Here is a 52,859-nt window from a genome sequence, read left to right on the forward strand (position 1 = left end):
TATCAGGAGGTCATTATGACGACATACGAGCAACGTGACACACTACTGCAGGCCAAAATGGAAATTGAAAAGTGGGAAAAAGAACAGCGTGATCTCTGGTTTTGGGAGAAGATTGGGCGTATCCCGTTTATGATAATTGACAAGCTTAGCCCTAAAATATTGCAGCGCAAAGTTGGTCAGGTACTAGATGAAGTCGGCAGCTACCTGCACACAGGGGGACGTTATTTAATCCAAGAAAAGCACGTGTTAAACAAAATTGAAAGCCACTGGAAGAAGACCGCTCCTCAGCAAGGTCTAACCGTTGCGTGTATCGACGATGTTCAGCATGTTCCTCTTGCGGTACGCGACGAAGTCGCGTCTCAACTGCGGGAATCCCATAAAACTGCTGCTTTTGCCCAAGGCGCTACGACAGGCTTTGGCGGCATATTCACGCTGGCGATTGATATTCCTGCGATTTTGGGCATATCGCTCAAGGTCATTCAGGAGACAGCAATCAGCTATGGATTTGATCCGAATAAACGCGAAGAACGTGTATTTGTTGTAAAATGTATGCAGTTTGCTTCGTCTGATATTGTGGGTAAGCAGGCGATTCTTAAAGAGCTCACCGAATTCCATCGTGCTGACCGCGATCGTGAGGCACTGTCAGAGATGCAGGGCTGGCGCGAGACTATGATCGCCTTTACTGATAATTTTGGATGGAAAAAATTGTTCCAGGCGATTCCGATAGCTGGTATGGTGTTTGGCTCCTTTATGAATCGTTCGCTCATTCATGATGTGGCGGAGACGGCACAGATGATGTATAGGAAACGAGTCGTGCTGAAGATGCTTCAGGAGATGGACAATGAGGATGGGGAGATTTCTTAAAGCATAAAAGGAACTGTGGAGTTGAGCTGACGCGAAGCATGGACGCATTTAAGCACAGCCTGGATAGGTAAAGCACAGATAATGCAGCGGTAGCACAGCTTATCTAACAAAGCACTGACAGGCGCAGCAGCACAGCTAGGATAGCAAGTCACAAATGGACGCGGTAGGACACTCTCGCAGCAGAGCAGCTTCAATTGGATATCAGCTTCCTATATTCGTAAAGTCAGTTACCAATAATGAATGTGGCAGACTCACACATTATTATCGGCACTGACTTCACGGGCCATTATCGCTTCACATGGCCCCTTTGCACGTTCATTAATCGCACCCTATCACCTTGCGAATCGCTTCCATATTCAAATGCTTGCGTGTGAGCTCTGCAAGCCGATCATACGCCTGCTCTTTCTTCTCTTTAAACCGAAGCTGCACAGGCAATGGGTCAAATCCCTTAGAAGTACGGATTATGTTTAACCAACCACGGCGAAATTCATCGTTGTGGAACAATCCATGCAAATACGTTCCGAATACGAATCCATCTTCACTTACACAACCGTCATCCGTTCTGCTTAATGTGGTAATATCCGACACTCCACTGTCCCCAGGAGAATCCACTGCAACTGCCGCTAATCTAACAAGTGCAGTTGCATCACTTGATAACTTGACCGAGCGTCCCATATGAATCTCATACCCTTCCATAGCTAGCCCTTGCAGCGGCCTCCATGAGGGCGAACTCGTGATCAACGTGCCTTTCACTTGCTCCGTTCGTTTTATAGCGGCAAATTCCGTCTCGATAGGCAGCAAACCTAAGCCCTCCACTATAGTTCCCGGCTCCGCTTCTACACCTTCCAGATCGATCAATAACTTGCCCAGCATCTGATAGCCTCCGCAAATGCCGACGATCCGCAAATCTTTCTCTTCTCTGCTTCTTCGCTCACGGAGCACGGTCAATGCTTCTGCCAAGCCTGTTGTCTGCAACCACAGCAGATCGGCAATTGTACTCTTCGAACCCGGAATAATAACAACATCTGGATCGCCTAATTGCTGCGGGTGTTTGACGTATCGGATACGCACATCAGATTCAGATGTTAGAGGATCAATATCGGTAAAATTAGAAATTCGCGGGATGGCAAGTACCGCAATATCAATATCCCGTTCTGGATCTATTCGACCTTTCCATTGTTCCAACGCTACTGAATCCTCAGCTTCAATGTCCAAGTCGTCCGCGTAGGGCAGAACGCCCAGTACAGGCTTACCCGTCCGCTCCTCCAACCATGTTAATCCAGGTCGCAAAAGCTCCAGATCGCCTCGGAACTTGTTAATAATAAATCCGACGACTCGCTCGCGTTCATCCGGCTCTAACAGCTCCAACGTACCTACAATCGAGGCAAATACTCCACCACGATCAATGTCTGCGATTAAAATGACGGGTGCATCCGCCCATTTAGCCATATTCATATTAACGATATCATTATGCTTCAGATTAATTTCAGCAGGACTCCCTGCACCTTCCATCACAACGATGTCATACTCTGCCTTTAATCGTTCAACTGCTTCCGTTACAAGCTGACGAGCCACTGGGAGAAAGTCCGAGCGATAATGGAGCGCACTCATATTACGATACGGTTTGCCGTGCACAATGATTTGCGACTGCATGTCCTGCATCGGCTTGATCAGAACGGGGTTCATATCTGTGGTGGCCGTTATTCCGCACGCTTCAGCTTGAACGCCCTGTGCGCGGCCTATTTCTTTGCCGTCAGGAGTTACGTACGAGTTTAACGCCATATTTTGTGATTTAAAAGGCGCAACCCGATAACCATCCTGTTTAAAAATGCGGCAGAGTGCCGTCGTCACCACGCTTTTCCCGACATCAGAAGCAGTACCTTGGAGCATAATCGTCTTTCCAGCAGCCTTCTGAGCAGCACAAGCAGCAACGGCTGCACCCGCAAGGATCTTCTGATCTACATGTGCCCCCACTGCACTTTCATGATTTACTCTATTTTCATGCCTATTGGCTTCATCCTCTAGTCTATTCACCTCTGCACAACCCTGATGGATCTGTCGTTGCTGGCTCATCTTCCTCCACCTCCGTCTAATCCCAAATTGATAACAAGTCCCAACAGCAGCAGCGTCAGCATAATCTCACATATGGCTCCATACGTATCACCGGTTAAACCACCTAATTTACGCGAAATGCTGCGAGAACAAGCCCAACTGAATATTTGGACAATAAGAATATAACCGCCCAACAACAGGATCGGACTCCACCGCCAAGCCTGTTCCATACCCCCAGCTGCAAATGGTGCGGGAAGATTCAATCCCCCGAATAAAAACAACGCTGAGAGTGCAATCGTAGTCAGCATCGTCCCTAGCACATAGAACATATGAACCCCATGAAACATAACACCAAGCCCTGATTCCTTGCGTGCACAAGGCTCCGATGCAATTGCCCACACCATCGCGTAACGACTGCCGATAAACGGGAGAGCAATAAACAATCCCCATTGTCCATGCTCCATCATCACGGCAAACAATGACCACTGAACGAGCAAAACGATAAAACAGACGATAACCCCCATCGCCCCGACGCGGCTATCCTTCATAATTTCCAGCATCCGTTCCCGCGGTCGGTGGCTTAGAATACCATCTGCGGTATCCATAAGGCCATCTAAATGCAATCCTCCTGTTAATCCCAATGCAATGAGCAGCACAAGTGCTGCTGCAGGCCATGGCGGAAGCACAGCTGTTAGCCCTGCCCCTGCCAGCCATACCAATATGCCTACCAGGCCACCCGCAAGCGGAAAGAACACGACACTGCGCTTTAACACTTGATTTGTAAATGGAACTTCCACGGGAAATGGGATACGAGTCAGAAATTGTACGGCAGCCACTAAGGCCTGCAGCCAAAGCTTCATAGGTCTACCCTCAGTCTTTTTATTTCAACAGGAATGCCTGCTGTCACCAGATACACTTCATCTGCAAGTGCAGCCATACGTTGATTCAAGCGGCCAGCAGCATCCCGGAAGGTTCGACCCAGCTTGTAGGCTGGAACTACACCGCTTCCAACCTCGTTTGTTACACATACAAGCATGCCGTCGAATCCTGCTGCCGCCTCTACTATTTGGGTGATGCAATCGTCCACAAGCTGCTCCACGCGCGGATGCTGCTCAACAGCAAGCAGCTCATTCGAGAGCCAGATGGTCAAGCAATCGACGAGTACCGCTGGCTCCGCAGCAGCATTTATCCATGCTGGTAAGCCCCGAGGACTCTCCGCTATACTCCATTTATAATTAGCCTCGACTCTTTGCTGCTGATGAAGGCGGATTCGCTCCCTCATCTCATCGTCATATGCCTCGGCAGTTGCGACATATGTGCTGCCCTGTGGCGAATGCTTCATGACATACCGCTCAGCAAATGAGCTCTTGCCACTGCGGGCTCCGCCTGTGACCAGAACAATGCGGCCACTCATTTCACATCCTCTTGTCCGGATACGCCTGCCTGCGCAAATGTCGCCATCTCCCGCATAACTCGGCAAGCGGCATCAATTAGTTGGAACAAAATTACTGCCCCCGTTCCTTCACCCAAACGCATATTCAAGTGGAGCGGAGCTTGCAAGCGCAGCTCCTGCAGAAGCGCTCGATGCCCTCTTTCATCTGACAGATGTGATCCAATTAAATACCCATGAACCTCTGGCGCTAGTCTCACAGCTGTCAAAGCCGCTGCGCTGGAAATAAATCCGTCAATTACGATAGGTGCCCGATGACGTGCAGCACCCAAAATAACTCCGACAAGTCCAGCAATTTCCAAACCACCTACTTTGGCCAGCACGTCAAGCGCATCTTCCGCCTTCGGTTGATTAAACTCAAGCGCCCGGCGCACCACATTACATTTGTGCTGCCACTGTTCATCACCTATACCAGTACCACGTCCGACTGCATCCTCTGGTGCCATCCCCGTAAATGCACATAAGATGGCGGCACTTGCCGTCGTATTGCCAATTCCCATCTCACCAGTTGCAAATAGGCGGACGCCTTGCTGCACCAGCTCTTCAACCGTATCCACGCCTGCTTGTATGGCAGCTAACGCTTCTTCACGTGACATCGCAGCCTCTTTTACCATATTAGACGTACCATATCGTACCTTACGAGACACCAGATTAGGATGGTTCAATTCGGCATTAACACCCACATCCACGCACACAACCTGCGCCCCCGCTTCGCGTGCCAGCACATTAACAGCCGCGCCGCCGTGTATGAAATTTAACACCATTTGTGGGGTCACTTCTGCTGGAAATGCACTAACGCCTTCCTCACATACACCGTGATCACCCGCCATGACGATAACTGCTTTTTTATCTAATTGAGGGACTGTTTCTCCCGTGATGGCTGCAAGCTGCAGTGAAAGCTGTTCCAGTACACCAAGACTTCCCGGCGGCTTTGTTAACTGATTCTGGTGATTAAGAGCTGCCTGGCGGGCCTCTTCATTTAAATTTGGGATTACGTTACTCCATTGCTGTGTCATCATTCATCATCTCCATTTGTGTCGGTTTATTCTTAGGTGCATCGAAGTGAGTTATCTTCATCATAGATATGAACCGTAAGATCAAACAAATTAGTTTGAGTGTTCTTTACGTTCAAATCAGGCCTTCACGCGTACGCTGCTGCCTCTTCTACAGCAGTTCATCTTGCAAAACAAACACTAAAGCGCTGTCATGATATGCATAACCTAACCTATAAGCAGCAGTAGCGCGCTATTGCTTGTCTCCTACTGATCCAGGACAAACGAGCACTTGCGGCCTACTGCAGTCCGGATGCGGCACAATGACCGTCTTTGTATCAAATACATGCTGCAGCAATTCCGTCGTCATAAGCTGCTGCGGCGTGCCTTCCGCCGCGATCACACCTTCCTGCATCACCATGATCCGATCACAGTACAGCGCGGCCAAGTTCAAATCGTGCAGGACAGACACAACCGTCAAACCGCAATCCTGCTGCCAATCCCTAATCACATCCATAAACTGAACCTGATAGCGAATATCTAGATAAGTGGTCGGTTCATCCAACAAAACAATACTAGGCGATTGCGCCATCAATTTGCCGAGCGCTGCCCGCTGTCGCTGTCCTCCGCTCAACCGGTCCAGCGGGCGATCTGCAATCTGTTCCAGTTGGAGCTTAGACATAATATGATCCACGATCAGCCCGCTATCTTCGCGTTCACTGCCAAACCAGGATTGATAGGGAAATCTGCCCATCTCAACAATATCCCGCACCGTGAAATGCACAGGCGGCAAAGCTTCCTGCTGCAGCACTGCCATAAGACGGGATAATTCCTTTCGCTTATAAGCATGAACGGCTTTTCCATAAATGGATACTGCGCCCTTTGACGGTGTCTCTGCATTAGACAGCAGGGATAACAGCGTTGATTTGCCGCTGCCATTAGGGCCGATAATGCCCAGCCATTCACCTGCTTGAACAGAGAGCGAGACATCATGCAGCACTTGTCGGCCGCCATAGCTATGATACAATCCAGCAGCAGCAATGACAGGGACTTCGGTCACAGCATACGGTTTGCTTGACGTGTAATCACCAGCATTAGCGCCGTCAGAGCCGGCATTAGATTCGATCTTTCCTTTGGACTCCGACATACCTGCTGTTTTTAACGTCTCACTCCCTGGGCCTTGATGTTGATGTGCCATTAGCGCCTCACTCCCCCCGTCTCACCTTTTTGTTGCGTATCAATAAATAAGCAAAGAATGGTGCACCGATAAAGGCAGTGACAACACCCAGCGGAATTTCCGTAGGTGCCAGCGCTGAACGTGCAATCGTATCTGCCCACATCACGTATATACCACCACCCAAAGCTGACATCGGCATAAGCAATCTATAATCAGGTCCTACGATAAGTCGAAGCATATGAGGGACCACCAGTCCTACGAACCCGATGACTCCGGATACAGAGACAGCCCCTGCCGTTACTAACGTTGCAGTTAACAGCACGATCCATTTGGTCCGCTCTACGTCCAATCCTAGATGGGATGCCTGTCGCTCGCCAAGGGCAAGCAGATTGAGCTGCCGCGTATAAGCACACAGCACAATAAAGGTTACTGCAAAATAAGGGGCAATTACATAAATATAAGGCCAGCCTCTTAAAGCCAAACTTCCCATTACCCAAAACAAAATTTCATTGATCGTCTGCTTGGACATCGCTACCATAAAGGACACAATAGCCCCTAGAAATGCATTGGTCACCACACCCGACAGTATTAGGGTCTCGATCGGAATCTTGCCATTTTCCCTTGCCATTCGCAAGACAACAATAAGCGTCAGTACTCCCGTTACAAATGCAACAACTGGTATTGTCCATTGTCCGAAGAAGGCGTACTGCAGCCCAAAATAAATAAGCAGCGCTGCACCAACTGAGGCGCCAGATGATACCCCCAATGTATAAGGATCTGCTAATGGATTACGCAGCACCCCTTGAAACGCAGTCCCTGCAATGCCTAACGAGGCCCCTACCAAAACAGCCAGCAGCACACGCGGGAAACGAACATTCATCATAATTTGAGCAGAAGCATCATCCCAAGTCACTGGAACCTGATCCCCGATCCAAGGAAGGTGGTGCAGCAAAATACGTGTAATCTCGCCAAATGGCATATGTACGGAACCGATTGCAAGACATCCTACAACGGACAAAAGGAGCAGCAATATGCCTGCTCCTCCTGCGATTGTGATGTGTCGCCACGTTAAACGCGATGTTCGGTTGATGTTATTCATCATGCCTCATCCCATCTTAAGTTGCTCATCTTGGTGTAATCTCTCAACAATTGTGGTATTACTTGATTAAATCTGGATAGATGGCTTTTGCAATGATCTTGAGTCCTTCCGCTACACGAGGTCCCGGACGGCTAATCAAGTTCGAGTCAACGCCAATGACCTGGTTGTTCTTGATTGCATTAATGTTTTCCCAGCCCTTGCGTCCACGTATAATCTCTTCAAGCGTCTTGTTTGTAGCCGAATCTACAATACCTTGCGTGAACATGATTACATCTGGGTTGCTCTTAATGATGTTTTCTTCATTGATCTGAACCCAGCCTTGCGCATCCGCTGCTACGTTTACGCCACCTGCCAGCTCGATCAATTCATTCATAAACTCGCCGCTGCCAACCGTCCAGCCTGGTGAGAACTCAATATATACTTTTTTCTTCTCCGTTACATCTTTAACAGCCGTTTGGATATCGTCACGTGTTTTTTTCATGCCCTCTACAATATCTTTCGCTTGCTGCTGACGGTCCGTAATCAGACCATACAATTCGATATTTTTAAGTACATCATCAAATGATTTAGGTTCTACTTTAAATATCGTAATTCCCAAATCACGGAACTTCTTCACCACATCTTCTTTCATGGAGATGCCGGTAAATACGATATCAGGCTTTGCTGCGATAATGGCCTCTTCGTTAGGCTTCATAATGCCGCCCATTTTAGCTTTAGTCTTCGCTGCTTCCGGGTAGTCATCATAATCAGATACCCCTGCAATCTGGCTATCCAGCCCTAAAGCAAACAGGGATTCTGTCTCTGCAGGAGACACCGACACAATACGCTCAGGAGCTTTGTCAAACTTAAACTCTTCTCCTGTTACATCCTTCACTGTTAACGGATATGTAGTCTTTAAGGCATCAGTAGATGTCTCTGTTCCCGTCTGTTCCTGCTGCTTGTCTGGTGCTGGTGTGCCTTCTTCCTTAGCTCCGCCACAAGCAGCGAGGCTTACAGCCAACACGCATACCATCAAAGCTGCTAAAGTACGATTCCACCATGGTTTCATGAATAAATCTCCCCTTATCTTGACAAATAACTTGTTCTCATTCCAGAAACGGTCAGCGCATTTCAGCATCGCTCTTTCGCTCTTCGGATATTGTTAACTATTCCCTACCACATAATAAAATCCCTATTCCACAACATAGCGGGAATAGGGATCTGATCGACTGACATCGTACAGCAGAAGCTTATCGCAGTCAGCTGTCGACATATGCCTCGGATTCATGTCCGCACACATATATCGTCGCTAACAAGCGACCGATAGGAGTTGACGTTGGTCCTTTCCGCGAAGGATTGTTGCTCGTCACGTCTTCTGGCAGGTTTCCTGACTTACGGAATTCATGATGACTATTCCTCCCCATCAGGGTCGGACATTAGCTCATCATAGGGTAACTCCGTTATACAGTGGCGGGACCGTGCCGGAATTGCACCGGCTTCCCTATTACCTGTCTCCTTGCATCTGGGACAGGACCTGAAGACGTCATATACACTTGTCCGTTCCAATTGTGAACTTAATGATTGATTATAGGTGAACAACAGAGGGATAGCAAGTTACATATTTCGCAATCCTACCTTTTCCATCTGGCTCATACGTAGATTGATCTCACCTATCAAGTAATTCTCATGGAAGTGTATGATGCCAACAAAGCACTACACAAGCGGCTCTGTCCGCAGGAATCGCCACTGCCTGCCCCACCGCTGCGCGATGATGATATACCCGCCTCCAGTTGGCACAGTCATGTCCCAGAATGATGCCTCTGGCCAAGCAAGTGTGTACAAGCTGCGCACCACTCCACCGTGTGTCACGATCAAAATGTCCTTAAGGGGGACACTCCTCGGTGAACGAAATGTTCTGCGTACTTTGGAGCATCGGGACACCCATGGTTTACTTCCCTTAGAAGGGGAGCGGACTAACGCGCTTGCCAGAATCGCTTGCCATGCGTCTGCTGTACGTGCTTCAAAGCTGGACCACGATTCCCCGCCTGGCGGGACAACCGCCTCCATGTTGTCCAGCCAGGCGCGATAGTGGTCGTCCGCTTGCAAGTCGCTGTATGTCAGGCCTTCCCATTGGCCGAAATCAAGCTCGCGCAAGCGCTCATCAAACACGGCCCGCTGTGCGCCGTGTGGGCACACCTGCGCCAAGGTGCTCACGCACCGGCGCATATCGCTCGCGAATGCGAGCGGACGCCGCGCTGCCAGCTTGCGGCGCAGCGGGCGTAAAGCCGCTCCGGCCTCAGGCAGGAGCGGCACGTCCGAGCGGCTGACATACCGCCGCTCGACATTAGCGCGCGTCACACCGTGGCGCGCAACATACAGTCGCACCAGCACAGGGGTGCGACGATTGCCGACTGTGCCCCTATTGCGGGCTAAGCCTTTATGTAGAGCCTCACTCCTGTCACACGCCATTTGCTTGCTGCGAGTCGCACTTTGGCTAACCGCGGAGCTTCTACCGCTCAACACACGTTTGCCTGGTGACTTACGACAGCCACGTGCTGAACATCGGGTAAACGCTATGCTATTGCCACCTGTCGTTGCATCCCTTGCCTCACCTCTCGCTGGCTTGCGACGATTTGCCACGCTATCCCCTCTAGCTGCTCGATGATGCCCTACTGCTCGTGGTCGCCTTACTGCTCGTGGAAGTGACATCACAGCAGCCACCCACCGCGCAGCATAAGCGCGAGCAAGCCCAGCACCGCGAACAGCAGTGAAGTACCACGCAGCAGCCGACAAGTTGCCGGAATATGCTTCGCTGCCAGTTCCTCCAACGGTTTCCCCATATAGGCACGGAAAGATCGAACGCCTTTGTACACGTTGTAGCCACCCAAGCGTATGTGGAGCGCGCCCGCAACCGCCGCTTCCGGCCAGCCGCTGTTCGGACTCGGGTGTTCCTCCGCGTCGTGCAGCGCCGTCTGCCAGGCACGCTTCGCATCACCTGCCCGAAACAGCCAGGCACTAACAGTCAGCAGCAGAGCCGTAACACGTGCAGGAATCCAGTTCGCCAAATCGTCCAAGCGGGCTGATGCCCATCCGAGATTCATGTATTTTTCATTTTTATACCCAACCATCGAATCTAACGTATTAATGGCTCTATAGGCCATGGCGAGTGGGGCACCACCAAATAACGCAAAAAATAACGGAGAAATAACCGCATCCACGATATTTTCAGCCACAGTTTCTACTGTAGCCCGAACAATTTCGGGTTCATCCAGCGTATCTGTGTCACGTCCGACAATCATGCCCACCTCTCGTCTAGCACCAGCTAAGTCTCCCCCCGCAAGCTTGCGGTATACCGCCATCCCGGCATCTTGCAGCCCCTTGACCGCAATTGTGGTCCCAATCAGCAGAGCTTCTACTCCCCACGCCAGCCACGGATGGACATGATGCAGTGCAAAGAGCAGCGTCCATGTCACACCCCAAGTCCCGCCGACGATGACAAGCGGCAGCAGGATGCCTAATGGCTTCAACATCCTTTCCGACCCCGATACACGCCGGATAAATCGCTCCATTGCAGTTATTCCCTTACCGATCATGACAACCGGATGCGGCAGCCAACGCGGATCGCCAACAATTCGATCCCATATGTAAGCTGCAGCCCATATTGCCGCTGCGTACATGTTCTACGTCCCCCTTGCCGCCTTTATACTTTATCTAGTTCCTACCTTGTTACGAAACCTAGCTAGACAGCATCATTATCATCTTCAAACTGGGTACGTACCGATTCGGACACCGTATTATAGACCAGCATGCCGAGCTCATTACCAATCGTTGTTGCTGTGCCGCCATACCGATGTTCGGCCGTATAGCGTCCACGATCCAATATCGCGATTGCTACCGTATCCGTTGTTGTACCCGTAGCGATTAATCCGGTTTCACGATCCCGGATATTTAAATCAGCAAGCGCAGCTGCCTTAGCTTCCACTGCACTTTGAAGCAGGTTCAACACAGCGGCTTCCTGAATACGTGCCTCAATAACAATGATTGTATTAATTGTGCCTGGTATCATCCCAGAGAACTTATCGTCTTTATGGTCCTGCGCTTTTGCAAGTGAATCCTTACGCTCCAAGTTCTCATCAAGAGTCAAGTAAGAGGAGTATGTCTCTCGCTTCATACCCGCTCGTGCTGCATTAGAGGTGCCAGCTGTTGTAGCGCAGAATAACGAGAATTGATCACCCTCTAGTCCTTCTACAGACAAGTGTGTCATCCTGGCTGCAGTTAGCAAACCAACCGTATGTTTGGCATCATAACCCCATTCCTTACACTTCAACTCCATATAACCTACAGGATCGCTGCAATCGAATCCTTTGCCCACCATATGATTAACAATTTTAGTAGCTTGAGCATGTCCGCCGTGGAAGACTGCACTGCTCCACACATCGGCTGTCTCTTCCCACTCTACGACGGCATGTTCATTGCGCCAAGTTACTTTAACCCCTTGCACATGTTGAGATTCATAATATTGACTTCCTTTTCGGTAAGGCTGCACTTGATTGTCCTCCTTTTATGAACTACAATCTCAATACGTCCACTAGTTCCTGCATCAATCTTTCATTAGCTGTACGGTCTTTGACAGCAAGCCGGAAATGCCCGTCCTGCAGTCCGTCATACATCGAGCAGCTGCGAATCAGAATCCCTCGCGTACCCAACTGCTGCTGCAGCTTTTCCGCTGACCAAGGTGCAGGGAGATGACACAACATAAAGTTCGCCGCGCTTCGCCATGAACGGACACCTTGCTTTGTTAATTGCTCTTCCATCCACGTACGTTCTGAGCTCACCATGTTTCTAGTCTGATGTTCATATTCAATTAGCAACTGTCGGTTGTTCTTATCAAATAACGCCTCTCCCGCTGCCAATGCAAAGCCATTCACACTCCATGTCACCTGTTTTCTTGTCATCTCAGCAATTCGCGTAGGCGAAGCGAGCGCATAACCAAGTCTTAGACCAGGAATGGCATAAAACTTCGTTAAAGAGCGTAGGATGACGATGTGGTTAAATTCCGTTAACAACGGAAGGGCAGTATAAGCGGCCTCATCATCCAGAAAGTCGATAAACGCTTCATCTACGACCAATATGCAGCCCGATTGCTCCGCAGCTATAGCAGCCTTACGAAGTGTACTTCTGTCATACAAAGCGCCAGTCGGATTGTTAGGGTGCCCGATAAAGCACACCTCGACTTTTCGGATCAATGATACGATTTGGTCCTCAGAAGCACGGTAATCCGGATCGCTGCCAGTAACATGTAATACATTTGCACCGTATTGCTTGGCGAGCGCTTCGTATTCGGAGAAGCAAGGAGACACTACACCAACTAAGCTTGGACTGTATGCCAGCAATACAAGTGCCATACATTCAGCTGCCCCATTACCTAGCATCAACTGCGACTCCGTCACTTGAAGCCTGTCTGCAAGTGATGCCTTTAGGATGCGGTGAGCAGGGTCTGGATATTGAAGCATTCGGTCCCATGCTTGTTTTAACGACTCACGTACAAATAAAGGAGGTCCCAAAGGATTAATATTGGCGCTGTAATCCAGAAATTCATCCGCTCGGCCACCAAACGCGGCTGCCGCTGTCCAAACGTCACCCCCGTGACCATAACGTTCTACTTTAGCCATGCTAGCATCCTCCACAACACTAGTACTTTGTAATGATCTTGCATCAGTTAAATCTTTTCTTGCCTGCAGCACATTTCGCTGACGTTCCGGTTTGTTTCCTATCCTGCTCTTAATTAATTTTGCTGTGTTATTCAGGTTTACTACTTCACAATTCATTACTTTCATGTTAGCACTCCGCTAACAGTGCTTTATCGCGCTGATGCTCTTATGTATCATCGTTCATTTTAATCCTGTAAGCTCCAACTTACAATGACCCACGTCAACATCTCCTCACAGGCACTATTGCCAAACTGTTAATTGTTATATACTAAAGACAACGCTATTGCTTATTTTAGAAATATGGCATACCCTTGTTTCATCTTAATTAGATTCTTTCACAACCAATTAAGATAACGCTTACATTCGTACCTTATTCTAGCTGTTGTCTAGGCCGAAGCTCTATCTCAATAGGTGCAATTCGGTTTTAAATTTGCGATAATACAATAGAACCACCCTTATATTCAAGGAGGAACCCTTATGTCGGTGCATCACAAAACATCATGGGCATCGCTTGGCGCCGCCATTGTCGTTACCGTCTATTATACGATTGTGCTGCTGACGCTAAAAGGAAATATTGCGCTGTACAGCACCGAAATGATGGCACTTGCCCGCAATGTATTCGGAATCGCCGTGGTGTTCCAAGTACTTATGTATTTTGTTAACTTTATGTCCAAAGACGAAGCGGAAGACAAAGAAGTGGCGCGGCACATCTCGCTCAGAGCGAATCAAGGCGCACTATTCTTTATGGTCCTTGCGGTAGCATGCTGCGCTGCCTATTTGATATACGTATCTGATACGCGAACACTGCTGTTGTCACCACTTGTATGCGCCCATCTGCTCGTCAGCGTACTGTTGGCTGCCTGGATCGTCAAATATTTATCTGAGCTTATTTTCTACCGTCGTACGTTCCGAGCAGATCCGCTAGACAACGAACTATCCTGACGCTAAATGTAAACGATTTCTTGTCATATGCATGCTTCATGAACTCGCCTAGCTTGTGTAAGCTAACAAAGACTGCCCTCTCGTGTAAAGTTCACGATGCGGGCAGTCTTTTGTCATCTCTATGCTAAATGTTTATACGTCTTCAGAAGGACGATAATAACTTACAGCACCGTGAAGCGCTCTTCAGCAGGTGTGCGTGGACGTGCCGCGCCAGCTTTGTCCACGAAGCCCATATGCAATACGGCAATGATCTTCTCGCCAGGTTGAACACCGAGCGTGTTACGGTAGTCTTTGTTGTAAATATATTCGCCCGTATGCCAGAGCATCCCAATACCTTCTTCCCATGCAGCTAACTGGAAATTCTGGACTAGACTGGCTGCAGCCATCATATCCTCGTCCCGAATGTGCGGATGTGCAGCCTCTGGCATCACTACGACCAAGTAAGCTGGAACAGAGTTGGCATATTTAAGCCATTTGGCTTTCTGCTCTTCGTCAGCACCTTTGAACTTTCCTTTTAACAAAATATTGTAGAGGCAGTTTACCAGCTGACTTTTGCCCTCATCGGCTGCAAATATAAATCTCCAAGGCTCACGCAAACCATGATTAGGTGCCCAGACTGCATCGTTAAGCAGGCGAATTACAGTCTCCTGCGGCAATATTTGTTCCTTAAATTGGTTGGTAGTACGGCGATTACGGATCGTTTCAGATATAGACATATTGGTACCTCCCCATTTATATAAAAATTGTATGATCAAGTTTTCTTCTTTATTATATTTGATAACGATTATCAATTTCAAACATCATTTTATATTTACTAGGGAATCGATTACAATGTATATATAACAGCTGCACCCACGAGGAGGACCATTAGATGAAATTTATTGACAACCAAGGCATTACTGACCCGCGCATTAACTTGGCGATTGAGGAGTTCGTACTTAAGCATCTTCCGATGGACGAGGATAGCTATTTGTTATTTTACATAAATGAGCCATCTATCATTATCGGCCGCAACCAGAATACAATCGAGGAAATCAATGCCGATTATGTGAAAGAGCAGAATATTCATGTCGTGCGCCGCTTATCTGGCGGCGGTGCCGTCTATCATGACCTTGGAAACCTGAACTTCAGCTTTCTGACCAAGGATGATGGCGAATCGTTCAGCAATTTCCGTAAGTTTACACAGCCTGTTATCGATATGCTCCGCTCGCTTGGCGTAGATGCGGACCTGACAGGCCGTAACGATATTCAAGTTGGTGAGCGCAAAATATCCGGCAACGCACAATTTGCTAGTCGCGGCCGTATGTTCAGTCATGGCACGCTGCTGTTTGACTCACAAATGGAGCACGTCGCTTCCGCACTTAAAGTTAAGCAGATGAAGATTGAATCGAAGAGCACCAAGTCAGTGCGCTCCCGCGTCGCCAACATTACCGAATTTTTGGACGAGTCCATGTCAGTCGAAGAGTTTCGTGCTGCTATTCTGCGTCATATCTTCGGTATGGAGCCAGATCAAGTGCCACAATACAAGCTTACCGAGGAAGACTGGAAGAAGATATACGAAATCTCGGAAGAACGTTACCAGAGCTGGGATTGGAACTATGGCTACTCACCTAAATTCAACGTACAGAACGCCAAAAAATATCCGGCGGGTATCATCGATGTACGTCTTGATGTCAAGGACGGACGCATTCAAGCCGTCAAAATATTCGGAGACTTCTTCGGCATTGGCGAAGTAAATGATGTAGAGACCTTGCTGGCTGACGTAAAGTTTGAGGAGCAAGCCGTACGTTCTGCATTAGCTGATTTGGATATGGTGCATTACTTCGGTAATATCGAGAAGGAAGATTTTGTTCAGCTGTTGTTGCTCCAGCAATAATAGCTTCCGTATGAGATATTAGACTCCGTAGTCTCAAGTGAAAACAACTGCTTTATTGATGAACAACCTGAACCAAAGGGATATTTAGTAACACGGCCATTAGCAATCAAACAGGACATGCCTACACACGTTAATCGTGTTTAAGGTAAGTGTCCTGTTTATTTTTTTAGGGGGTTGCATTGCCAAACACCATTCCTATAAAATAATTAATTTGCTTTCTGGGTGCAGACTTGGAGCCAGTGTTATACAACCCCTGTGCGTATTGTCATCCTTTTTGCCTTGGAGCCGTGGCTGCAGCACTTACGACATTATTATCTTTGCAGGATATAAGCTGGGAGTGCTTGCGTTGTGGGTTTGTATCTGCATTTTTGCCAGTATGATCGTTGCGGAATTGAAATGGGGCTCACATCAGGTACAATAGAGTAAGGAACAAAATATACAAATATATAAATCCAAGGAGAGAACTGATGTACAAATTAATCGCAATAGACGTTGATGATACACTGATCACGGACGAGAAGCTCGTAACAGAAGGCACAAAGCGAGCATTGGAACAAGCCGTCGCGCAAGGCGTGCACGTCACACTCGCAACAGGACGTATGTATGCTTCTGCGCGCAAGATCGCACTGCAAACAGGGTTAAACGTACCACTTATTACGTATCAAGGCTCCTTGATCAAAAATATTATGGACGGCGAGGTCCTTTACGAACGCGCTGTGCCAAATACGGCTGCCCAAAAATTGCTCCAATACTGCACGGAGCATAATGTGCACCTGCAGTTGTATGTGAATGACCTTTTGTATGCCCGTGAAGAAAATGATAAATTGATTGGCTATTCTCAATTAAACAATATTCCATACGTGATTGAGCCGGACTTTGACAAGCTGCTAGCTTCCCCGTCAACTAAAATGCTCATGATCGATGAGCCGGCACGACTGGATGAAATTGCACCTGAACTTCGCGAGTTGCTTGGTTCTGAGGTTCATATTACGAAGTCCAAGCCGCACTTCTTGGAAGTAACCCATCATGAAGGCACAAAAGGCAATGCACTTCGCTTTCTGGCCGACCATTTTGGCTGCTCCATTGAAGAAACGATTGGTATTGGCGATTCATGGAATGATCATGATTTGATCGAAGTCGCTGGTCTTGGTGTTGCGATGGAAAATGCGGTGGACTCACTGAAACAAGTCGCAAACTATGTGACGTTGTCCAATAACGAAGAAGGTGTTCGTCACGTTATTGAGAAGTTTGTACTGCAAACTAGCAAGGTGTAACCCAGTCATATTAAAACGACCACAGTCTCCTTTTCAAGGCGATTGTGGTCGTTTTTTCACTTTTCAAATAATAGAGTCTTTCGTCTACTTTCTACACGGCTGGAATTACAGCGTTATCGTTAGACCCGTATGCGCCAATCTGATCTCTTTCGGGAGCGGGTAAGGCTCACGCACATCAACTCCATGTGACATGTGTGTAAATATCGTATGTGTAGGTCGAATTTCCTGCAGAAGCTCAATCGCCTCAACCATATCGTATACAGATCGTGTCTCGTAAGCAAATGGTTCGTGATAGAAATTAGTTCCAATTACTAGCAAATTGAGTTGCTGCAGCTGCGACTTTTCATATTCACCAAGTCCGATAGCATCCGAAGCATACGCCCATGCTTCGATACTCTTCCTAGCACGCCCATTTACCACAGAATCCGATTCAGAAGGCTGATCCCGTTCAAACCGGTATGCATACGAGTAGCCATTTTTACCATGATTGACTCGGATTGGTCGAACACGCCACGCCTCCCATATCCACTCTTGCTCCATCGGAATAAAATCGATATGTCGATCCAACCAGCCATACATCTGCTTGATCGTATCGATAACCTCTTGAGGCGCAATTACACGCCCACGCCGCTCAAGCCATCGGCACACATCCGCATAAGCGGGCAAGCCGGCAATATGGTCTTGATGCGCATGCGTAATTAAAATATCCGCAATAAAACGAATGCCTGTCAACTCCATTTGCAAAGGCCAATCTGGACCACAATCCACAAGCAACTGCCGATCACCTTGAAATAACAAGACGGATGAACGATAACGTCGATTGTGACCAACTTGTCTCGCTTCTTCACACACTGGACAATTACAATATACACGCGGAACGCCAAGGGAATCACTGTTGCCTAGAAATACACATTGCCATTCCAGCCTATCTCGATTCAACTGAATGCTATTGACATTACAAAGCATAAATTGTCTCTCTCCCTGCTACTCTTTACAAGAACATAACATGTTTGTTCGTTTACGATGTTTTTCTTTTTCAGTATAATCGGTTTCAGCAAGAAGATGTGATCTTTTGTTATGTTATTTCGCTGGAATGAGCGTAAAATATGACTATAACCCGCTCTTACTAAGGAGGACGTTAGTGTGAAAGGCCAATTGGATAAGACCAGCTTGGAAATTGTCGCACATAGAGGCTATGCCGCTATCTTTCCCGAAAATACGATGGAGGCTTTTCGCCGATCATTAGATCTGGGCGCTGATAGCATCGAATTAGATATTCATCATACAAAGGAAAGCATCCCGGTAATCATACACGATGATACCTTGAATCGTACAACAACTGGCACAGGCCGAATTCGGGACCTAACGCTTGCTGACATATTGGAAGCGGATGCCGGCATCAAGTTCAAGCCTGAATTCGCTGGTTGTAAAGTTCCCTTGCTGGAAGAAGCTTTGGAGCTCTGTTCGGAGCGTAAGGCAGGGCTTCAGCTTGAGCTAAAAGAGCATATTACAGAGGAAGAAGGCCGCGCTCTACTGCAAATGTTGAACATTTATAATCTGATAGAGCGGACGATCATTATCTCATTCCATTCCAACAATTTGATGCTTGTACGCAAACTACACCCAACGATTGAGCTTGGATTTCTGACAGACAACCATGTCGCATTGGAACCACTGACAGGACTTGGCCGTGCAGCTTGCTGCCTTCAATATGAACTGGTACTTAATAAGCCTGAACTCATAAGAGAGGCTAATGAACTAGGGCTTGATCTTGCTGTATGGACTGTTCGCTCACTAGAGATCGCCAAGCAGTTATACGCACTTGGAATTAGAAGAATGACGACGGATATTCCTTTGCTCAAATCTGATATCGTGTGACGTAATAGGAACATTTTTACTCATCAGCAGCCATAAGAGGCTTGGTTTATTTCCAGATGAATAGTCTGAAATCTACCTAGCCTCTCCACTGTACTCCTGAACGCCTAACAAGCAGAAATACGCTAAACAGTCCTATTATTGACATAACAATAACAAAAAAGCATCCTCATAATTGAAGATGCTCCTGTAAGATGACAAAAGTCCACTGCTGATGGTTCTATTAGTGCTTTGAGCAGCCGTATCAGAAGCCAGCCAACACTTGATACCATATTCCTCGTTTACTGTATAACGTCTCTCGAACGTGTTCCCAGCCGCCCATATCCTCAATTGTAAATAACCCTTCCGGGTTAACAATCTGTGCAGCGTGTACTTTGGCTACCTGCTCGTTGACGGCACGAAAACCCGCTTCCACCCAAATCTGTTGTGCCTTCTCGCTTCTGGCAAAAGCAACAAATGCCTCTGCCGCTTCACGTGTGCCATGCTTATCTGCATAGCGGTCGACCACCACGATTGGATTATCAATGCGAATCGTATGCTTCGGCACCACGATTTCATAGTTTACGCCTTGTTTCTGGCGTGCAATCAGTTCATTTTCATATGTGACGATCGCATCTCCAACCCCGTACTCGAATGCTGCCATAGAGGCACGACCGCTTTTATCCATTGAGATCACGCGGCTGTGAATATCAGCCAGCAACTTTTTAGCATACGTAGGCGCTTCTTCACCCTGCTCTTTGGCCAATTGCAGTCCTGAACCATAGATCGCATTAATATCCCATTGCGCTCCGCCCGACGTTTTCGGATTAGGGTATAACACATCTACATCTTCGCGTGTAAGGTCCTGCCAATCCTTTATCTGATGCGGATTGTGCGCTCTGGTACCAATAACTACGATTGAGTTGGTTACCATGCCGCCATAAGGATCTTGCTCCTGCCATTGTGGAGATACTAGCTTAGCCTTAACAAGCTTATCCACATCTCCCGACATCGCAAACAAAGCGACATCGGCCTCCAATCCCCCTGCAATGGAACGAGCTTGTGTGCCAGAAGCCTCGTATGATTGCTGCACTTGGACTGTCTGCCCTGTCTGCTGCTTCCACGCCTGCTGAAAGGCTGGAATAATAAGCTGCAGCGCATCTTTTGCGACCGAATAAGCTCCGATCACTAACGTTACGGAGGAGTTCTCCTTGCTCTCATTCGTGAGCAGACTCTCGCGTGGGGATGCTTCCTGCTGTACACAGCCAGTTAAGCTGATAGCTGTAAACGTAAGCAGAAGCACTAAAACTGATGTAAACCTCGGCTTCTGAGCATACGGACGTATCATGAAGCATTCTCCTTCCGCTAAATGTGAACAGGCATAGGGTCTTCTTTTAACGGATTCTCCATTACCCAATGGTCATCTTCATTAAATAAATATACACGGTGCACAAGCACCTGCACCTCTTCACCAATCTGCAATACCGGATTCTCCAACGTTCGGTAAGTCTTGAGCGTCAACTGTCCTACTGCTACCTCAACTAACCACTCGCTTCCTCGGAAATGCAGCGCCTTCACGATGCCTCGCTCGCTTGCAGATGCCAGACGCAGCTCACCAACTCTGCCCACTTCAATGTACTCTGGACGTATAAGCGCTTTGCTATTTGGCCAGGCCGAGGTTGAATCAAACCCTTTTAACGTGTGCACATTGGTTAATATCGTAGACTCCCCGATAAACTCAGCTACAAACGGAGTTTGCGGTGTCTTGTAAATATCCCAAGGTGTCCCCTTCTGTTCGACAGCGCCTTGCTGAATAATCATGATCTCGTCGGCTACTTCAATGGCCTCATCCTGATCATGCGTTACGAATATGGAGGTAATACCGACACGATCAATCAGTGATTTCAGCCAACTGCGCAGCTCTTTACGAATCTTTGCATCAATGGCCGCAAACGGCTCATCCAGCAGCAACAGCTGCGGTTCTGGCGCAAGCGCCCGCGCAAACGCCACTCTCTGACGCTGCCCGCCCGACAATTGATGCGGGTAGCGTTTCTCTATCCCGCTTAGTCCTGTCAGTTCCAGCAATTCGGCTACTCTGGCGCGAATTCGATCTTTCGGCCACTTCTGAATCGTTAAGCCAAAGGCAATATTATCAAACACAGTCATGTGCTTAAACAAGGCATAATGTTGAAATACAAATCCAATCCCGCGCTCCTGGGGCGGAACATCGTTTACAACCTTATCGTAGAAACGAATCTCACCGCTTTCTGGCCGCTCCAATCCAGCCAACATCCGAAGAACAGACGTTTTGCCGCCGCCGCTTGGACCCAGCAAGCCGATCAATTGACCCGGTTCGATCGCAAAATTCACATTGCGGACAGCATGATATTGACCAAACCATTTGTTTAAATCTCTGACCTCAATGTGCATCTGCCTGCACCCCTTTTCTTTTTTTGGCCCATTCCATCAGCAGCAAAAGCGTCACGGAGCCAATCGCAAGTACGAGCGATACACTATTCGCTGCAGCGATATTAAAATTATCAACGTCTTGATACACGAGTGTTGTCATCGTCTGTGTCTTGTTAATAATGTTGCCTGACACGACCAGGACCGCACCAAATTCACCTAATGAACGTGCAATCGTTAAGACTACGCCGTAAGTGACACCCCAGCGAATTGAAGGCCAAGTCACTTTCCAAAACGTCGTCCAACTGTACGCGCCCAACAAAGATGCCGCCTCTTCCTGCTGTGTTCCAATCTCCTGCAGCACCGGCACTACTTCACGCACCATAAGCGGAAAAGTAACGAATAACGTAGCTAGCACCATGCCAGGAAAAGCATACACTACCGGGACACCTACCTTGGCAAGAAAAGCACCCAGCACCGTATGCGGACCAAGCAAAAGCACAATCATAAAACCGCCAATTACTGGCGAGACCGCAAAAGGTAAATCTATGATGCTATTCATCAATTGACGTACACGTCTGCCAAGCCAATCCCCTCGGACAATTACGATTGCTGTCAAGATCCCAAAGAAGGTGTTAAGCAGCGTCACAACGATGACAACACTTAAGGTCATCCACATGGCGTGCAGCGCCTCAGGGCGAAGTAAGGATTGTGTAAAGGAGCCAAGACCCTGCTCTCCAGCACCAAGTACAATTTGTACCAGCGGAACAATTAAGAGGACAATAAATAGAATATACGTAAAACCTACTAAGGACTTACCAGTACGAGAGATGCGGGGTGGTCGTGATGTCATGATCGTCCCTCCCGAGCTTGCAGCGTATTAATAAGCCACAGAATAAGAAAAGACAAAGTTAGGAGGATAACAGAGACCGCTGCGGCTCCTTGCGGATTATCGCTCTCGATCTCTCCAAAAATATATACAGAAGCAATTAACGTCTTGCCTGGTATGTTGCCAGCCACCAGTACAACGGCCCCGAATTCAGCAAGCGCTCGGGAAAACGCCAGCATTCCGCCACTAATGATGCCCGGTCTCATCTGAGGAAGGAGAACTTGAAAGAACGTCCTCCACTTCGAGGCCCCGAGCGTATGAGCAGCTTCCTCCTGCGTACGATCCGCTTCCTCGAGAAGCGGCTGTACAGCACGAATGACAAATGGAAACGTGACAAACACCATTGCAACAACAATCGCAGGCTCTGCAAATACAATTCGCAGGCCCATTGAGTCAGCCAGTTGACCAACCCAACTGTTCGGGCCGAGCAAAAGCAATATCATTAATCCACCTACTGCTGTAGGCAGCGCAAATGGTAAATCCACAAGACTGTTAAGTAAAGTACGACCAGGAAATTGATAACGGTGCAGAACCCAAGCGGATAATGTTCCAACTGCAACGTTAATAACGGCAGCAATTAAAGACAAACGGATAGTCAACCAGACGGATTGCCATGCAAGCGGCTCAGCTAGACTCTCCACCAAGACGCCTAGTCCTCCAGACAAGGACTGAACATATATTCCTGCGATCGGTAAAATGATTAGCAACAACATATACAAGAGCAGCGTCGTTCTAAATCCCCACAGCACCCCTTTATGATGCAATACCGCATTCAAGACAATTCCCCCATCCATTTGCTCTCTGCCAAATAAACTTTAATAATTCCTACTTGTTTACTTGGTGTTTATTTTAAAATACTTTACCAAATGTTAGTACGTCCGTCAATACTTAATTAAACGTTATGTAAGTTATTCAAAATCCTTATTATGGGTTCATTCGCCCATATATGTCATTCTGAAAATAGGAGAAACTTTGCATATCATTACACGTCTAATATAAAAGGGAGGGAAACCAAAATGCTCCATACGATAAGGCTTCGCACCTTGCAGCGAGATGATATGATCGAGATTACAAAGCAAGTATCTACCATTGTGCGCAGCGCAGGCATTATCAGCGGTATAGCGATGGTGTACTGCCCACACACAACAGCAGGCATTACGATTAATGAGAACGCAGATCCTGATGTCAAACACGACGTTTTGATGAGACTTGACGAGTGCTATCCGTGGAAACACGCTAAATACAGACACACTGAAGGGAATTCCGCCGCACATTTAAAGGCCATCACCGTAGGAAGCTCTGAAACCATCATCATCCATGACGGCAATCTGCTGCTCGGGACCTGGCAAGGCATCTACTTCTGCGAGTTCGACGGACCACGTGAACGTCAATGCATCATTCGTTTAATACCTGATTCAAACAACTAGCTTAACTGGATGATACACAAAGGCACCTGCCAGAGACAGGTGCCTTGTTTGCGCTATAGAAAGGGTGCCTTGTCCATCATGATAGACTGTTGATTCCCCTGCATACTATGAAAACCCACAATGCGGTTCGTTTTATCAACCGCGACTACATACCTCGTATTTTCCACCTTGTCCCAAAACATGAAGCGACCCCTTATCCATTCACGACGGTGAATTCGTACGAGGGACTCCTCCTTCACCTGAAAATGCTCCGTTATAAACCATCGTGCCTTTTGCTCTGCTGAGGTTGAATATTGATCCTTCCATCCGTTATGCCTAAGACTATCCATTCCTATAACACCTAACGAGTATACTTTGTTGGTGCTGCAATCAATCTCGGCAAATATACCGTTTACACCCTGTCCTACTGTTGTCGACCGAGGCGTTACACGGCCGATAATCGTGACCATATCGCCTGCTGCTTGTGAGTTCAGGCCGTATGGCTTTAAATTTTTACTTAATCCATAGGATAAATGCAGCTGTTCCGACGGAATCGTAAACTGTAAATATTGTTCCATCCCCTCAATTACTACACGTTTTAGCGCTGCTTTATCCAGGCTATGCTCCTTTTGTACATCCGCAATAAGCCTCTGAACCTCGTGCAGCTTCTCCTCTGTCTGCTGACCACAGCCAAGCAGTACAAACATTAATCCGGCCGCTAGGAATCCGCGCAGTATTTTTTTCCACTTATATATATGCTGCACGGCTGCTCCTCCTATTACCCACTCCTATTTTATAAAGACAGGACACGGTGCTATCTTAATTCTGACCTACATTTTACATACATTCAACTTACATTATTGCAAGATTAAATATAAGCCGCTGTGATGATGTGAACTCCTATCGTACAACTGGCTTCATACACAGCAAAAAAGCATCTGCATACGTACAAAACTGTACGTAAACACATGCTTGATACCTCATATAGACTAGTTGCCAACGTCTCTTCATGTGTAAGGGTCACACGTGTTGGCTTTTGAGTTGGGCTACTTCACGTTGAAGCTGATGTACTTGTCGCTCCAATACCGACACTCTTCTTTCTAAAGCAAATGTATCAGGAAAAAGAGGCGGTATAGGCTGTCCCCCACCAGGAATAAACGGCGGGACTGGACTCACAGGAATCGGTATCGCACTTCCTGTAGGCACTCTTACGACCTGCCCAGGGTATACAATATCATTCAAAGTCAAGCCATTAACCTGCGCCAAATAGGCTGGAGATACACCATAACGGCTGGCAATCGTATATATGGAATCCCCTGGCCGTACTACATATTCAATCATGCTGACTGTCCTCCCAACTCATGCTGTGCCCAGGAACTTCACGATAGCATTGCGGTATCACACTAAACTTTGACCATAGTAAAGTACGAGTATGCAACATTTCCTGCTGTATCATCCGCAATCCGGTGCTGCTACAGTGTCGTTAGATCCACTGGGCTAATGCCAGCATATGTAGCCAGACAGCTAAACGTGTACACTGCCATTGCCTAATTTGTAAGGAACACGGGAGAAGTTCCTTATGCAGATTGTGCTGCTTCTTCGACCGCTTTCATACATAAGAAGCGGACGTGTGCAGTAGCAGCCGGCTTAACATCTTCAAAAGTTACTTGATCTTGAATGTAATAGGAAATAAATCCATGCATAGCTAAAAACAAACTTCGTGGTATGTTGTGTCGGTCATGCTCAGACAACCTATGTGAACTTAGTGATTGACGAACAATAGTAGAGAACATCTCAAAGCAACGACTTTGCTCCGTGCGAGCATAGGCAAGCAATTCCTCGTCCCTGGTCATAAACATAATCTCATAATGATGAGGATGATTAAGGCCATAGCTCATGAACTCAAGCATCACCTGTTCAAGCTTCGACATCCCATCATTTGGCGCTTGATTGAGAACACGCTCAAACAGACGACCAAGACGCCTAAAATCTTCTTGAACCAACGCATAAAAGAGTTCTGCTTTATCTTTAAAATGATAGTAGAGCGAACCATGACTGTATCCAAGCTGCTGACCTATACTGCGCATCGAAATAGCTCGATACCCTTTTGTTACGAAAAGATGCCTAGCTACCTCTAATATACGCTCACGCGACAACTCCTGATCTACTGCTTTTCTTGGCATAGCGGTTCTCCTTATTGTCCCTCAATGTAATATACAAGGTCTCCCTTCCTGATAGCCGCTTGACCTTGCGTCAAGTCAGTCATCCACGCCATAAAGGAATCGCTTTGCGAAGCGACCGGTAAACATACCAAAGTCACTTTATCCGTAAATGTCGTGTCTCCCATCCGTGTATCTCTATTTCTAAGTTCATTTTCAAGCTTGCCTAACCATGTATAATCGACTTCGACAAACACTTGCTGGTGCAACACATTCACGATTGATTCTGCACCCTCAATTGCAGCCACGGCACCATCCGTGTAAGCGCGAATAAGTCCCCCTGCACCAAGCATAATGCCACCGAAGTAACGAGTAACGACGATTGCCACATCCTTCAAGCCTTGATTCTTCATCACTTCTAAAATAGGCTTGCCGGCAGTCCCGCTCGGTTCTCCATCATCGGATGCCTTCTGAATCTCATCACGCTCCCCGATCATGTAAGCCGAACAGTTATGAGTGGCATTCCAATGCTTCTTCTTGATCTCTTCTATAAATTCAAGCGCTTCCGCTTCGGTTTTTACCGGCTTCGCGTAGCCGATAAAACGCGACTTTTTGATTACAATCTCTTGGCTGCCAAATTGTCGCACCGTCTTGTAGCGTTCCAACAACAACATTCACCATCCACTTATTGCCAAGAAAGCAGTTCCCCATATTCGGTGAACTGCTTCCATCGGCAGAATGTATATCTAGGCTGTACGCGCTTATGCCGGTTCAACCGTCGTATGGCTACGTTCAGAATAAGTTTATTCAGATAGTCGTGATTCTAACTCAGCTTTCTCTGCTTCATAGCCAGGTTTGCCAAGCAATGCAAACATATTCTTCTTGTAAGCCTCCACGCCCGGCTGATCAAATGGATTAACACCAAGCAGGTATCCACTGATGCCGCAAGCTTTCTCGAAGAAAGTTACCAAGTAACCAAAGGAATATGGTGTCATGTCCGGGATGGTCACGATCAAGTTCGGCACTTGCCCGTCCGTATGTGCGAGCATCGTTCCTTGGAATGCCTTCTTGTTCACAAAGTCCATCGTCTTGCCTGCCAGGAAGTTCAAACCATCCAAGTCCGCCGGATCTTCATTAATCGTAATATGTTCTTTAACTTGATCCACTTGGATAATCGTCTCGAACAAGTTACGTGCGCCTTCTTGGATAAATTGACCCATGGAATGTAAGTCTGTCGAAAAGTCTACCGCTGCAGGATAAATCCCCTTGTAATCCTTGCCTTCGCTTTCTCCGTACAGTTGTTTCCACCATTCGGATACAAAGTGCAGGGAAGGCTCGTAGTTTACCAAGATCTCGATGGCTTTGCCTTTACGATAGAGTGCGTTGCGAACGGCTGCGTACTGGTAACTCAAGTTCTCTGCCACATTCGGATTGTTATACTCCGTAGCAGCTTCCTGAGCACCCTTCATCATGTCATCGATATCAATTCCTGCTACCGCAATCGGCAGCAAGCCAACCGGTGTTAACACAGAGTAACGTCCGCCTACGTCGTCAGGAATAACAAATGTCTCGTAACCTTCCTCTGTAGACAGCTTCTTAAGAGCACCCTTTTCACGGTCAGTAGTTGCAAAGATACGAGTCTTCGCCTCTTCCTTGCCGTATTTCTTCTCCAATGCGTCCTTGAAAATACGGAACGCGATGGCTGGCTCTGTTGTAGTCCCCGACTTGGAGATCACGTTGATAGAAAAATCTTTACCTTCAATCAATTGAAGCAGATGTGTCACATATGTTGAGCTGATGTTATTACCAGCAAAGTAAATTTCAGGTGTGCTGCGCTTGTCCTTCGGCAACATGTTGTAGAAGGAGTGGCCAAGCATCTCAATTGCAGCGCGTGCACCAAGATATGAACCACCGATGCCGATAACAATCAGCACTTCGGAATTGTCCTGAATGCGCTTGGCGGCTTGCTTAATACGCGCAAATTCTTCTTTATCGTAATTAAAAGGCAGGTCGATCCAGCCTAAGTAGTCAGAACCTGTGCCCGTCTTGTTATGTAACTGCTCATGAGCGAGACGAATAGGTTCCGCAAAATAGTCGACTTCATGTTGCCCGACGAATGACAATGCTTTACTGTAGTCAAAATGTACTTTCTTAGACATTGTTCACCCTCCTATATAATTGGTTGACTTTGCCACTTTAACCCGCGAAAATCGATATAATTTTAGGATACTGGATTTCAACAGGAAACACAAGGGAACACCTTCCATTGTAAAGGTTTACATGATAAAACATATTTATTGCATTGTCCCTCTACCTATATGAATACGCTATCACCCCGCTAAGCAGATGGAATATGCTACAATATTATGGGACATGATTTGTATGCTCTGAAATGCAGAATATCATACGTAGAGGTGAATCGATATGAAGAAAGTTGCTGTTCTTGGCCTAGGTACAATGGGAGCTCCGATGGCTCTTAATTTGCTTGGCAAAGGATTTGAAGTGACCGTATACAACCGATCAGCGGAGAAGGCTGCCCCTTTGCAGCAGCAAGGCGCCATTGTCGCGGCTACGCCGCGTGAAGCTGCCTCACAAGCTGAAGTAGTCATTACGATGGTTAGCGATGATACATCGATTATGAATATTTATGACGGCGACGAAGGCATACTGGCTGGCGTTCAGGCAGGCGCAATCGTGATCGACAGCAGTACGATCTCGCCTTCGCTGGTCAAGCGCTTGGCAATGGATTGCGAAACACGCGGCGCCAAGTTTCTTGATGCACCAGTCACCGGAAGCAAACCTGCGGCTGAAGCCGGTACGCTGTTGTTTATGATTGGCGGCGAAGCTGAGGCACTCGCAAGCGCCATGCCTGTTTTTGAAGCAATGGGCAGCCGCATGGTGCATATGGGGCCGACAGGAAGCGGTGCGATTACCAAGCTAGCACATAATACGATCGTTGGTATTAACAACGTTGCTTTAGCAGAAGGCTTCTCGATTGTATCCAAAGCAGGCGTTAATCCGACGGCATTCCTTGAGGTTGTGCGAAATGGCAGCGCGGGCAGCAAAGCAGCCGAATTGAAAGGCGAGAAAATTATCGCCAGCAACTTTGACAATCAATTTTCATTGCAGCTCATGCTTAAAGATTTAAAGCTTGCCTCTGTGCTTACAGATACGATGCAGTCCCCTACACCGCTGCTGGAGCTGGCAAAAAGCATTTTTCAAATGGGACAAACTTCCGGTTACGGTGAAGAAGATTTATGTGCGGTTGTAAAAGTATATGAACAATGGATTGGCCAAGCTATTAACCAACCGAAAGGCAACTAATCAGGCTTCTTGTTAGTTGGAAACCTTTCAATGTATAGAGGAGTTGTGTCATTCACCCAAGACTGCTGTTCAGTAATGGGGTATGGGACAGCTCCTTGATGTTCTAGCTGAATAGTCAAAGCAGCATCCCTCATAGTTTTATACATTTACTTATTTATTCCTCAGAATTGTAATCGTAATCTGTGACATGCTATGGCATCCCCACTGTACTAACCTTGCTAACTGGAATGAATGAAATAGATCAACTGATCAGTCCAGTTGCCGTGCTCGTAAATAAATGATTTACGGATACATTCAAATTTCATGCCTACACTTTCCGCTAATTTAATAGAAACTAGATTATCGGTATTAATATGAGCTTCTATACGATGAAATTGTAAGGGGCCCATAGCTATGTGCATGACTGCCTGTACCGCCTCTTTGCCGTAGCCCTGGTTCCAATGCTGATTGTGCAGCATATAGCCGACACGCCCCCATTGAAAATCGCCTCTTAACAGGGTTGAAATATCGATGTCTCCGAGATGTGCATTATCCTCCTGCCGAAACACGCCAAACAAATACTCGCTATCTTCTGCCGCCAACTGCTCATGTCTCTTGATCCATGAATCGAACCACTCTTCCGTACAGGCGCACATATCCAGGTTTCCCTCATCGTACTTGTGTTGCGACGGTAACCGATTCTTATGCTGATAAAGCCAGTCCGTATAATCTTCCTTTCTAAATGGCCTAATCGTCAGTCGACTGGTCGTGATTTCATACTGATGAAGCATGTCTCATCACGCCTCCCCTCTATTAGGATATGCTGGATTATTCAAGCCTAATGTAAAAAGCCCCCGTCCTGTCTATATTCCAGGCGGGGACTTTCCAAATGCATGTCTATACGTTTATTCCGGGATGTAGGAGCAGCAATAATCCGTTACTGTGTGTACAACTAGCTTGAAGCTGGAACGAGCCGGTACCGTAAATTCACCTTGGCCATCAATCTGGAGCCATTCGGTTTGCCCCGATAGAAGCACATCCAGCTTGCCAGCCGTAATGTCCATAATCTCTGCAGTGTCCGTTCCAAATTCGTACTCACCCGGCATCATAATACCTAATGTTTTTTTGGTCCCGTCTGGGAATACCACTGTACGACTGGTAACTTTACCCTCAAAATAAATATTAGCCGCTTTAACGACCGTAACCTGCTCAAATTGAGCTGTTGCAGAATTTTGGGCTTGTGACATCGTTTCTCCTACTCCCCGTTATACAATTTTGAGCTGCGTTAGAATTACAAAAGCGCCTTAACACGTGCAACTACATTTTCAACCGTGAAACCATATTCACTCATAACACGATCGCCAGGGGCCGAAGCACCAAATGTCGAAATGGCCAAGATATCACCTTGGTCGCCGACATATCGCTCCCAACCAAATGGAGATGCCATCTCAACTGCAAGGCGTGCTTTCACGTCAGGCAGCAGAACTGAATCCTTGTACGCTTGTGGTTGCTGCTCGAACAGATTCCAGCTTGGCATACTAATAACACGAACTTGTATGCCTTCCTCAGCTAGAGCCTGTTGTGCGCGTACAGCCAATTGTACTTCGGAGCCTGTTGCGATAATTTGCGCTCGCGCCTTGCCGTTAGCAGCGTCAGCCACAACATACGCCCCGCGGGTAATGCCTTCACGCGCGCCTTCTGGAGTAGCTTCGAGAATCGGCAAGTTCTGACGAGTCAGCACAAGTACGATCGGACTGCTCGTGTTCTCCATTGCATATGCCCATGCTGCAGACGTCTCATTGCCGTCAGCTGGACGAATTACAGTCAAGCCAGGAATGATTCGTACCGAAGCAAGCTGCTCAATCGGCTCGTGTGTCGGCCCGTCTTCTCCAACAGCAATACTATCATGGGTCAGCACGTAAGTAACTGGTAATCCCATTAGAGCAGACAAGCGCACTGCTGGACGCAAGTAGTCCGTAAATACAAAGAACGTGCCTCCGAATACTTTCACGCCGCCGTGCAAAGCCATGCCGTTCATCGCTGCAGCCATTGCAAATTCGCGAACACCAAAGTACAAGTTGCGTCCTTCATATTGACCTGGACGGAAGGAAGGAAGATCGTTCAAGTGTGTCATCGTCGAGCTCTCCAAGTCCGCTGAACCCCCCGTTAAGAACGGGATGTTCTTCGCCAGGCCATTCAGTGCGTTGCCGGAAGCAACACGTGTTGAGAGTGCTTTGTCTGTTGAAGCATACACAGGCAATGCAGCATCCCAATTCTCAGGCAGTTTGCCGCTAATCGCTATATTGAATTGAGCAGCAAGCTCTGGATAAGCTTGTGCGTATTGCTCGAACTGCTTGTCCCAAGTATCATTGGCTTGAATACCCTTGTGCTTAACATGTGTTTCAAAGTGAGTATACACTTCTTCTGGAACATAGAAATCCTCATGTCCCCATTGGTAGAACTCTTTGGTCAACTTAGCTTCGTCCGAACCGAGCGGCGAGCCATGCGTACCGCCGTGCCCACCCTTACCTTGTTTATTCGGGCTGCCATAGCCGATGACCGTCTTCACTTCGATCAGTGTTGGTTTGCTTGTATCCTGCTTGGCTGCGTTCACTGCAGCTTCGATTGCAGCAGAGTCATTGCCATCCTCGACAAGCAATGTCTGCCAACCGTAAGCATCAAAACGTTGACGTACATTTTCGCTAAACGAGAGGTTTGCTTCGCCGTCAAGTGTTATATCATTGGAGTCGTACAACACGACTAATTTACCTAATTTCAAATGCCCTGCGAGAGAAGCTGCTTCACTAGCAACACCTTCCATGAGGTCACCGTCACCGCAGATTGCATATGTGAAGTGATCCACCACGTTAAATTGGTCGCGATTGTACGTCGCGCCAAGTTGCGCTTCTGCCATAGCCATACCTACCGCCATAGCAATCCCTTGACCAAGCGGACCTGTTGTCGCATCAACACCTGCCGTATGTCCAAACTCTGGATGGCCAGGCGTTTTGCTTCCCCATTGGCGGAAATTTTTAATTTCATCTAAAGGAAGATCGTAACCACTCAGATGCAGCAAGCTGTATAACAACATAGAGCCGTGGCCTGCAGATAATACAAAGCGGTCTCGGTTAATCCATGTCGGATTTGTCGGGTTATGCGTCATGGCTTTGGCAAACAAATGGTATCCCATCGGTGCGGCACCCATTGGCATACCCGGATGTCCGGATTTTGCTTTCTCAATTGCATCGATCGCCAAAGTACGGATTGAAGCGATGGAAAGTTGATCGATGTTTAATGGCGTTGCTGTCATTGCTGATTTCCTCCCTCTCTATGTACAAGCTGAAAAAAATGAATATGATGTTCATCACTCAGCTTGTCTACTGCATTTTGCATTATTGTACCATTTGTTTGTTTACTATGCTACTTCAACGTAATAAAAAATGATCCTACAACATAACATCATGATGTCCTTCACACTGACGATTACAGAGCTACAACTTTGAACTCCGTTATGGCTCCAGCCGACTCGTTCCCATATCTACTTGAGTTGCGCCAGGGATCTCCGCAAGAGACGGTGGCACAACAGCTAAGAGCAGCTCAACTGTTGGAGTCATTGCTAAAAAAGAAGCATGGAGGGACATCTATTGTATGCCCTTTTTTGCGATGATTTAGGCGAGTATGCGCGAAAACACGAACACAAATAAGCTGCGGTGTTGTGACGAAGACCAAATCGTCTTACGTAACAGGAACACCCCAGCTCCTTCGTGCTGCCGTATACAGCCTATTTAACGGTAACGGCTAATTCAGTTATATTTCCACGATCTCACATCAAGATCAGAATCACCATGTATCTATAAATCAATTGACCTGTTCCTTCGTTGCTTGCGAATACGTTGGTAGCCTTTGCGCAAGCCCTCCAGCAAAAAGGCAGGTAGACGGATCGGCCATTTTAACAGTAACGGTCTATACACCCATTGGTATACACGTTTCATATCACGCCATAATCGATCGGGACCTTCCAGCAAAAAGTCGGATACATCAACTACCGAACCGCGTCCGTTGTCGTTTAATATATTTTTGCCATGAATATCTCTAGGATTCAGTCCTTTAGCTCTTGCATAAGCCAGTGCTGCATCCACGTCGGAAATGACAGAAGGCGGTATAGGGATCCCTTTTAACAAACAATCATACAACGTAATACCTCTCAGCCGCCGTAATATCAAGTAGTTATGTCCAACTCCTAAGCATTCGGAGAAGGCAGGATGTATGCCCAACTTATGGTACACCTCAGCCTCTTCCGTTAAGCCAGGCCGTCCTTCAGCATATACTTTAACGACCCATTCACTGTCATGACTATTTGCAAACACAGCAGCATAATTACCTGTACCTAGCAATATCCACGGTTCAGGCATATACTTCACAACAATCGGATCATCCGGGGAGTCACTATATATTATTAGATCAGGCAACAGCTTACTCTCTACCCATGCAGCTAGACTTCTTGATTCATCATGGTTCATATGAGTTCACACCCGTCGTTCATAACCTATCTATCACTTCATACACTATATCAGTATATGATTTATCGCGCTAGTTGCTTTTCTTTCAGTACGATTCGCCAACCTATAGAGTAAAAAAGGCTGCTCTCCTTAACTCGACTGAAAAATAGCATTGGCCCGTGACGATAGACTCCTTTATATCCTCGACGTAATATTGTATACACTAGCCAACGTATAGAAGCTGTCCTCCTTAAGTAAGAGGACAGCTTCTCATGTGAAAATCTCAAATATACGAATAAAGTCTAGTTAAAGACAACTGTCTTATTCTGATAGACGAGTATCCGATCTTCAACGTGCCAATGAACAGCACGCGCCAATACAACTCGCTCGATCGTGCGACCGATACGCTTTAATTCATTTACATCTGCTCGATGGGTCACGCGCCCCACGTCTTGTTCAATAATCGGACCGCCATCCAACTCTTCCGTCACGTAATGTGCAGTCGCTCCTATCAGCTTAACCCCGCGACCATAGGCTTGATGATAAGGTTTACTGCCAACAAATGCCGGCAAGAACGAATGATGAATGTTAATAATCTGATTCTGATACTCTTCTATGAAGCGCGGCGGAATAATCTGCATATAACGAGCCAGTATGATGACATCTGCCTGACCATTCACTACGTCGAGCTGCTTTTGCTCTGCCTCCTGCTTCGTATCAGGTGTAACCGGAATATAGTGATACGGAATCCCAAATGACTCCACATATTCACGCATATCGTTATGGTTGCTCACTACCATTGCAATATCAGCATCAAGATCTCCAGCCTGCCATTGCCAGATCAGCTCCAGCAAACAATGATCTTCTTTCGATACAAAGATCGCAAGGCGCTTCTTCTCACTTACACGAGAGATACGCCAATCCATTTGGAACTCACCTGCAATGGAAGCAAAATCTTGCTTCACTTGAGGCAGATGATCCTGCAACTGATCCATATCAAACTCAATTCGCATAAAGAACATGCCACCGTCCGGATCCATTGTATATTGGTCTGATTGAACGATATTAGCGCCATGCTCATACAAAAATCTAGATACAGTGGCAACGATCCCAGCACGATCCGGGCAGGAAATCAGCATCCGTGCGCGATGCACTGACAGGTTGTCCGCAATTGAACGGACATGGGTTAATGTGTGTTGGTGTGTCATAAGTTTCCCTCCCTCTATCTATAAAGCATCACTATATATAGGTAATTGTTTTATTAGCAGTGTCAATCATCCGCTTTATTTTAAAGCGTCCGTTCCAGCAAGCCATACTGTGATCCGTTGGTTCACCTGTTCCTCGGCCAGATCAGGCAGCAATTCCGCTGCAATAACTTGATCATACAAACGCTCCAATGGCTCACGCGGATCAGCCTTCTTAGCCTTGGCATCATTTTTAAGCAGATTCCATGTATCCAGTACGAATCCACGACGGTCTATACCCTCGTTAACAAAGTAATGGTTCAGTCGTTCGACATCCTCAATAAACGCATCCCCAAACCGCTCCTTCACGTTACCGCGAAGAAGTGCAATCTCAGCTTCGTACATTGGGCGCTGTTTTTTCGCATCTTTACCGATCCACGGTGTCTCTAAGATAAACGGACGGCCTTGAAGTCCTTGATGTTGAACAACACTGTTAATGCCGTTAAACCCTATCCATCCTGACCCAACCGGCGCATGGCGGTCCTTGCTCGCCCCAGTTGGATTCTTACTGTCATTTAAGTGCACTACTGCTATACGATCAAGGCCAACCAGCCGATCAAACTTCTCCAATACACCGTCCAAATCGTTCACGATGTCATAACCAGCGTCATGAATGTGGCATGTATCCATACATACCGTCAGACGGCTGTTCAACTCCACCTTGTCAATAATTGCTGCGAGCTCCTCGAAACTGCGGCCAATCTCTGTGCCTTTGCCGGCCATTGTCTCAAGCGCGATATTAACGTCAGTCTCACTTGTATTTCGCAGCACTTCATTTAATCCTTCCGCGATCCGGTTGATGCCAAATTCCGCATCTTTGTCCGTATAGGCGCCTGGGTGAAGTACGATGTTTCTTACACCAATATGATGCGTACGACGAATTTCTTCTTGCAGAAAGTTTACCGCAAGTTCAAACGTATCAGGCTTATACGATCCTAGGTTGATAATATACGGTGCGTGTACAACGATTTCATCCACACCATTCTTATTCATCAATTCCTTGCCCTCTTCTATATATAACGTATCAATTGGCTTACGACGCGTATTTTGTGGAGCGCCGGTATATATCATAAATGAGCTCGAACCATAAGTGGCAGCTTCTGTAGCAGCGCTTAGCAAACCCTTGTCCGAAAACGAAACGTGCGATCCGATCTTTAACATAGTACAGCTCCCTTCAATTAATGTCCCTTATTTTACAGGTAATATCGAAATAAATCTAGGAATGCGGTATAATTCGTATAGTTGCACTTGTAAATTTAGGTAATGACCTCGAGGTGATCCTTATATGTACACAGTTCACATTTTATTGCCGCTCGCCAGCACCACTCCTCCGAATTGGTTTATGAATTCGATCGCCTTCTGGGGATTTGTTATGATTGGCTTTATGGCAATAGGCGGATTTTTTATGTTTCGCAAGTTTATGAAAGTATTACCCATGAAAGACGGCAAGTCCAAGCTTGACTGGCAAAACTATTGGGTGGAGAAAAGTCGCCCCTTATGGACCGATGATACTAGGGATTTCCTACAGTTGCTTGTCGATCCCGTTCCGCAAGCGTTCCGTGATATTGCCAAGCATACCATTGCTGCCAAGATCGGACAGGTTGCTGTAGAGAGCGGCGCAACTGAAGTAACACGTGATCATTGTATCGAAGGTTACATTAAAGCGACCCCACGACGGGATTACTCTTATCTCGTCAAGAATTTAAAGCGTCACAAGATAGATTATTCCCGATTTGAACATTTATTAAAATGATTGGCTTTTAAATTCTTCCTTGGAAAGCACATATAGCGGGTCCGCAGTCCATGAATGCTCTAACCTATCACCTATACATGCATATCTTGTTCAACTTCATTGGTTTGTTAATATGTCCTTCTCCACACAAACACAGTCAGATCGAATAGGAAATGGTTTGGTGAGTAACAAGGGAAGGAGGAATGGTATGAAAATGTTAATCACTGGCGGCACAGGTTTAGTAGGACACGCGTTGGCTGAATGGTGGCTCAATGAAGGTCATGAGGTTGTCATCATCACCAGATCCCACTCCGCTCCCCGACGCAGCTTTCAAGGTAAGCAGCCCTCTTTTCTGCGTTGGGCTGACTTAAAGAAGTCTACGTCATGTCAGAACATAGATGTAGCGGTGAATCTGGCAGGCGAAACAATTAACCAAAGGTGGACCGAGTCAGCCAAGAATAGAATCGTCGCTTCACGAATTATGCCTGCCAGGCGGCTAAATGAGTGGGTACAATCAATAGGCAACCCGCTTCCTTTATTTATTAGTGCCTCTGGATCATCCGTTTACGGTTCCTCCTTAACCGGTGTGTTTGACGAGACAAGTCCACCTGACGGAGATGATTTCTTGGCAGATGTGGTTCGTCAATGGGAGGCCAGTGCAGATTCCATACCTGCCAAGCGGACTGTTAAGTTAAGAATCGCCCCCGTCCTGTCTACTGACGATGGAGCTTACCCCAAAATGCTGCTGCCCTTTAAATTAGGTATAGGGGGAAGCATAGGCAGCGGGAAGCAGCCTTTCTCATGGATACATATTGATGATCTGGTTCAGCTGATTGACTTTGTCGTTAAAGACGCGAGTTTGAGCGGTGTTGTGAACGCTTCCGCTCCGGAATCGGTGACGAATGAAGAGTTTGGGCGGGCAATAGCCAACGTATACAGTCGCCCTTTCTGGCTGCCTCTTCCCGCTTGGTCACTGCGCTTATTGTTAGGCGAAATGTCATTACTTCTGCTTGAGGGTCAGCGCGTATACCCTTCCAAAGCGTTGGAGCATGGGTTCACATTTCAATATGGTTCCGTGGAGCGCGCCCTTCGAGCTCTACGACAAACCGCATTATATAATTAGAAATTATAAGGGCTATTTCGTCAGCAGCATCCCGCCTGACGAAATAGCCCTTACAACTTGTATAGCCATACTTGCCATTACCATATCGTACTTGCTGTTCAACCGTCTCTTACAACCATCCTGAGCATAGAGGTCCCTATCTTAAAGCAATCTCCGTTCTGAATCAGATAAGACTTATAGGGAATCAGCAGTTCGTCTTGGAGTTCCGTTCCATTCTTTGAACCCAGATCTTTAATACTGATATGCGTCTCTTCATTAATTAACTCACAATGCAGCTTAGAAATACCCATCTGCGGAATGTAATAATGCACACCTTGATCAGCCCGCCCTATGACAAAAGGCCACTCATTAGCTTCAATGGAATCAATTACAGTCCTGTTATCGTCGCCAAGCCGTTCTATCATTACACGCTTCACACCTTGACGTCCTTGCCCTGCGTGCACAATATCATCCAACATCATCGTTGCATCCGGATTTGACATACCTATCATTGTCGTCTGAAACGGAAGAGCTTCGTAATGCTGGTCTGACATATTAGCAGAACTCTCTTTATTTACAAGCTCTATTTCTTTTTGCTGCATCGTTTGCAGCAAAGGATTAATAGGCTCATAATCATTTGAAAACTTGGTTGTATAAGTAGAAGGATATTCCGCATAACTTCCCGTTCTCATCCCATCCTTAAACAGGGAAGCTGCAGCAACACGCTCCGATGTGCAATCCCTCGTATCCAAACCATGCTCAGGACGCCCGCTATAATTCTGATGCTCTGACCTATCTATTGCTCTGTCACTCAATTGAGATGTCAGCTCAATCGAGGCAAAGTCAGGAAGCTCAACGCTCCCCGGATCAGTATGATCTGTGCGCTGTAAAAATACTCGATCACGCAAATGCGAGAGCAAGGAAAAAACCCAACCTTTCTTCCATGCCCAGCCGAACCATAAACCAATTAAAGTGGTACCACAGCTTAATACCATACCTAAATTATCGTTACGTCTTAAATAACCTAATCCCCAACCTGCCGTCAAGATAAGAATTGAAATGGCTGCACCGATAATACCCGAGCCCTTCAGCACCGCGTTTGCCTGATAATCGATATCCCCATTGTCAGCAATCCTCTCCTGCACGTTCCACGCACGTCTTTCTGTCTTTTCCTGTTCCCCTAACCTGGAATATCTATCTCCTCTCTCAGGTTCAACGATTCTATTCATTGGGTATCGCTCATGTCCTGAAGACCTATTCTGCCGACCGTTCTTTAAGTGAATTGGAGAAGCTGCACTTACTGGCAGATTCTCGGGATTGCTAAAATGTGGTCGAGGTTCATCGTTTAGCCCCTCTTTGTTAAGCCTATTGACACGCTCTCGCTGGATAGGTGTAGACATTTCTGAATGGGCCGGCTGTGCTTGACTATTATTATCATACGTTGATTCTTGAGTAGTTGGGGATAGAATACATTGCAGGAAATGTCGAACTTGGGATAGGGAGTAGCTGCCATCGTTCAGCATACGAATGACACGTTGAAACCTATCGCCACTCCAGGAATGAACGTTCCCCGACAATTGAACAGCCAAATGTTGAATTCCATGCAAAGCTGCGTGCTCATGAATCGCCTGCTGCAAGGGAACATAAGGGACGTATAATCTACCATGAGATAATCCACCCTCTATGAACACAAATTGCTCGTGCAGCAGCAGTTGGTTTGGATGCAGCAAATACGTTCGACATTCCTCAACAATCCCCAATAATTGCAACAAGAGCTCATAATATTGCAATTCAGCTATGGATTCACTACGAAGCTGCTGCTGAAGCATCTTCTTGCCGCTAATATCATAGATCAGTTGCACATTATAATCGATCTCTCGAACATCCAACTCAAGCAAATGAGGAACCGGGCACTGGCGCATCATCCTTATGGGATGGACATCTAGTTCATCTGACTTTACTGGCGGGTCTCTCAACAGCTTCATGCACAAAGTAACCTCATTTACAAAGTCTCCATGATACCCATATGTCGTTGACATGTCTCACTCCTTTTCAACAATCATGCCCTCCTCCAATTCAAGGCAAACGCGGTCCTTTATCGCCATCACATGTCCATAAAATGTACAGTCAGCGCTGCTGGAATCACTGCCAGCATGAACGGAAAAGTAGAAGGTCGAATTACGGTCTCTCGAAGCATATCAAAGGATTTCACCCCAATAAACAGCAGCACCATCTGAACAAATCGTCTACCTAATGATCGATAGTGATACAACAAGTATATTGAAGCAATCACTCCACCATATAAGATGGAGTAGAAAAATGTGTTCCACACAAAATAACTACCCATCCATGCACCGAGCGCAGCAAATAACTTTACATCGCCAGCGCCTACTGCCCGGCCTATGTATAGCAGTAGTAATAACCCGAAGCCGCTGAGAAGTCCCAATCCACTTGTTACTATACCTTTCGTCCCATCAACAACAGCGTAATACAATAATGCTGTCACAACTGCGGTCAGATTAAGCTTGTTAGGTATTTTACGAGTCCGTATATCCGCAACGCCAGCCGCTATCAGCAATACGGCAGTTGCTCCCTCGGCTAACTGCAATGACGACCTCCTCCTTCCACATCTAATCTGTAGATCTAATTCTGTAGCTACTGCACCTGAAAATTCATATCAGCTGACATGCCACTTTCCGTTATAACCTGCAGCCGCCAAATTCCTGCAGAAGTATGGCCCGATACGTTCCACTCCCAAACCACATTTCCTTCAGCATCTGCATGCTTCCATTCAAGCCCCTTGGCTATGCTCTCACCACTCTTGTAGTACACCATAAGCTTAATCCGTTCATGCGGAGCTGCCTTGGCTATTAGTCTTGCCATTCCCCATGGCTTCAGTGGATTGGGCTCCAGCCTAATGATTTGGGGTATTGGTTTATCTTTCTGCGTGGGATTCGTAACTGAACCTGATAAAGGGCTATCCCCGATCCAGACACGCTCTGCCGCTCGCGCCTTCAACGTCACTGTATTCATTAATAGAGGTACACGCATCGGTAAATCATATTCAAGCTCAAGTGCAATATAAGGCTCTTTCTTCTCCTTTAAGTCAGGCAATTTTAAATGTGTAACACGAATACGACTCGGCGTTAATACTCCTTGTACTCCGTAACGCGCTAACAACGGTTGAAACAATGCTTGTCCAAGCACAGCCTGCGCCTGCTCCCCTAATGACTCAGCATATTGACCTGCCCACTGCCCTATATCTTGTACCCAATCTGCTGCAGGATGCGGAAGCATGTTCCCAAATTTCTGCCCAAATTCATTAACTGTTAGGCGCATCGCCATTGCCGGAGGACGGGGAATTTTATTATCGTGTGAACCTCCACTACTCGATTCATCATTTTGTAATGCTAATACGACAGGATACATGTGGGCAGCGACCATTTTCACTGAATTCGAAGCACTTGACTGTAAAGCAGTTGCTATTAGGGCTGCTTGTATCATATAAATGAAAAATAAGAAGAGTAAAAGAACCATCGGCAACAGTATGGCCGCTTCCAGGATGATTCCACCATCTGACCTCTCCCACTTTGATCCAAACGAATAAGCTGGCTTCTTTAATCTAGTAGGCAAATACAGAGCGGCGTGTCGCTTCATAATATCCATCTGCAATTTGCCCTCCTATTAATCCAGATTCACCAAGAAGCTTAATGACACCTGGAAGAAACCACAGTTTCATCCGTGCCTTTAAGTCTGTCTGACCATATGTTCCTCTCACAATAGGATCCAAATCTGTATTGTTATGTATAAGTGCAAGCATACGTATTGACATTTGCTCCTTATCTCCGTGCAGCATCATAAATAACCGTAAGAAATCACTATAGGACAAATTTACCATAGGTGCATATGCAGATAGAGGAACTTCATTCTTAGTCATCAGTGCAATCATGTCTTGAAATGCCATTCGTACACCGTATAATACGGCTGAAGCTAGAATCACCATAGGATGAACCATATGAGCGGACTGAACAATACCCTCCATTGTACGAACTGCCAATCTTAGTGAAAATATTTCGCCATAAGCTGCTGCTAAATTCGCGGCAGGATCTGCCCAGCCGTACATAACATATTCTAATTCCTGATTATTAATGCTTAACGATTGCAGCAATTCATGTGATGGCTGACTCTCATGGAGCAAAGACTTCAACTTCGTGGGATCATAGCTGTTGAAATACAAGAAGGCATACTCATTACGGAATAAACGATCCCTTGCTCCATTAACCATACTCCCCAAGTTGCTATACAAGGCAGTAATACCGTCCATTGAAGCAGCGACTTGCTCAGTGGGGTCACTTTCAACACCGCCGACTTGTAAATCAGCATGGTGTTCCCTCTTATTGAATAATTTGATCTGATCTGCTTTCTGCTTTACCTCATCAAATACAGCTTGGTGTTCTTTAAGCTTGGCATTTATCTTCCTTAATGATCCGAGTAGATCTGACACTTTACCAAGCTCCTGCTTCGTTTCTTTATCTAATCTCCGGCGTTGAGAATCACTACCCGTGATTTGTCGTACTTCTTTCTCCTTTTCTTGAATCAAATTACCTGAACTACGGATATAGTCTTGTTCATACACCGTCCACAGGTTCCACATATTAGTAACTGAGTCTTGCAAGTCAACCTTTGATCCCTTCTCGGGTATTGAATTCACAAGTTTCTGAAACAGATTAACTTCATGGGCAATAGAAGCAAACTGTTGTGCCTGTGTGTGTAATTCCGCTTCATATCTTACAAAAAAACCATCTTCTAATACGAGTGAATCAATTGATTCTTTAAACTTACGAATAACTGTTCTCTCATCCTCGTTGCTAACTGTTTGCCCTGTAGAGGATTGTTGAACTTGATCATAGCCTTGACCTTGACTAGTTGCCCTTACTTGCCGAATCCTGTCCCTAATTAATACATTCTTATCGTACACTCTATTCAAAGTTTGTTTAGCTTCTTTAAGACTTTCTGTCTGTTGCTCACTCGCGGCACTCACCTTCCGTTCCAAAAGTTGTGCCAGCCGGCGCGCTTCTATTTCAAACCTGCTAATTAATTGTTGATACTTCTTATGTCCCGTCTTTTCGATAACCTCACTATCTGCTAACTTGTCCAAATAATCATTATATTGTGACACAATGTCTGATGCAGTCGTTACGGGGCCTATTGGCCTATCGGATAGCCCGAGCTGATTATTCTGTGTGAGCAGTTGCTTTGCTCCTGCATCAGCTGCTGTATCTCGTGCTTGCTTCTGCAACTTGAGTACTTGTTCGAGTTCATCATTACGCTCGTCAACATCCCTTTTAATGCTGTGCAGCAGTTCAGTTGCTTGCACAGCTTCCTTCATCGCTCCTGACAAAGGTTTCATCTTGCCTATGAGCTCATAAGCAATCTGGACTGGAGCCCTATACTTCATCACTTCCTGTACTTGATGCTCAAACTCTTCTAGTCTTCCCAAAGGTCGCAGCACTTCGGTCTCGTGACTCCTAATCTCCATGTTGACCCAGGAAAAAGTATCCTCATCTGTATGCGGAATATGATTATTCAGCACGACCTCTACAATATGAGTGGGGTCTGTCTGACCATACGCAAATAATCCGTAGCGCTGTTGTACTTCTGGGTCGTAAGCCGACATCACTGAACGCGCAGCCGTCTGGGCTGCTGCTTCAGTTCTCCATTCTAAGGCTGCAATACGTGCATAATCAATCAGCACAGACATAAGTGTAAATACAACCATAATCACAAATATGAGGAAAACAGAGACCGCGCCTCGCTCACTATATACAATTCTCTGCCTCCTCAAGACTAGCAACCTAGCAATTGTGTTGAGCCACCTACATAAACAAAACATACATATTATCCTCGCTCTTCATAAATGTCATGGTGGGGCAGATACAACATTCTTTATAAGTTGCCCCGCTTGGCGAGGATCGGCACCAAATTGAGTTAGAGACCTCAGCTTTACCGTCATATATCTAACAAATTCTACGGTTCGTATAAATTCTGCAGGTTCTACAACAGCACTGACCGCTTCACCATCTATATTGATCTCCTGATCGATCATTCGCCCTACAGAATAATCAAACATAGGACTGGCCAGCGAAGCATTTACAGTGCGCTCCATAAGCAAATTGTTAAATTGCACATTGCCTGTGTAGAGCAGAGGCACAAAGGCGGCTGCGCTGTGCAGCTTCTTTGTAGCTAAGCTGCTCCCTATCCTGCTTGGGATATGTACATTAAAGTTATCTCGTTGCGTGCCGATATCCAACACTCGATCTAGAAGCTGATCTTGATATAGACGCCAATATAACGGATCATAAGTATGATTGGGAAAAAATCCAGTCTTGGGGTCTTTGCTGCTATTGGTCCAAACGATAGCAGCCCGATCAGCGACTAAAAGAGCAGCATGTGACACCATTACCTTTAAAAACACAAACATACCCATAAATATCATCGCCAACGAGCAATAAAGGATGATCGGGAATACAACAGATGCCTCAATAATCATTGAGCCATTCTCATTCTTTATGCCTCGCCACATCTCACCTGGCTTCCTGCGCTTGTTAAGGAACATTACTTAAAGATTTCCTCTGACTTATTGCTTGCTTTCACAAACAAACTTTTAATAAAATTAGTAATTTCATTTCTAAAAATAATGGCGATCACAACGATAATCGCAATAATTACGACTAGCTCCACCATGCCCAGTCCATCTTCGTCCTGCAATATCGACTTAGTTGTTGCATGTACCCAACTTTGCATCTATATTCTCCTCTCAAATGTTCACGTTATTACTTCATCATAAGGAATGCTGGTCCGCCTACTACTGCTAAAATAACCAGAAACATCAGCATCATCGGTAAAATAAGCTTGGTTGATGCTTCTTCTCCACGCTTGCGTGCTACCGCTTTACGTTTATCCCAGAGCTGTCTTCCCAGCTCTTCCATTGCAAGAACAAATGATGCCCCACCCCGACGTTGATTAATAAGTAAGGTTGTAGAAAACATCGCTACTTCCTGTGTGGCGCACCTCTTAGAAAACTGTTCCAACGCTTGTACAAACGCATATCCGTTCTGTACGTCCTTCATCATTCGATCCAGCTCTTTATATAGTGGATGCTCCAATTGCCTGGACTTTCGCTGCACACAAGTATATAGCGCCTTCTGTACCGTTTCGCCCGCTTGTACTAATAATGTCAGTTTACTTAGCAATTCTGGCAGTTCCATTTGGAGCTCCTGACGTTTCCGTTCGGCTTTGTTTAACACATCTTTAACACGGGCAAGTATTAACAGTAGTGCTAATAGGCCTCCCCCTGTCATGTTTGTTATCCTGCCATCGGTCATTGCTGTAAATAAAAAACCTAAAGGTATTCCAACATAGGCAATGAACGTAAGTTCTGCCATAAACAATCGAAATTGATTGTAGGACTGGGTGGGTCCATGTAATTGGTACAAAGCTTGTCGGATCGATACAAGGAGCGGATGTGTATCGAGAGATGATTGGATAAACGTAATCAAATGGAGAAAGATAGGGAGCCATAAAGCCAACTTCTTAGAAGCCGATAAACGCACAATTTCCTGATACACAGTCTTTGTACGCCTGTTAGCGAACCATAACACTCCAAAGCATGCGATCGCCGCCACTAACCAAACACCTTTGGACAAAATGGACTTCCTCCTGTCTAAACTCGAATATCCATCATCCTGCTAATAAGCCAAATCCCAAAAAACAATAACACAAGGGCAACTGTGGCAATCATTCTGCCTGCCCCTTCATACAGCGGCATTAGAAAATCAGCAGCACTCATTTTAAGCAATCCAATGAATATAAAAGGTGCAACCATCATCGCCTTCATCTCTAGCTTCTTCTGTGCCACTAACACTTCTATTTCCAGCATGACATCCATCTTCTGACCAATAACGGAGGAAGTTCTCCTGACCACTTCAATCAAGTCACCTCCCATACGCTTACAGGTAACGATTACATCTGCAAAATTTGAGATGTCGTCTTGATTCGCGCGTAAGCTAAAGTCCAACAGCGCTTGCTCCATTGGTTCCCCATTATCCATCCGGGAACTTATAATACGTAGTTCTCGTATAACGTCCACATCAACCCCAGGATATAGCAGCGTCAGATCATGAATCGCTTCCTTAAACGCATTCTCCAATGATCGACCGGCAGACAACGAAGAGCTTAGTGAATACAAAGCCTGCTTGAACTGATTCGTTAGCTGTGATCTGCGCCTGTTAAGCAACTCTCTTGTGCGGATACGCGGATATCGAAAGCCAATCGCTCCGATAACAAGCACGCCTAGCCAATGTTGGTAGAACAAATATCCGACTAGACACATTGCAGTGACCCCAATGAAACTAGCAAACACATACTGTCTAAGTGACATCTTATAGACCGAATAATTGGGCAGAGACTGACTTTTCCTCTTCAACTATTCCACTCTCCTGATCCAACTGCAATTCTATCCCAAGGTAGACTGCATCCTATTCAGGCAGTCTCATCCCAGCCATCTTCAGCTTCCAACGATGAAGAAGCTCCTTCTTTTGCTCCAACTGTCCATAGATAACTCCATCCCGTTCCTCATGCTCCTCAAAGACATAAAGTGGTGACAATACAATCTCACCTCCCTTAATACCTTCAACTTCGGCTATTTCCATCACTTTCCGTGACCCATCTCGGAGTCTGGCTAAATGTACAATTACATCAAGTGCAGACGCAATCTGCTGACGAATGACAGGCAGAGGCATATTCGTCCCACTAAGAACCATCGTTTCCAACCGACTTAGCATATCCCTAGCACCATTAGCATGGCCGGTGGACAAGCTCCCATCATGACCAGTATTCATGGCTTGGAGCATATCCAGAGCCTCTCCCCCTCGCACTTCTCCAACAACGATACGATTCGGTCTCATCCTGAGCGCAGCACGTATGAGATCTTTCATCGCCATTGCACCTTTGCCCTCCGTATTCGCATTACGTGTCTCTAATGCAACAAGGTTAGGCACTGTCAGGATCTGAAGTTCGGCAGCGTCTTCTATCGTAATGACACGCTCAGTGGACGGAATATACTGCGATAATGCATTAAGGAATGTCGTCTTACCAGAGCCTGTCCCGCCACTAATAAACAAGTTGTACTTCGCGCGCACTAATATTTGCAGAAACTCTGCAGCCACATTACTGAGAGCTCCTTGATGAACAAGTGACTCAATCGTCATCGGTTTCGCTGGAAACTTGCGGATCGTGACCGTCGGTCCCTTTAATGCGACAGGCGGAAGTACGATGTGCACCCTTGAACCATCACTTAGTCGGGCATCGACAATAGGCGAAGACTCGTTCACTACACGATTCACTCTGGATACTACAGACTGAATGACATCTTCGAGCTTATCCCTGCTCTCAAACTGCATCGTTAGCTGCTCCATATTCCCGCCACGCTCAATAAATATTTCCTCGTGACTATTTACCATAATCTCCGTAATTGCAGGATCATCGACTAATGGTTGCAGCGCATCTAGGCCACGAAAAGAATAAAAGACCCGTCGTACAACGCTGATCATCTCTGTAGAAGTTAAACTGCTTGCCAATGGCTGTGCAAACAAGGCGTTCTCAATTCTTCTATAGAGGACAGCGTCCTCTATGTTCTCCTCCCATTCCATCATGCTCCTTACATGTTGTCGTATATCCAAATAGAGTCCTTCCAGATCAATACGCTTATCTCGCTCGGCTTCATTTGCAGAATCAATTACTTCTGCTTGTTCTGTGAACATCTTATTCCGATTAATAGCCATACCGAATATTTTCTTCATCTGATACCTTCCCCCCTCGCACCAGCCAGGGCAGGTGTACACCAATCCACTCTTCCAAGGCTGCCTGAAACACGGCAGAGCTAAACCACTGCTCTTGTCGATGAAGCTGCTTCCAGGATGGAATATAAGGTAGAAACCCGCTAATCTTCACTTCTTGACTGTTCCATCGATTAAGCATCGCTCCCATATATCGGTTCACAATAAACTTAGTTCGTGGAAGCACTTGCGCCGACCAGTCTGGAACTTCCATTCCTTGCTGCTGCATCCACTGTTCTGTCTTGCTTAGTAGAGGAAAATCATCCAGGAGCAGATATACAATAGCCTGACTCTTGAACTGTGCAGCAGTAATACACCTGTTCATAACGCCGGTATCAATAATAATTAAATCAAACCGCCTCGTATCTGTTAGCCACTCCAACAGCATACTGAACATATTGCCATCAAGAACCTCCCACTCTTCATGGCGGCAAGCATATGCAAAGGTCGTCGCACGAATCGCCGGAATCTCGACTGTGTAGGAATCAACTAATATACTGGGTGGCTTCTCTATCGCTGATCGTAAATGATAGAGAAGCTTAGAAAAGCTATTTACATTCGTGGAGCAATCCCCTGCCTCGGGATGATCAAGGAGAGACTTCCAATCCTGCAACATTTCCAGATTCCAATAAAATACCCGTTGTCCACAGGCTGATGCATGCCTAGCTAAATGAAAAGCTATAGTCGTCTTGCCACTGCCACCGCCTGCCGAACATACAGTTAATACTCGAGTATGGCTGCTAACTGCTCCCTCCTGATCTACTACTCTTAATAGATTGGAACCATCACGCGGAGCAATAGAACATAATTGCTCGAATAACTTCGATAGAGGCTGGTAAGGAGTAACTGTGGGCTCCGTTGCATTAGCAGCTGACAACTGCTCGGACATCACCACAACTTGCATAGCATTCTTAATTCGGGTCCAATCCGGATATTGTTGAAGTTCGCTCAACCATCCCGCAGCAACGACCAGCAGCAGGGCATCCGATTGGAGGGTCAAATAATGTTGAAGCGTGTCCAGCTGTGAAAATACACGAAGACGCACTTCATCCGCATAAACACTATGCTTCCAGTAATCATAGATGCAATCAATTAGACGCTTATCTGGCAACGCCATAATCCAGTCCTGTTTACCGAAATGTGACATACTCCCTCCTCAGGAACGCAAAAAAACCGTCATAAAGCTTCAGCCTCTAATGCGGCTTATCGCTTCATGACGGTTCTTCCGTTCACGACTCATATTAAGATTGACCATAAGATATCATAAATTTACCCATATTGCAATAGCAACATTAGGTTATTTCTACCATTCCTACTATCAACCTTGCTTCCCACCACGAAGTTTTGTCATACTGTTAGAAGAAGGAGAGATAAAAACATGCATCATACCAACCAAAAACGAGCGTTCTTGCCCTCCCACATGCTTGCGCTGCTAGTGAAGTATATGATCATACCTACGGTTGCAGCCTTTCTCTTAGCTGGCTGTGTTTCTTCAACAGATGGGAACTCTAAATCCATCGTTCAGGAGCTGATTCAAAACTATCCTGAACTTAAAGGTAAAACATATGAGTCAGACACCGTACAACGTGTCGTAGATGGGGATACATTTGTAACCAAATCAGGCCATAAAGTTAGGCTTATTGGGGTAAATACCCCCGAAACTCATGGTAAGGTTCAGTATTACGGCAAGGAAGCCAGCCAATTCACTAAAGAACAGCTGACAGGCAAGCAGGTATACTTATTTTCAGACACCGGAAATACAGACAAATACGGCAGACTCCTGCGTTATGTATTTATACATAATCACTCCCAAATGTTTAACGAAACTTTAGTGACTGAAGGTTACGCCAATGCGATGACAATCCCACCTAACGTTATGTATGCGGAGCACTTCGTACAGCTTGAGCGTAAGGCCAGAAAGCATAAGAAAGGCTTATGGGGATCTGATAAAAATGAATTAAAGCCAAGTCGCACCCCCAGCCATGCTAAGACGTCAGGACACTAACACACTCACTACCAAATAAACAACATCAGAGCACAAACAAAAAGGAGCCCCCGCAAGGGCTCCTTTTCCATAAGCGACTTTTCTGACTTTAATGCAATGCTTCACGCAAATGTTTCATATAACGCCAGCGGATTGCCATAAAGTAAACAATCTGAGCAACTGTAAAACCACCTAACACTTTAAAAGCCTGTCCAGCAATTGATAGATCCATCAAGCTTTGCAAAGCCATAAAGGCAAATACACTGTGGATAATGGCTACAATAATCGGTATAAAGAACAATAACAGCAGCTGAGTAGTCGCTATCTTGCTTAGTTCTTTATCCTTAAGACCAATTTTTCCAATTGCTTTGTAGCGTTCTTTATCTTGTTCCAGATCGGTATATAATCGGAAATACAAGAAGCTTCCCGAAGCGATAAAGAATACAGCACCTACCAGTAACGCCGAGAACATCATAATGCTGTACATCTGATTCTGCATTGCAAGCGAATCTGCAAGTGAATTAAAGTCAAAGCTCGAACTTGCCTCCCGATCCTCTGCATGTGCTTCGTACCAGGACTTAAGCTCCTCATTAATATTCTGGCCAACACCCTTTGCATCCTCCCAATTATCAAGATGATAACCGGTTACGATTCCTTTCTTAGAAGAACCTTGAATTATTTCCGCTGCTTCATCACTAATGACAGCCCAGTTTGAGCCCATGCCCTGACTAATTACAGGGCCTTCTGCCACACCAATTGAATGAAGCTTAATGCCTGACTCTTTTAAAGTGATGTCCCGCTTACCCGTACCAAGTACTTTTTTATACTCGAAGTTGTGCGGCAGGACCATCGCATCATTGCCTTTAAGTTGAACAGGGTCAATATGAAGCACAGCCGCGAGCTTATTATATTCCGAAGCACTTAGCAAGCTAATTCCACTTTCACTCTGCTTACTAGTCTGATAAAGCACCAATGTAGTCACTTTATCATATTTAGCATTCGCATTTTTTAAACCAACTTCAATACTGTTCAGATGCTCATTCGCCTTCTTGTTATCACCTTTAGACAAATAACTTACCTGAAACGGATAACTAAGTTCCGTCTGCTTGCCTAGTACGCCGAAGGAAGCCAGCGAACCGACTGCACAGAAAGCAACTGTGGACACAATACATACCATAAAGAACATACGTGCGTTATCTTTCATCCGATATGCGAGATCCGAGATGGTAATTAAGTTAGTTCGACGCCAGAATAAATTGCGGTTCTTCTTCATCAAATTAATAATAAATACACTAAGTTGTGTAAATAAGAAATAAGATCCAATAATCGTCATTACAATGACCGGCAGCATTAATATTCCGATCGTCCCGGCATTTGCAGTTGCTGCCAAGAAATAACCGCCTCCAAGCAATATAGCTGACAACAGAGATAGCAATAAGGAAGCTTTCGGCTCTGGCTTAGGCTTGTTTGTACCTTGGAGCAATTGAATCACTTTGCTCTTGCCAATCATAAATTGCGTTAAGAAGGAAATAACAATAAACAAAATAAAAAAGGACCCACCCGTAAGCGTTAATGCTTTAGGCGCAATGTAGTAGCTTAGCTGAACATCCATCATATTACCGCCCACCATCAGGCCAACTTTAGCCATGACAAGGCCAACCACTATACCTACAACGATGGAGGCAATCCCGATAATCATGTTCTCAAGAAAGACAAGCCGATTCATTTGACGATGGGACATCCCCTGCATCATCAACACGCCAAATTCATGCTGACGCGTCTTCAGGAAGGCGCTAACTGAATACAAAATGAAGAAAAAGGAAAATACGTATACGATCCATTGTGCAATTTTCATCGCCTGAGATGCTAAATTAACAACCATGCCTTCTTGCATTTCTGGATGAAAGGCAATCACCGAATAAATAAAAAAGATCATAACTGAGAACGCACTGCTTAAAAAATAAGCGGCGTAGGTCCGCTTGTTGCGGAACACGTTGTTAAAGGCGAACTGTCTGAAATTCACTTGCGGTACCTCCTAATTATGCACACGTCTGTTTTGTTCATGATGGCCGCCCCCACTTACACCCGAACAGTTGAGAATTCGCTGCTATCAGCGCTCATCATAGACAGGGCATCCATAATTTGTTGGAAAAATACTTGGCGATTGCCCGAGTTAAAGATTTCGTGGTAAAGCTCACCATCTTTTATAAAAATGACACGGTCACAATAACTCGCTGCAAACGCATCATGCGTAACCATCATCATCGTTGTACCATCCGATTTATTAATATTCTCCAGCGTTTCCATTACATCTTTGGAAGATTTCGAATCCAGGTTGCCTGTTGGCTCATCTGCCAACAACAGCTTCGGACGATGGATGATTGCCCGGGCAATAGCTGTACGCTGCATCTGGCCACCGGATATCTCATACGAGCGCTTATCCAAAATAGGCGTAATTCCAAGCCGATCAGCGAGCAATCGTGCATCACTTTTCATTTTGCGAACGCTAACACCTTCCAACGTAAGCGGAAGTACAATATTTTCTTCTACCGTTAACGTGTTCAGCAGATTAAAAGATTGAAACACAAACCCAAGCTCACGGCGACGGAAAGACGCCAGTTTATCCTTCTTTAACGTGTGTGGATTCATACCGTTAATCATCACTTCGCCAGAAGAAGGCGAATCTATCGTTGCCACCATATTAAGCAATGTTGTCTTGCCACTTCCAGAAGGGCCCATTACACCCACAAATTCACCTTGCCGAACAGCCAAATTAATTCCTTTTAACACTGGAGTGGCAACTTTGCCCTCGTAAGTCTTAACGAGTTTGTTGACTTTGAGCATCTCCACTTATGTTCATCTCCTCTATCTATTGCTTCATCTTTGTTAACATCAGCATAAGCCAATCCTTCCTAAGAAGAGTCTGATTTCTCTTTCATTACCCTTTCAATATTGTCACCGTTCATTAT

General features: G+C 46.2%; 50 protein-coding genes and 1 riboswitch. Of the genes, 10 read left to right on the plus strand and 40 right to left on the minus strand.

Annotation, left to right across the window (positions count from 1 at the left end):
• The first annotated feature begins 15 nt into the window (after positions 1 to 15).
• The gene (locus MH117_RS21405) at positions 16 to 864 is read left to right on the plus strand and encodes an EcsC family protein (protein ID WP_239332288.1); all 849 of its coding nucleotides are present in this window, start codon (positions 16 to 18) and stop codon (positions 862 to 864) included.
• Between the two features lie 318 nt (positions 865 to 1,182).
• On the opposite strand, the gene MH117_RS21410 is transcribed toward MH117_RS21405, so the two are convergent.
• The 11 genes from MH117_RS21410 to cobD form a co-directional block, all read right to left on the minus strand.
• Entirely contained in the window at positions 1,183 to 2,754 is a 1,572-nt protein-coding gene (locus MH117_RS21410; RefSeq protein WP_239332398.1) for a cobyric acid synthase, read from the minus strand.
• 179 nt (positions 2,755 to 2,933) lie between these two features.
• Positions 2,934 to 3,776 carry an adenosylcobinamide-GDP ribazoletransferase gene (cobS, locus tag MH117_RS21415; protein ID WP_239332290.1) on the minus strand — a complete coding sequence of 281 codons (843 nt, stop codon included), beginning with the start codon at positions 3,774 to 3,776 and terminating at the stop codon, positions 2,934 to 2,936.
• Entirely contained in the window at positions 3,773 to 4,330 is a 558-nt protein-coding gene (cobU, locus tag MH117_RS21420; RefSeq protein WP_239332292.1) for a bifunctional adenosylcobinamide kinase/adenosylcobinamide-phosphate guanylyltransferase, read from the minus strand. The genes cobS and cobU overlap by 4 nt, the downstream gene beginning before the upstream one ends.
• On the minus strand, positions 4,327 to 5,382 hold the full coding sequence (gene cobT, locus MH117_RS21425; protein WP_239332294.1) for a nicotinate-nucleotide--dimethylbenzimidazole phosphoribosyltransferase: 1,056 nt from the start codon (positions 5,380 to 5,382) through the stop codon (positions 4,327 to 4,329). The genes cobU and cobT overlap by 4 nt, the downstream gene beginning before the upstream one ends.
• A 229-nt stretch (positions 5,383 to 5,611) precedes the next feature.
• A complete protein-coding gene (locus tag MH117_RS21430) occupies positions 5,612 to 6,556 on the minus strand; it encodes an ABC transporter ATP-binding protein (RefSeq protein WP_239332296.1) in 945 nt (314 codons plus the stop codon).
• Between the two features lie 7 nt (positions 6,557 to 6,563).
• On the minus strand, positions 6,564 to 7,634 hold the full coding sequence (locus MH117_RS21435) for a FecCD family ABC transporter permease (RefSeq protein ID WP_239332298.1): 1,071 nt from the start codon (positions 7,632 to 7,634) through the stop codon (positions 6,564 to 6,566).
• A 58-nt stretch (positions 7,635 to 7,692) separates the two neighbouring features.
• Positions 7,693 to 8,682, minus strand: a complete 990-nt coding sequence (locus MH117_RS21440; protein WP_239332300.1) for an ABC transporter substrate-binding protein — start codon at positions 8,680 to 8,682, stop codon at positions 7,693 to 7,695.
• Positions 8,683 to 8,973: 291 nt separating this feature from the next.
• Positions 8,974 to 9,166: riboswitch (cobalamin riboswitch) on the minus strand.
• Positions 9,167 to 9,326: 160 nt separating this feature from the next.
• Positions 9,327 to 10,406 (minus strand): histidine phosphatase family protein, encoded by a 1,080-nt coding sequence (locus MH117_RS21445; RefSeq protein ID WP_239332302.1) that lies wholly within the window; start codon positions 10,404 to 10,406, stop codon positions 9,327 to 9,329.
• On the minus strand, positions 10,322 to 11,290 hold the full coding sequence (cbiB, locus tag MH117_RS21450; protein ID WP_239332304.1) for an adenosylcobinamide-phosphate synthase CbiB: 969 nt from the start codon (positions 11,288 to 11,290) through the stop codon (positions 10,322 to 10,324). Before cbiB ends, MH117_RS21445 begins: the two co-directional genes overlap by 85 nt.
• A gap of 62 nt (positions 11,291 to 11,352) precedes the next feature.
• Positions 11,353 to 12,159, minus strand: a complete 807-nt coding sequence (locus MH117_RS21455; protein ID WP_239332306.1) for an adenosylcobinamide amidohydrolase — start codon at positions 12,157 to 12,159, stop codon at positions 11,353 to 11,355.
• A 22-nt stretch (positions 12,160 to 12,181) separates the two neighbouring features.
• Entirely contained in the window at positions 12,182 to 13,285 is a 1,104-nt protein-coding gene (cobD, locus tag MH117_RS21460; protein WP_239332308.1) for a threonine-phosphate decarboxylase CobD, read from the minus strand.
• 516 nt (positions 13,286 to 13,801) lie between these two features.
• Here cobD and MH117_RS21465 point away from each other — a divergent pair.
• A complete protein-coding gene (locus tag MH117_RS21465) occupies positions 13,802 to 14,266 on the plus strand; it encodes a phosphatase (RefSeq protein WP_239332310.1) in 465 nt (154 codons plus the stop codon).
• Positions 14,267 to 14,427: 161 nt separating this feature from the next.
• Here the strand turns inward: MH117_RS21465 and MH117_RS21470 are convergent, their stop codons facing one another.
• Complete coding sequence (locus tag MH117_RS21470; RefSeq protein ID WP_239332312.1) at positions 14,428 to 14,982, minus strand: nitroreductase family protein; 555 nt, start codon at positions 14,980 to 14,982, stop codon at positions 14,428 to 14,430.
• Positions 14,983 to 15,137: 155 nt separating this feature from the next.
• On the opposite strand from MH117_RS21470, the gene lplA reads away from it, so the two are divergent.
• The gene (gene lplA / locus MH117_RS21475; protein WP_239332314.1) at positions 15,138 to 16,142 is read left to right on the plus strand and encodes a lipoate--protein ligase; all 1,005 of its coding nucleotides are present in this window, start codon (positions 15,138 to 15,140) and stop codon (positions 16,140 to 16,142) included.
• A 467-nt stretch (positions 16,143 to 16,609) separates the two neighbouring features.
• Positions 16,610 to 17,416: a Cof-type HAD-IIB family hydrolase gene (locus MH117_RS21480; protein ID WP_239332316.1), complete on the plus strand. Its 807-nt coding sequence runs from the start codon at positions 16,610 to 16,612 to the stop codon at positions 17,414 to 17,416.
• 105 nt (positions 17,417 to 17,521) lie between these two features.
• Here the strand turns inward: MH117_RS21480 and MH117_RS21485 are convergent, their stop codons facing one another.
• Positions 17,522 to 18,382, minus strand: coding sequence for an MBL fold metallo-hydrolase (locus tag MH117_RS21485; RefSeq protein WP_239332318.1), 861 nt, complete (start codon positions 18,380 to 18,382; stop codon positions 17,522 to 17,524).
• A gap of 177 nt (positions 18,383 to 18,559) precedes the next feature.
• Between MH117_RS21485 and MH117_RS21490 the strand changes: the two genes are divergently transcribed.
• Entirely contained in the window at positions 18,560 to 19,294 is a 735-nt protein-coding gene (locus MH117_RS21490) for a glycerophosphodiester phosphodiesterase (RefSeq protein WP_239332320.1), read from the plus strand.
• A gap of 241 nt (positions 19,295 to 19,535) precedes the next feature.
• Here MH117_RS21490 and MH117_RS21495 read toward each other — a convergent pair whose 3' ends face one another.
• Genes MH117_RS21495 through cysT form a run of 4 tightly spaced genes read right to left on the minus strand, consistent with a single transcriptional unit; the run spans position 19,536 to position 23,341 of the window.
• Positions 19,536 to 20,618, minus strand: coding sequence for a sulfate ABC transporter substrate-binding protein (locus MH117_RS21495; RefSeq protein WP_239332322.1), 1,083 nt, complete (start codon positions 20,616 to 20,618; stop codon positions 19,536 to 19,538).
• Between the two features lie 17 nt (positions 20,619 to 20,635).
• Complete coding sequence (locus tag MH117_RS21500) at positions 20,636 to 21,700, minus strand: sulfate/molybdate ABC transporter ATP-binding protein (RefSeq protein ID WP_239332324.1); 1,065 nt, start codon at positions 21,698 to 21,700, stop codon at positions 20,636 to 20,638.
• Complete coding sequence (locus tag MH117_RS21505; protein ID WP_239332326.1) at positions 21,690 to 22,529, minus strand: sulfate ABC transporter permease; 840 nt, start codon at positions 22,527 to 22,529, stop codon at positions 21,690 to 21,692. The genes MH117_RS21500 and MH117_RS21505 overlap by 11 nt, the downstream gene beginning before the upstream one ends.
• Positions 22,526 to 23,341 carry a sulfate ABC transporter permease subunit CysT gene (cysT, locus tag MH117_RS21510; RefSeq protein WP_239332328.1) on the minus strand — a complete coding sequence of 272 codons (816 nt, stop codon included), beginning with the start codon at positions 23,339 to 23,341 and terminating at the stop codon, positions 22,526 to 22,528. The genes MH117_RS21505 and cysT overlap by 4 nt, the downstream gene beginning before the upstream one ends.
• Positions 23,342 to 23,581: 240 nt before the next feature.
• Between cysT and MH117_RS21515 the strand changes: the two genes are divergently transcribed.
• Entirely contained in the window at positions 23,582 to 23,992 is a 411-nt protein-coding gene (locus MH117_RS21515) for a secondary thiamine-phosphate synthase enzyme YjbQ (protein WP_239332330.1), read from the plus strand.
• Between the two features lie 53 nt (positions 23,993 to 24,045).
• Here MH117_RS21515 and MH117_RS21520 read toward each other — a convergent pair whose 3' ends face one another.
• The 5 genes from MH117_RS21520 to MH117_RS21540 all read right to left on the minus strand — a co-directional run bounded on the left by MH117_RS21520 (position 24,046) and on the right by MH117_RS21540 (position 28,289).
• Positions 24,046 to 24,735, minus strand: a complete 690-nt coding sequence (locus tag MH117_RS21520; RefSeq protein ID WP_239332332.1) for a hypothetical protein — start codon at positions 24,733 to 24,735, stop codon at positions 24,046 to 24,048.
• A 256-nt stretch (positions 24,736 to 24,991) separates the two neighbouring features.
• Positions 24,992 to 25,312, minus strand: coding sequence for a LysM peptidoglycan-binding domain-containing protein (locus MH117_RS21525; RefSeq protein ID WP_239332334.1), 321 nt, complete (start codon positions 25,310 to 25,312; stop codon positions 24,992 to 24,994).
• Positions 25,313 to 25,548: 236 nt separating this feature from the next.
• The gene (locus MH117_RS21530; protein ID WP_028545933.1) at positions 25,549 to 26,154 is read right to left on the minus strand and encodes a TetR/AcrR family transcriptional regulator; all 606 of its coding nucleotides are present in this window, start codon (positions 26,152 to 26,154) and stop codon (positions 25,549 to 25,551) included.
• 11 nt (positions 26,155 to 26,165) lie between these two features.
• Positions 26,166 to 26,798: a YigZ family protein gene (locus MH117_RS21535; protein WP_239332399.1), complete on the minus strand. Its 633-nt coding sequence runs from the start codon at positions 26,796 to 26,798 to the stop codon at positions 26,166 to 26,168.
• Positions 26,799 to 26,933: 135 nt separating this feature from the next.
• Entirely contained in the window at positions 26,934 to 28,289 is a 1,356-nt protein-coding gene (locus MH117_RS21540) for a glucose-6-phosphate isomerase (RefSeq protein WP_239332336.1), read from the minus strand.
• Between the two features lie 265 nt (positions 28,290 to 28,554).
• Here MH117_RS21540 and MH117_RS21545 point away from each other — a divergent pair, with 265 nt between their 5' ends.
• Positions 28,555 to 29,454: an NAD(P)-dependent oxidoreductase gene (locus MH117_RS21545; protein ID WP_239332338.1), complete on the plus strand. Its 900-nt coding sequence runs from the start codon at positions 28,555 to 28,557 to the stop codon at positions 29,452 to 29,454.
• Positions 29,455 to 29,672: 218 nt separating this feature from the next.
• Here MH117_RS21545 and MH117_RS21550 read toward each other — a convergent pair whose 3' ends face one another.
• The 6 genes from MH117_RS21550 to MH117_RS21575 all read right to left on the minus strand — a co-directional run bounded on the left by MH117_RS21550 (position 29,673) and on the right by MH117_RS21575 (position 36,337).
• Positions 29,673 to 30,224 carry a GNAT family N-acetyltransferase gene (locus MH117_RS21550; protein WP_239332340.1) on the minus strand — a complete coding sequence of 184 codons (552 nt, stop codon included), beginning with the start codon at positions 30,222 to 30,224 and terminating at the stop codon, positions 29,673 to 29,675.
• 114 nt (positions 30,225 to 30,338) lie between these two features.
• Complete coding sequence (ppnP, locus tag MH117_RS21555) at positions 30,339 to 30,680, minus strand: pyrimidine/purine nucleoside phosphorylase (RefSeq protein ID WP_239332342.1); 342 nt, start codon at positions 30,678 to 30,680, stop codon at positions 30,339 to 30,341.
• A 44-nt stretch (positions 30,681 to 30,724) separates the two neighbouring features.
• The gene (tkt, locus tag MH117_RS21560) at positions 30,725 to 32,743 is read right to left on the minus strand and encodes a transketolase (protein ID WP_239332344.1); all 2,019 of its coding nucleotides are present in this window, start codon (positions 32,741 to 32,743) and stop codon (positions 30,725 to 30,727) included.
• A 541-nt stretch (positions 32,744 to 33,284) separates the two neighbouring features.
• Positions 33,285 to 33,953: a serine/threonine-protein kinase gene (locus MH117_RS21565; protein WP_239332346.1), complete on the minus strand. Its 669-nt coding sequence runs from the start codon at positions 33,951 to 33,953 to the stop codon at positions 33,285 to 33,287.
• 281 nt (positions 33,954 to 34,234) lie between these two features.
• The gene (purU, locus tag MH117_RS21570; protein WP_239332348.1) at positions 34,235 to 35,140 is read right to left on the minus strand and encodes a formyltetrahydrofolate deformylase; all 906 of its coding nucleotides are present in this window, start codon (positions 35,138 to 35,140) and stop codon (positions 34,235 to 34,237) included.
• Positions 35,141 to 35,215: 75 nt separating this feature from the next.
• Positions 35,216 to 36,337 carry a deoxyribonuclease IV gene (locus tag MH117_RS21575; RefSeq protein ID WP_239332350.1) on the minus strand — a complete coding sequence of 374 codons (1,122 nt, stop codon included), beginning with the start codon at positions 36,335 to 36,337 and terminating at the stop codon, positions 35,216 to 35,218.
• A 124-nt stretch (positions 36,338 to 36,461) separates the two neighbouring features.
• On the opposite strand from MH117_RS21575, the gene MH117_RS21580 reads away from it, so the two are divergent.
• Together MH117_RS21580 and MH117_RS21585 are read left to right on the plus strand one after the other, a co-directional pair.
• Positions 36,462 to 36,929 (plus strand): DUF2621 family protein, encoded by a 468-nt coding sequence (locus MH117_RS21580; RefSeq protein ID WP_239332352.1) that lies wholly within the window; start codon positions 36,462 to 36,464, stop codon positions 36,927 to 36,929.
• Positions 36,930 to 37,116: 187 nt separating this feature from the next.
• Positions 37,117 to 38,031 carry a TIGR01777 family oxidoreductase gene (locus tag MH117_RS21585; protein WP_239332354.1) on the plus strand — a complete coding sequence of 305 codons (915 nt, stop codon included), beginning with the start codon at positions 37,117 to 37,119 and terminating at the stop codon, positions 38,029 to 38,031.
• A 98-nt stretch (positions 38,032 to 38,129) separates the two neighbouring features.
• On the opposite strand, the gene MH117_RS21590 is transcribed toward MH117_RS21585, so the two are convergent.
• From MH117_RS21590 to MH117_RS21635, 10 genes are all read right to left on the minus strand, one after another.
• Positions 38,130 to 40,049, minus strand: coding sequence for a DUF6382 domain-containing protein (locus MH117_RS21590; protein WP_239332356.1), 1,920 nt, complete (start codon positions 40,047 to 40,049; stop codon positions 38,130 to 38,132).
• Between the two features lie 65 nt (positions 40,050 to 40,114).
• Positions 40,115 to 40,618 carry an A24 family peptidase gene (locus MH117_RS21595; RefSeq protein ID WP_239332358.1) on the minus strand — a complete coding sequence of 168 codons (504 nt, stop codon included), beginning with the start codon at positions 40,616 to 40,618 and terminating at the stop codon, positions 40,115 to 40,117.
• 47 nt (positions 40,619 to 40,665) lie between these two features.
• Positions 40,666 to 41,676 carry an AAA family ATPase gene (locus MH117_RS21600; protein ID WP_239332360.1) on the minus strand — a complete coding sequence of 337 codons (1,011 nt, stop codon included), beginning with the start codon at positions 41,674 to 41,676 and terminating at the stop codon, positions 40,666 to 40,668.
• A complete protein-coding gene (locus tag MH117_RS21605) occupies positions 41,633 to 43,855 on the minus strand; it encodes a TadE/TadG family type IV pilus assembly protein (RefSeq protein WP_239332362.1) in 2,223 nt (740 codons plus the stop codon). The genes MH117_RS21600 and MH117_RS21605 overlap by 44 nt, the downstream gene beginning before the upstream one ends.
• Before the next feature lie 75 nt (positions 43,856 to 43,930).
• Positions 43,931 to 44,593, minus strand: a complete 663-nt coding sequence (locus MH117_RS21610; RefSeq protein WP_239332363.1) for a TadE/TadG family type IV pilus assembly protein — start codon at positions 44,591 to 44,593, stop codon at positions 43,931 to 43,933.
• Positions 44,594 to 44,625: 32 nt separating this feature from the next.
• On the minus strand, positions 44,626 to 44,814 hold the full coding sequence (locus tag MH117_RS21615; RefSeq protein ID WP_239332365.1) for a Flp1 family type IVb pilin: 189 nt from the start codon (positions 44,812 to 44,814) through the stop codon (positions 44,626 to 44,628).
• Positions 44,815 to 44,843: 29 nt separating this feature from the next.
• Entirely contained in the window at positions 44,844 to 45,716 is an 873-nt protein-coding gene (locus MH117_RS21620; RefSeq protein ID WP_239332367.1) for a type II secretion system F family protein, read from the minus strand.
• A 17-nt stretch (positions 45,717 to 45,733) separates the two neighbouring features.
• Complete coding sequence (locus MH117_RS21625; RefSeq protein ID WP_239332369.1) at positions 45,734 to 46,495, minus strand: type II secretion system F family protein; 762 nt, start codon at positions 46,493 to 46,495, stop codon at positions 45,734 to 45,736.
• 52 nt (positions 46,496 to 46,547) lie between these two features.
• Entirely contained in the window at positions 46,548 to 47,723 is a 1,176-nt protein-coding gene (locus MH117_RS21630) for a TadA family conjugal transfer-associated ATPase (protein ID WP_239332400.1), read from the minus strand.
• Between the two features lie 118 nt (positions 47,724 to 47,841).
• Positions 47,842 to 49,053 carry a CpaE/TadZ family protein gene (locus tag MH117_RS21635; protein ID WP_239332371.1) on the minus strand — a complete coding sequence of 404 codons (1,212 nt, stop codon included), beginning with the start codon at positions 49,051 to 49,053 and terminating at the stop codon, positions 47,842 to 47,844.
• Between the two features lie 231 nt (positions 49,054 to 49,284).
• Here MH117_RS21635 and MH117_RS21640 point away from each other — a divergent pair, with 231 nt between their 5' ends.
• Entirely contained in the window at positions 49,285 to 49,911 is a 627-nt protein-coding gene (locus MH117_RS21640; RefSeq protein WP_239332373.1) for a thermonuclease family protein, read from the plus strand.
• An 88-nt stretch (positions 49,912 to 49,999) separates the two neighbouring features.
• On the opposite strand, the gene MH117_RS21645 is transcribed toward MH117_RS21640, so the two are convergent.
• Positions 50,000 to 51,913 (minus strand): ABC transporter permease, encoded by a 1,914-nt coding sequence (locus MH117_RS21645; RefSeq protein WP_239332375.1) that lies wholly within the window; start codon positions 51,911 to 51,913, stop codon positions 50,000 to 50,002.
• A 56-nt stretch (positions 51,914 to 51,969) separates the two neighbouring features.
• The gene (locus MH117_RS21650) at positions 51,970 to 52,734 is read right to left on the minus strand and encodes an ABC transporter ATP-binding protein (protein ID WP_239332401.1); all 765 of its coding nucleotides are present in this window, start codon (positions 52,732 to 52,734) and stop codon (positions 51,970 to 51,972) included.
• Positions 52,735 to 52,859: the final 125 nt, after the last annotated feature.

The organism is Paenibacillus sp. ACRRX, from assembly GCF_022346885.1.
In the GTDB taxonomy this organism is placed as follows: Bacteria; Bacillota; Bacilli; order Paenibacillales; family Paenibacillaceae; genus Paenibacillus_B.

What these genes read in the sequence shown, in the direction of transcription:
- MH117_RS21405 (WP_239332288.1), top strand. Translation starts at nt 16, where the DNA reads ATGACGACATACGAGCAACGTGACACACTACTGCAGGCCAAAATGGAA.
- MH117_RS21410 (WP_239332398.1), bottom strand. Translation starts at nt 2,754, where the DNA reads ATGCTCCAAGGTACTGCTTCTGATGTCGGGAAAAGCGTGGTGACGACG.
- cobS (WP_239332290.1), bottom strand. Translation starts at nt 3,776, where the DNA reads ATGAAGCTTTGGCTGCAGGCCTTAGTGGCTGCCGTACAATTTCTGACT.
- cobU (WP_239332292.1), bottom strand. Translation starts at nt 4,330, where the DNA reads ATGAGTGGCCGCATTGTTCTGGTCACAGGCGGAGCCCGCAGTGGCAAG.
- cobT (WP_239332294.1), bottom strand. Translation starts at nt 5,382, where the DNA reads ATGACACAGCAATGGAGTAACGTAATCCCAAATTTAAATGAAGAGGCC.
- MH117_RS21430 (WP_239332296.1), bottom strand. Translation starts at nt 6,556, where the DNA reads ATGGCACATCAACATCAAGGCCCAGGGAGTGAGACGTTAAAAACAGCA.
- MH117_RS21435 (WP_239332298.1), bottom strand. Translation starts at nt 7,634, where the DNA reads ATGAATAACATCAACCGAACATCGCGTTTAACGTGGCGACACATCACA.
- MH117_RS21440 (WP_239332300.1), bottom strand. Translation starts at nt 8,682, where the DNA reads ATGAAACCATGGTGGAATCGTACTTTAGCAGCTTTGATGGTATGCGTG.
- cbiB (WP_239332304.1), bottom strand. Translation starts at nt 11,290, where the DNA reads ATGTACGCAGCGGCAATATGGGCTGCAGCTTACATATGGGATCGAATT.
- cobD (WP_239332308.1), bottom strand. Translation starts at nt 13,285, where the DNA reads ATGGCTAAAGTAGAACGTTATGGTCACGGGGGTGACGTTTGGACAGCG.
- MH117_RS21465 (WP_239332310.1), top strand. Translation starts at nt 13,802, where the DNA reads ATGTCGGTGCATCACAAAACATCATGGGCATCGCTTGGCGCCGCCATT.
- MH117_RS21470 (WP_239332312.1), bottom strand. Translation starts at nt 14,982, where the DNA reads ATGTCTATATCTGAAACGATCCGTAATCGCCGTACTACCAACCAATTT.
- lplA (WP_239332314.1), top strand. Translation starts at nt 15,138, where the DNA reads ATGAAATTTATTGACAACCAAGGCATTACTGACCCGCGCATTAACTTG.
- MH117_RS21480 (WP_239332316.1), top strand. Translation starts at nt 16,610, where the DNA reads ATGTACAAATTAATCGCAATAGACGTTGATGATACACTGATCACGGAC.
- MH117_RS21485 (WP_239332318.1), bottom strand. Translation starts at nt 18,382, where the DNA reads ATGCTTTGTAATGTCAATAGCATTCAGTTGAATCGAGATAGGCTGGAA.
- MH117_RS21495 (WP_239332322.1), bottom strand. Translation starts at nt 20,618, where the DNA reads ATGATACGTCCGTATGCTCAGAAGCCGAGGTTTACATCAGTTTTAGTG.
- MH117_RS21500 (WP_239332324.1), bottom strand. Translation starts at nt 21,700, where the DNA reads ATGCACATTGAGGTCAGAGATTTAAACAAATGGTTTGGTCAATATCAT.
- MH117_RS21505 (WP_239332326.1), bottom strand. Translation starts at nt 22,529, where the DNA reads ATGACATCACGACCACCCCGCATCTCTCGTACTGGTAAGTCCTTAGTA.
- MH117_RS21515 (WP_239332330.1), top strand. Translation starts at nt 23,582, where the DNA reads ATGCTCCATACGATAAGGCTTCGCACCTTGCAGCGAGATGATATGATC.
- MH117_RS21525 (WP_239332334.1), bottom strand. Translation starts at nt 25,312, where the DNA reads ATGATTGAATATGTAGTACGGCCAGGGGATTCCATATATACGATTGCC.
- MH117_RS21530 (WP_028545933.1), bottom strand. Translation starts at nt 26,154, where the DNA reads ATGCCAAGAAAAGCAGTAGATCAGGAGTTGTCGCGTGAGCGTATATTA.
- MH117_RS21540 (WP_239332336.1), bottom strand. Translation starts at nt 28,289, where the DNA reads ATGTCTAAGAAAGTACATTTTGACTACAGTAAAGCATTGTCATTCGTC.
- MH117_RS21545 (WP_239332338.1), top strand. Translation starts at nt 28,555, where the DNA reads ATGAAGAAAGTTGCTGTTCTTGGCCTAGGTACAATGGGAGCTCCGATG.
- MH117_RS21550 (WP_239332340.1), bottom strand. Translation starts at nt 30,224, where the DNA reads ATGCTTCATCAGTATGAAATCACGACCAGTCGACTGACGATTAGGCCA.
- ppnP (WP_239332342.1), bottom strand. Translation starts at nt 30,680, where the DNA reads ATGTCACAAGCCCAAAATTCTGCAACAGCTCAATTTGAGCAGGTTACG.
- tkt (WP_239332344.1), bottom strand. Translation starts at nt 32,743, where the DNA reads ATGACAGCAACGCCATTAAACATCGATCAACTTTCCATCGCTTCAATC.
- MH117_RS21565 (WP_239332346.1), bottom strand. Translation starts at nt 33,953, where the DNA reads ATGAACCATGATGAATCAAGAAGTCTAGCTGCATGGGTAGAGAGTAAG.
- purU (WP_239332348.1), bottom strand. Translation starts at nt 35,140, where the DNA reads ATGACACACCAACACACATTAACCCATGTCCGTTCAATTGCGGACAAC.
- MH117_RS21575 (WP_239332350.1), bottom strand. Translation starts at nt 36,337, where the DNA reads ATGTTAAAGATCGGATCGCACGTTTCGTTTTCGGACAAGGGTTTGCTA.
- MH117_RS21580 (WP_239332352.1), top strand. Translation starts at nt 36,462, where the DNA reads ATGTACACAGTTCACATTTTATTGCCGCTCGCCAGCACCACTCCTCCG.
- MH117_RS21585 (WP_239332354.1), top strand. Translation starts at nt 37,117, where the DNA reads ATGAAAATGTTAATCACTGGCGGCACAGGTTTAGTAGGACACGCGTTG.
- MH117_RS21590 (WP_239332356.1), bottom strand. Translation starts at nt 40,049, where the DNA reads ATGTCAACGACATATGGGTATCATGGAGACTTTGTAAATGAGGTTACT.
- MH117_RS21600 (WP_239332360.1), bottom strand. Translation starts at nt 41,676, where the DNA reads ATGGATATTATGAAGCGACACGCCGCTCTGTATTTGCCTACTAGATTA.
- MH117_RS21610 (WP_239332363.1), bottom strand. Translation starts at nt 44,593, where the DNA reads ATGTGGCGAGGCATAAAGAATGAGAATGGCTCAATGATTATTGAGGCA.
- MH117_RS21615 (WP_239332365.1), bottom strand. Translation starts at nt 44,814, where the DNA reads ATGCAAAGTTGGGTACATGCAACAACTAAGTCGATATTGCAGGACGAA.
- MH117_RS21630 (WP_239332400.1), bottom strand. Translation starts at nt 47,723, where the DNA reads ATGATGGAATGGGAGGAGAACATAGAGGACGCTGTCCTCTATAGAAGA.
- MH117_RS21635 (WP_239332371.1), bottom strand. Translation starts at nt 49,053, where the DNA reads ATGTCACATTTCGGTAAACAGGACTGGATTATGGCGTTGCCAGATAAG.
- MH117_RS21640 (WP_239332373.1), top strand. Translation starts at nt 49,285, where the DNA reads ATGCATCATACCAACCAAAAACGAGCGTTCTTGCCCTCCCACATGCTT.
- MH117_RS21650 (WP_239332401.1), bottom strand. Translation starts at nt 52,734, where the DNA reads ATGCTCAAAGTCAACAAACTCGTTAAGACTTACGAGGGCAAAGTTGCC.